General features: G+C 69.1%; 55 protein-coding genes and 8 pseudogenes (1 of these 63 cut by a window edge). 17 read left to right on the forward strand and 46 right to left on the reverse strand.

Features of this window, described 5'->3' with window-relative positions; translation table 11 throughout:
* The 6 genes from BN4348_RS61850 to carD form a co-directional block, all read right to left on the reverse strand.
* Positions 1 to 2,377: AAA family ATPase (locus tag BN4348_RS61850; protein ID WP_066916470.1), on the reverse strand; the 2,377-nt coding region annotated here is incomplete at its 3' end.
* Positions 2,378 to 2,480: 103 nt separating this feature from the next.
* Complete coding sequence (locus tag BN4348_RS52645) at positions 2,481 to 3,449, reverse strand: glycerophosphodiester phosphodiesterase (RefSeq protein ID WP_066916472.1); 969 nt, start codon at positions 3,447 to 3,449, stop codon at positions 2,481 to 2,483.
* A complete protein-coding gene (cysS, locus tag BN4348_RS52650) occupies positions 3,450 to 4,781 on the reverse strand; it encodes a cysteine--tRNA ligase (RefSeq protein ID WP_084454510.1) in 1,332 nt (443 codons plus the stop codon).
* Positions 4,782 to 4,822: 41 nt separating this feature from the next.
* Positions 4,823 to 5,311, reverse strand: a complete 489-nt coding sequence (gene ispF, locus BN4348_RS52655) for a 2-C-methyl-D-erythritol 2,4-cyclodiphosphate synthase (RefSeq protein ID WP_066916474.1) — start codon at positions 5,309 to 5,311, stop codon at positions 4,823 to 4,825.
* On the reverse strand, positions 5,308 to 5,994 hold the full coding sequence (gene ispD, locus BN4348_RS52660) for a 2-C-methyl-D-erythritol 4-phosphate cytidylyltransferase (RefSeq protein WP_066916476.1): 687 nt from the start codon (positions 5,992 to 5,994) through the stop codon (positions 5,308 to 5,310). Before ispD ends, ispF begins: the two co-directional genes overlap by 4 nt.
* Positions 5,995 to 6,009: 15 nt before the next feature.
* Entirely contained in the window at positions 6,010 to 6,498 is a 489-nt protein-coding gene (gene carD / locus BN4348_RS52665) for an RNA polymerase-binding transcription factor CarD (RefSeq protein ID WP_003419482.1), read from the reverse strand.
* A 291-nt stretch (positions 6,499 to 6,789) separates the two neighbouring features.
* Here carD and BN4348_RS52670 point away from each other — a divergent pair, with 291 nt between their 5' ends.
* The 3 genes from BN4348_RS52670 to disA all read left to right on the forward strand — a co-directional run bounded on the left by BN4348_RS52670 (position 6,790) and on the right by disA (position 9,886).
* The gene (locus BN4348_RS52670) at positions 6,790 to 7,308 is read left to right on the forward strand and encodes a hypothetical protein (RefSeq protein ID WP_066916478.1); all 519 of its coding nucleotides are present in this window, start codon (positions 6,790 to 6,792) and stop codon (positions 7,306 to 7,308) included.
* 71 nt (positions 7,309 to 7,379) lie between these two features.
* Complete coding sequence (gene radA / locus BN4348_RS52675; protein WP_066916480.1) at positions 7,380 to 8,816, forward strand: DNA repair protein RadA; 1,437 nt, start codon at positions 7,380 to 7,382, stop codon at positions 8,814 to 8,816.
* Positions 8,813 to 9,886 (forward strand): DNA integrity scanning diadenylate cyclase DisA, encoded by a 1,074-nt coding sequence (gene disA, locus BN4348_RS52680; protein ID WP_066916482.1) that lies wholly within the window; start codon positions 8,813 to 8,815, stop codon positions 9,884 to 9,886. Before radA ends, disA begins: the two co-directional genes overlap by 4 nt.
* A gap of 6 nt (positions 9,887 to 9,892) precedes the next feature.
* On the opposite strand, the gene BN4348_RS52685 is transcribed toward disA, so the two are convergent.
* Positions 9,893 to 10,708 carry a hypothetical protein gene (locus BN4348_RS52685; RefSeq protein WP_096866317.1) on the reverse strand — a complete coding sequence of 272 codons (816 nt, stop codon included), beginning with the start codon at positions 10,706 to 10,708 and terminating at the stop codon, positions 9,893 to 9,895.
* A gap of 105 nt (positions 10,709 to 10,813) precedes the next feature.
* Positions 10,814 to 11,431 (reverse strand): carbonic anhydrase, encoded by a 618-nt coding sequence (locus tag BN4348_RS52690; protein WP_066916486.1) that lies wholly within the window; start codon positions 11,429 to 11,431, stop codon positions 10,814 to 10,816.
* On the opposite strand from BN4348_RS52690, the gene BN4348_RS52695 reads away from it, so the two are divergent.
* Positions 11,430 to 12,329 carry an HhH-GPD family protein gene (locus tag BN4348_RS52695; protein WP_066916488.1) on the forward strand — a complete coding sequence of 300 codons (900 nt, stop codon included), beginning with the start codon at positions 11,430 to 11,432 and terminating at the stop codon, positions 12,327 to 12,329. The genes BN4348_RS52690 and BN4348_RS52695 overlap by 2 nt on opposite strands.
* A gap of 10 nt (positions 12,330 to 12,339) precedes the next feature.
* On the opposite strand, the gene BN4348_RS52700 is transcribed toward BN4348_RS52695, so the two are convergent.
* Both BN4348_RS52700 and BN4348_RS52705 read right to left on the reverse strand, forming a co-directional pair.
* Complete coding sequence (locus BN4348_RS52700; RefSeq protein ID WP_066916490.1) at positions 12,340 to 13,818, reverse strand: hydrogenase large subunit; 1,479 nt, start codon at positions 13,816 to 13,818, stop codon at positions 12,340 to 12,342.
* A pseudogene (locus BN4348_RS52705) lies at positions 13,815 to 14,573 on the reverse strand (proton-conducting transporter transmembrane domain-containing protein); the annotation flags it as partial. The gene BN4348_RS52700 and the pseudogene BN4348_RS52705, both read right to left, overlap by 4 nt.
* 5 nt (positions 14,574 to 14,578) lie before the next feature.
* Between BN4348_RS52705 and BN4348_RS52710 the strand changes: the two are divergent.
* Positions 14,579 to 14,839: pseudogene (locus tag BN4348_RS52710) on the forward strand (A/G-specific adenine glycosylase); the annotation flags it as partial.
* Positions 14,840 to 14,849: 10 nt separating this feature from the next.
* On the opposite strand, the gene BN4348_RS52715 reads toward BN4348_RS52710, so the two are convergent.
* From BN4348_RS52715 to BN4348_RS52755, 9 genes and pseudogenes are all read right to left on the reverse strand, one after another.
* The gene (locus BN4348_RS52715) at positions 14,850 to 16,328 is read right to left on the reverse strand and encodes a hydrogenase large subunit (RefSeq protein WP_066916490.1); all 1,479 of its coding nucleotides are present in this window, start codon (positions 16,326 to 16,328) and stop codon (positions 14,850 to 14,852) included.
* 122 nt (positions 16,329 to 16,450) lie between these two features.
* Positions 16,451 to 17,095, reverse strand: a pseudogene (locus BN4348_RS52720) (hypothetical protein); the annotation flags it as partial.
* Positions 17,092 to 17,937, reverse strand: a pseudogene (locus BN4348_RS52725) (respiratory chain complex I subunit 1 family protein); the annotation flags it as partial. The pseudogenes BN4348_RS52720 and BN4348_RS52725, both read right to left, overlap by 4 nt.
* Positions 17,877 to 18,473, reverse strand: a pseudogene (locus BN4348_RS52730) (proton-conducting transporter membrane subunit); the annotation flags it as partial. The pseudogenes BN4348_RS52730 and BN4348_RS52725, both read right to left, overlap by 61 nt.
* Positions 18,473 to 19,135 (reverse strand): hypothetical protein, encoded by a 663-nt coding sequence (locus BN4348_RS52735; RefSeq protein ID WP_066916492.1) that lies wholly within the window; start codon positions 19,133 to 19,135, stop codon positions 18,473 to 18,475. The gene BN4348_RS52735 and the pseudogene BN4348_RS52730, both read right to left, overlap by 1 nt.
* Positions 19,132 to 20,091, reverse strand: coding sequence for a respiratory chain complex I subunit 1 family protein (locus tag BN4348_RS52740; protein ID WP_066916494.1), 960 nt, complete (start codon positions 20,089 to 20,091; stop codon positions 19,132 to 19,134). Before BN4348_RS52740 ends, BN4348_RS52735 begins: the two co-directional genes overlap by 4 nt.
* 106 nt (positions 20,092 to 20,197) lie before the next feature.
* Positions 20,198 to 21,415 (reverse strand): annotated as a pseudogene (locus BN4348_RS52745) (proton-conducting transporter transmembrane domain-containing protein); the annotation flags it as partial.
* Complete coding sequence (locus BN4348_RS52750; protein ID WP_066916496.1) at positions 21,412 to 21,891, reverse strand: NADH-quinone oxidoreductase subunit B family protein; 480 nt, start codon at positions 21,889 to 21,891, stop codon at positions 21,412 to 21,414. The gene BN4348_RS52750 and the pseudogene BN4348_RS52745, both read right to left, overlap by 4 nt.
* Positions 21,892 to 21,896: 5 nt before the next feature.
* Complete coding sequence (locus BN4348_RS52755; protein ID WP_066916498.1) at positions 21,897 to 22,232, reverse strand: lsr2/espR transcriptional regulator; 336 nt, start codon at positions 22,230 to 22,232, stop codon at positions 21,897 to 21,899.
* A 182-nt stretch (positions 22,233 to 22,414) separates the two neighbouring features.
* Between BN4348_RS52755 and BN4348_RS52760 the strand changes: the two genes are divergently transcribed.
* Positions 22,415 to 23,203: a gluconate 2-dehydrogenase subunit 3 family protein gene (locus BN4348_RS52760; RefSeq protein WP_066916500.1), complete on the forward strand. Its 789-nt coding sequence runs from the start codon at positions 22,415 to 22,417 to the stop codon at positions 23,201 to 23,203.
* Positions 23,196 to 24,893 (forward strand): GMC oxidoreductase, encoded by a 1,698-nt coding sequence (locus BN4348_RS52765; RefSeq protein ID WP_066916502.1) that lies wholly within the window; start codon positions 23,196 to 23,198, stop codon positions 24,891 to 24,893. Before BN4348_RS52760 ends, BN4348_RS52765 begins: the two co-directional genes overlap by 8 nt.
* On the opposite strand, the gene BN4348_RS52770 is transcribed toward BN4348_RS52765, so the two are convergent.
* Complete coding sequence (locus tag BN4348_RS52770) at positions 24,877 to 25,644, reverse strand: alpha/beta fold hydrolase (RefSeq protein ID WP_066916504.1); 768 nt, start codon at positions 25,642 to 25,644, stop codon at positions 24,877 to 24,879. The two genes, BN4348_RS52765 and BN4348_RS52770, sit on opposite strands and share 17 nt — an antisense overlap.
* Before the next feature lie 63 nt (positions 25,645 to 25,707).
* Here BN4348_RS52770 and mhuD point away from each other — a divergent pair, with 63 nt between their 5' ends.
* From mhuD to BN4348_RS52785, 3 genes are read left to right on the forward strand one after another with little or no spacing between them, the layout of a single operon-like run.
* Positions 25,708 to 26,028 (forward strand): mycobilin-forming heme oxygenase MhuD, encoded by a 321-nt coding sequence (mhuD, locus tag BN4348_RS52775; RefSeq protein WP_066916506.1) that lies wholly within the window; start codon positions 25,708 to 25,710, stop codon positions 26,026 to 26,028.
* Positions 26,021 to 27,367 carry a Cpe/LpqF family protein gene (locus BN4348_RS52780; RefSeq protein ID WP_407937909.1) on the forward strand — a complete coding sequence of 449 codons (1,347 nt, stop codon included), beginning with the start codon at positions 26,021 to 26,023 and terminating at the stop codon, positions 27,365 to 27,367. The genes mhuD and BN4348_RS52780 overlap by 8 nt, the downstream gene beginning before the upstream one ends.
* 4 nt (positions 27,368 to 27,371) lie before the next feature.
* Positions 27,372 to 28,130 (forward strand): hypothetical protein, encoded by a 759-nt coding sequence (locus BN4348_RS52785; RefSeq protein WP_066916510.1) that lies wholly within the window; start codon positions 27,372 to 27,374, stop codon positions 28,128 to 28,130.
* A 136-nt stretch (positions 28,131 to 28,266) separates the two neighbouring features.
* Here the strand turns inward: BN4348_RS52785 and BN4348_RS52790 are convergent, their stop codons facing one another.
* From BN4348_RS52790 to ftsH, 18 genes and pseudogenes are all read right to left on the reverse strand, one after another.
* Complete coding sequence (locus BN4348_RS52790; RefSeq protein WP_066916512.1) at positions 28,267 to 29,520, reverse strand: HNH endonuclease signature motif containing protein; 1,254 nt, start codon at positions 29,518 to 29,520, stop codon at positions 28,267 to 28,269.
* 143 nt (positions 29,521 to 29,663) lie between these two features.
* Complete coding sequence (locus tag BN4348_RS52795) at positions 29,664 to 30,215, reverse strand: histidine phosphatase family protein (RefSeq protein ID WP_066916514.1); 552 nt, start codon at positions 30,213 to 30,215, stop codon at positions 29,664 to 29,666.
* Positions 30,212 to 30,979, reverse strand: a complete 768-nt coding sequence (locus BN4348_RS52800; protein ID WP_066916516.1) for a CbtA family protein — start codon at positions 30,977 to 30,979, stop codon at positions 30,212 to 30,214. Before BN4348_RS52800 ends, BN4348_RS52795 begins: the two co-directional genes overlap by 4 nt.
* A gap of 4 nt (positions 30,980 to 30,983) precedes the next feature.
* Positions 30,984 to 31,199, reverse strand: a complete 216-nt coding sequence (locus BN4348_RS52805) for a CbtB domain-containing protein (RefSeq protein ID WP_066916518.1) — start codon at positions 31,197 to 31,199, stop codon at positions 30,984 to 30,986.
* Positions 31,200 to 31,335: 136 nt separating this feature from the next.
* Positions 31,336 to 31,716, reverse strand: a complete 381-nt coding sequence (locus tag BN4348_RS52810; protein WP_066916520.1) for a YbjQ family protein — start codon at positions 31,714 to 31,716, stop codon at positions 31,336 to 31,338.
* 78 nt (positions 31,717 to 31,794) lie between these two features.
* Complete coding sequence (clpC1, locus tag BN4348_RS52815; RefSeq protein WP_066916522.1) at positions 31,795 to 34,329, reverse strand: ATP-dependent protease ATP-binding subunit ClpC; 2,535 nt, start codon at positions 34,327 to 34,329, stop codon at positions 31,795 to 31,797.
* A 277-nt stretch (positions 34,330 to 34,606) separates the two neighbouring features.
* Positions 34,607 to 34,945, reverse strand: coding sequence for a histone-like nucleoid-structuring protein Lsr2 (lsr2, locus tag BN4348_RS52820; RefSeq protein WP_036363110.1), 339 nt, complete (start codon positions 34,943 to 34,945; stop codon positions 34,607 to 34,609).
* Positions 34,946 to 35,058: 113 nt separating this feature from the next.
* The gene (lysS, locus tag BN4348_RS52825) at positions 35,059 to 36,558 is read right to left on the reverse strand and encodes a lysine--tRNA ligase (RefSeq protein WP_066916524.1); all 1,500 of its coding nucleotides are present in this window, start codon (positions 36,556 to 36,558) and stop codon (positions 35,059 to 35,061) included.
* Between the two features lie 86 nt (positions 36,559 to 36,644).
* A complete protein-coding gene (locus BN4348_RS52830; RefSeq protein WP_066916526.1) occupies positions 36,645 to 37,469 on the reverse strand; it encodes a type III pantothenate kinase in 825 nt (274 codons plus the stop codon).
* 2 nt (positions 37,470 to 37,471) lie between these two features.
* Positions 37,472 to 37,915, reverse strand: a complete 444-nt coding sequence (gene panD / locus BN4348_RS52835; RefSeq protein ID WP_066916528.1) for an aspartate 1-decarboxylase — start codon at positions 37,913 to 37,915, stop codon at positions 37,472 to 37,474.
* Positions 37,915 to 38,829, reverse strand: coding sequence for a pantoate--beta-alanine ligase (gene panC / locus BN4348_RS52840; RefSeq protein WP_066916530.1), 915 nt, complete (start codon positions 38,827 to 38,829; stop codon positions 37,915 to 37,917). The genes panD and panC overlap by 1 nt, the downstream gene beginning before the upstream one ends.
* Positions 38,781 to 39,692, reverse strand: a pseudogene (locus BN4348_RS52845) (DUF6779 domain-containing protein); the annotation flags it as partial. The pseudogene BN4348_RS52845 and the gene panC, both read right to left, overlap by 49 nt.
* Before the next feature lie 86 nt (positions 39,693 to 39,778).
* Entirely contained in the window at positions 39,779 to 40,255 is a 477-nt protein-coding gene (locus BN4348_RS52850; protein WP_066916532.1) for a DUF3180 domain-containing protein, read from the reverse strand.
* Positions 40,255 to 40,782, reverse strand: coding sequence for a 2-amino-4-hydroxy-6-hydroxymethyldihydropteridine diphosphokinase (gene folK / locus BN4348_RS52855; RefSeq protein ID WP_066916534.1), 528 nt, complete (start codon positions 40,780 to 40,782; stop codon positions 40,255 to 40,257). Before folK ends, BN4348_RS52850 begins: the two co-directional genes overlap by 1 nt.
* Positions 40,779 to 41,180, reverse strand: coding sequence for a dihydroneopterin aldolase (folB, locus tag BN4348_RS52860; RefSeq protein WP_066916536.1), 402 nt, complete (start codon positions 41,178 to 41,180; stop codon positions 40,779 to 40,781). Before folB ends, folK begins: the two co-directional genes overlap by 4 nt.
* Complete coding sequence (gene folP / locus BN4348_RS52865; RefSeq protein WP_096866205.1) at positions 41,173 to 42,000, reverse strand: dihydropteroate synthase; 828 nt, start codon at positions 41,998 to 42,000, stop codon at positions 41,173 to 41,175. The genes folB and folP overlap by 8 nt, the downstream gene beginning before the upstream one ends.
* On the reverse strand, positions 41,997 to 42,629 hold the full coding sequence (gene folE, locus BN4348_RS52870) for a GTP cyclohydrolase I FolE (protein ID WP_066916538.1): 633 nt from the start codon (positions 42,627 to 42,629) through the stop codon (positions 41,997 to 41,999). The genes folP and folE overlap by 4 nt, the downstream gene beginning before the upstream one ends.
* Before the next feature lie 15 nt (positions 42,630 to 42,644).
* Positions 42,645 to 45,032 carry an ATP-dependent zinc metalloprotease FtsH gene (gene ftsH / locus BN4348_RS52875; RefSeq protein ID WP_066916540.1) on the reverse strand — a complete coding sequence of 796 codons (2,388 nt, stop codon included), beginning with the start codon at positions 45,030 to 45,032 and terminating at the stop codon, positions 42,645 to 42,647.
* A gap of 68 nt (positions 45,033 to 45,100) precedes the next feature.
* Between ftsH and BN4348_RS59725 the strand changes: the two genes are divergently transcribed.
* Positions 45,101 to 45,271, forward strand: coding sequence for a hypothetical protein (locus BN4348_RS59725; protein WP_235852808.1), 171 nt, complete (start codon positions 45,101 to 45,103; stop codon positions 45,269 to 45,271).
* Positions 45,272 to 45,348: 77 nt separating this feature from the next.
* Here the strand turns inward: BN4348_RS59725 and BN4348_RS52880 are convergent, their stop codons facing one another.
* Positions 45,349 to 45,765 (reverse strand): VOC family protein, encoded by a 417-nt coding sequence (locus BN4348_RS52880; RefSeq protein ID WP_066916542.1) that lies wholly within the window; start codon positions 45,763 to 45,765, stop codon positions 45,349 to 45,351.
* 137 nt (positions 45,766 to 45,902) lie between these two features.
* Between BN4348_RS52880 and BN4348_RS52885 the strand changes: the two genes are divergently transcribed.
* From BN4348_RS52885 to BN4348_RS52895, 3 genes are read left to right on the forward strand one after another with little or no spacing between them, the layout of a single operon-like run.
* Positions 45,903 to 46,871, forward strand: a complete 969-nt coding sequence (locus BN4348_RS52885) for an alpha/beta fold hydrolase (protein ID WP_096866206.1) — start codon at positions 45,903 to 45,905, stop codon at positions 46,869 to 46,871.
* A complete protein-coding gene (locus BN4348_RS52890) occupies positions 46,868 to 48,058 on the forward strand; it encodes an LLM class flavin-dependent oxidoreductase (protein ID WP_066916544.1) in 1,191 nt (396 codons plus the stop codon). Before BN4348_RS52885 ends, BN4348_RS52890 begins: the two co-directional genes overlap by 4 nt.
* Positions 48,058 to 49,071, forward strand: a complete 1,014-nt coding sequence (locus BN4348_RS52895) for a zinc-binding dehydrogenase (protein WP_066916546.1) — start codon at positions 48,058 to 48,060, stop codon at positions 49,069 to 49,071. The genes BN4348_RS52890 and BN4348_RS52895 overlap by 1 nt, the downstream gene beginning before the upstream one ends.
* Here the strand turns inward: BN4348_RS52895 and BN4348_RS52900 are convergent.
* The 3 genes and pseudogenes from BN4348_RS52900 to BN4348_RS52915 form a co-directional block, all read right to left on the reverse strand.
* Positions 49,068 to 49,352 (reverse strand): WXG100 family type VII secretion target, encoded by a 285-nt coding sequence (locus tag BN4348_RS52900; protein WP_066916548.1) that lies wholly within the window; start codon positions 49,350 to 49,352, stop codon positions 49,068 to 49,070. The two genes, BN4348_RS52895 and BN4348_RS52900, sit on opposite strands and share 4 nt — an antisense overlap.
* A gap of 29 nt (positions 49,353 to 49,381) precedes the next feature.
* Positions 49,382 to 49,678, reverse strand: a complete 297-nt coding sequence (locus BN4348_RS52905; protein ID WP_066916550.1) for a WXG100 family type VII secretion target — start codon at positions 49,676 to 49,678, stop codon at positions 49,382 to 49,384.
* Between the two features lie 548 nt (positions 49,679 to 50,226).
* Positions 50,227 to 50,520: pseudogene (locus tag BN4348_RS52915) on the reverse strand (PE family protein); the annotation flags it as partial.
* Between the two features lie 202 nt (positions 50,521 to 50,722).
* Between BN4348_RS52915 and BN4348_RS52920 the strand changes: the two are divergent.
* A complete protein-coding gene (locus tag BN4348_RS52920) occupies positions 50,723 to 51,076 on the forward strand; it encodes a hypothetical protein (protein WP_066916552.1) in 354 nt (117 codons plus the stop codon).
* A 72-nt stretch (positions 51,077 to 51,148) separates the two neighbouring features.
* Here BN4348_RS52920 and BN4348_RS52925 read toward each other — a convergent pair whose 3' ends face one another.
* On the reverse strand, positions 51,149 to 51,463 hold the full coding sequence (locus BN4348_RS52925) for a hypothetical protein (RefSeq protein ID WP_066916554.1): 315 nt from the start codon (positions 51,461 to 51,463) through the stop codon (positions 51,149 to 51,151).
* Positions 51,464 to 51,819: 356 nt separating this feature from the next.
* Between BN4348_RS52925 and BN4348_RS52930 the strand changes: the two genes are divergently transcribed.
* Both BN4348_RS52930 and BN4348_RS52935 read left to right on the forward strand, forming a co-directional pair.
* Positions 51,820 to 52,554: an SIMPL domain-containing protein gene (locus BN4348_RS52930; protein WP_066916556.1), complete on the forward strand. Its 735-nt coding sequence runs from the start codon at positions 51,820 to 51,822 to the stop codon at positions 52,552 to 52,554.
* 105 nt (positions 52,555 to 52,659) lie between these two features.
* Positions 52,660 to 53,649, forward strand: coding sequence for an IS481 family transposase (locus BN4348_RS52935; protein ID WP_066916558.1), 990 nt, complete (start codon positions 52,660 to 52,662; stop codon positions 53,647 to 53,649).
* Between the two features lie 4 nt (positions 53,650 to 53,653).
* On the opposite strand, the gene hpt is transcribed toward BN4348_RS52935, so the two are convergent.
* The 3 genes in view from hpt to BN4348_RS52950 are tightly spaced (at most 43 nt apart) and all read right to left on the reverse strand, a layout consistent with a single transcriptional unit that may run on beyond the window.
* Entirely contained in the window at positions 53,654 to 54,265 is a 612-nt protein-coding gene (hpt, locus tag BN4348_RS52940; protein ID WP_066916560.1) for a hypoxanthine phosphoribosyltransferase, read from the reverse strand.
* A gap of 43 nt (positions 54,266 to 54,308) precedes the next feature.
* Positions 54,309 to 55,268, reverse strand: coding sequence for a tRNA lysidine(34) synthetase TilS (tilS, locus tag BN4348_RS52945; RefSeq protein WP_066916562.1), 960 nt, complete (start codon positions 55,266 to 55,268; stop codon positions 54,309 to 54,311).
* Positions 55,247 to 56,090, reverse strand: the 3' portion of a protein-coding gene (locus BN4348_RS52950; RefSeq protein WP_066916564.1) for a zinc-dependent metalloprotease. It continues 215 nt past the right edge of the window; 844 of the gene's 1,059 nt are visible here — the last part of the coding sequence; the start codon falls outside the window, past its right edge; its stop codon occupies positions 55,247 to 55,249. The genes tilS and BN4348_RS52950 overlap by 22 nt, the downstream gene beginning before the upstream one ends.

The raw sequence follows: 56,090 nt of genomic DNA on the forward strand, positions 1-56,090 counted from the left end.
CGGCCAGTTCCTTGGCCAACGCCGCGGCATACAGCCCGCGGCGATGGTGCTGGCGCTCGTCGAAGGCGACGGAAGCCTGCGCCGCGGTATCGGCGGCCGCGGCCAGATCGCCGATCCGCCGGTAGGCCGCCGACGCGGCCAACAAGCCCTCGCCGTCCCCGGCGAGCAGGCTCTGCGCATGCAGCGCGACGGCGTCGGCCAGCGGCAGCGACAACGCCTTGGCCAGCTCCCGGGCCCGCGCGGCCTGCGAGGCGTCGCCCCATTGCGCCGCGGCCTGTATGCAGGCCAGCTCGTGGGTGGGCTGGCCGCGGTCGCGGGCAAGCCGCGCCGCCTGCCGGGCGCTCGCCACGGCCTCGCTCAAACGACCGCTCGCCGCCATCGCCCACCCGTCGGCCAGCGAGAGGGCGGTGTGCATGAACAAGAAGTCGGGCGACACACAGGCCCGGGCCCCGGTGACGGCGTCGTTCGCCTCGGTGGCCTGCCCGAGCTTGGCGTGCGCCTCGGCCAGCGCGAAGTAGCTTGCCGCCCGCAAACCCGTTGTGACGGCGTGTCTTTCGGCTCCGGCAAGCGCCTCGTGCACCAGCCGGGCCGCGTCGGCGGCGGCGCCGCGAACCAGTTCGGCGTTGCCCAACAGCAGGGCCAGATTCGCATAGGCGAGGCCGGGTATGTCTCGGGCCGAGTCGGCCAGTTGCGTTGCCGTGCTGACGAATTCGTCGATGCGCCCAGTCAACCGGCAGGCGCGACCGTACACCGCTCCGAACCAGAATCGCATGTGGGAGGCCTGGAACGACGTCGTCGCACGCCGCAGCGCCTGCTCGGCCACGCTCGCGAGCTCATCGACCTCCCCCAGCGCCCCCATCGCCATGATCAGCGCGAGCGACGCCATCATCGCGTGAAAGCCCGGCAGGGCGTCGAAACTCAATGCGGCCCGCGAATTTTGGGCCGCGAGCTCGCAGCGCGCGGACACCGCGTCCAGGCAGGCCTGCACGGCCAGACGCTCCGCCGCCTGCGTCGGGGTCTCCGTGCCGGCGGCGAGATCTTCCAGGATCGCCGCCGCGACTTGCGGCTTGCCGAGGATCCAGATCAGGTTGGCCGCCCGCACCGTCGCCCAGTGATGGCCGTCTGCCAGGCCGGTGCCGGCCATGTCGCGCAGCGCCGTCTCGGCCTCCTCGCCGCGTCCGAGCAGCACCAGGTTCATCGCCCGCACCCCGGCGGCTCCGGGCGCTCCGGCTTTGGTGGCCGCCGCGGCGAACCGGTCGGCCAGATCCAGATCGAGCAGCGTCATGGCATGCCGCGCCGACTCCAGGTACAGCTCGGGATCGGGATCGAGGTCCGACTCGATCCTCAGCAGCGCACGTCGCACGGTGGCCTGCATGTCGGCGTCGCCGTCTTCTGCCAGCCGCGTCGCCAGCCTCCCCCGGATTCCCGACAGATACATCTCGCCGGCGCTCGCGCGGCGCAGCTCACCGAACAGCGGGTGCGCCAGCCGGGCCATCAGGCTGGCGCCGGTGCGCTCGACATTCACCAGGCCCATGCTCTCGGCGGCCGCCAGGTCCGGACGGCGCACCACATCGCACAGCACGTCAACGGCCAACGGCTCGCACTGCGACAGCGTGTCGACCACGAGTGCCACTCCGGGGCCGAGCCGCCCCATCTGGCGCGCGATGGTGTCGGACAGGGTCGCCGAGACCGCGACGTCACCGTCCCACATCCAGACCCCGGCCAATTGCCGCATCCGCCCGGCCGCGATCTGATCACTGAGCAGTTGCCGCAGGAACAGGGTGTTGCCCCCGGTCAGCTTGCGAAACCGGTTCGCGCTGCGGGCATCGACCGGACCGCCGAGCGTGCTTTCGATGAGTTCGCGCGTCGCCGCGGCCGAGAGCGGTTCGAGATCGAGGCGGGCCAGCAGCCCGTCCTTCCACAACGCCGTGACCGCGTCCGGTTCCTCACCGCCGGTCCGCATGGTGACGACCAGCCGGGCGCCACCCGACTGCGCCAGCTGGTGAACGACCAGGGCGGACAACCCGTCCAGCAGGTGGGCGTCGTCGACCCCGAGCAGCACGCGAGCCTTGCGTTGTTGCGCGACGAACGAGTCGATCACCCTGCGCACGTTCGCCAGCGGGTCCGACAGCGCCTCGCCGAGCGCGCCGATGAACGCCCCCAGCGGCAGCGCACACGCCGATTCGGTGCCGACGATCCACTTCGTCCGCTCGCCGGACGCCTCGGCGCGGCGCAGCACTTCGCGAGCCAGCCTGGTCTTGCCCACACCGGGAGCTCCGGCGATCACCACGCCGGAGTGCTTGCCAGCCCCGCTCAGGACGCGGCGAATGATCCCTAATTCGCTGTCACGCCCGGCCAGCGGGTCGCCGCTGATCACCTGGCGACTATATCGGTGCGTTAGCGGTGCATGGGCCACATTTTGGACGTTGAGCAAACAGACTTGGCAGTTCTGGGTCCGACCGACCCTTTGCCGTAACGCGCTAGCCGCGGCGGTAGGCAGGCGGCAGCGGGATGCCGAGGCCGGCCATGACGGCGCGCGCGAGCGTCGGGAAGTCGGTGATGATGCCGTCGACGCCGTACCCGATCTGCTCGCGCATGGCGGCGGCGTCATTGACGGTCCACGGAATGACCCTGAGCCCCAACGCATGCGCGCGATCGACGTAGGGCTTGCCGGTCACCAGCGTGTAGTCGGGCGAGACCATGCTCGCGCCCACCAGCAGCGCGCCGAGCAGCGGATCGCCGACAAGCGCGGGGTTTTCACCGGCCAGCCACGGCGAACCCGGCGCCCACGTCTGCTCGTTGTACAGGGCCACCAAGGGGATCGACGCCTCCGCCCGGTGCACCATGGGAAGCGTTCGCCAGTCGAAACTTTGGATTTCCACCCGGTCGACCTTGCCCGCCGACCTGACCGCCGCCAGTATCGCGTCGACGAACTCCTGGGGCCCGGCCGAGGCGTCCGGCTTGTCGGCCTCGACCTTGGTCTCGATGTTGAAGCGCACCCCGGCGTGGTAGGAGTCGGTGAGCGCGAAGACGTCGGGCAACGTCGCGATCTTGTTGCCGCGCACGACTTCGGCATCGGGGAACTCGGCGAGGCGCTTGCCACAGTCGAGCGTGCGGATCTGGACGAGCGTGAGGTCGTGCACGAGCTTGCCGACGTAGGGATACGCCGGGTCGCCCGCAAATGCGGGCGCCGTATCGGCGCACTTCGCCGCGTCGATCGTCGGGTCGTGCCACACCAGGGGCTGCCCGTCCCGGGTGATGCCGATATCGAGTTCGAGTGTGCTGACGCCCAATTCGAGCGACTTGGCGAATGCCCGCAGGGATTCCTCGGTGGTTTCCCCGCTTCCGCCGCGATGGGCCTGCAAGTCGAATTCGGCCGGTTGGGCCGAAGCCGGCGACGCAACGAGCAGCCCCAGCCCCAGCAGCGCAGCGACGAGGCGGGCTGTCAACTAGTGCCGCCGCTGACGGGCGATCTCGGCAAGCACCACCCCGGCGGCCACCGAGGCGTTCAGCGATTCGGTGCGACCCGCCATCGGAATCGACACCACCTCGTCGCAGGTCTGCCGCACCAACCGCGACAGGCCCTTGCCCTCCGAGCCGACGACCACCACCAGCGGGTCGGCGCCGTCCAGGTCGTCGNTCAGCGCGCCCTCGTGGTCGCCGGCGTCGAGCGCCCGATTCCCCTCCGCGCGGGCGTGGTGAATCTCGGCCAGCGCGGCCGGGACCGCCAGGTCGTCGTCGAGCGCCTCGGCGAACTTCGGCGTCCACTCCCCCGGCTCGACGGCACCGGCCCGGCTGCGCACGCGGTGCAGGAACTCCTCCACCCCCACATAGGCCTTGACCGCGTCCTGCAGGGCCGTTTCGGAGAATTCCAGCATCGAGCGGTAATGGGCGCTGCCCAGGTAGTAGCGCAGTTCTGCGGGGCGCACGCGCTGCAGCATCGCCGGGATGGCGAGCACGTTGCCCAGCGACTTGCTCATCTTCTCGCCGCCCATGGTCACCCAGCCGTTGTGCAGCCAATAGCGGGCAAATCCATCCCCGGCGGCGCGGCTCTGGGCGATCTCGTTCTCGTGATGCGGAAAGACCAGGTCCATTCCGCCGCAATGAATGTCGAATTCCGGACCCAGGTAGGTGCGGGCCATCGCCGAGCATTCCAGGTGCCAACCCGGACGTCCGCGGCCCCACGGCGAGGGCCACGACGGCTCGCCGGGCTTTTCGCCCTTCCACAGCGTGAAGTCGCGCTGGTCGCGCTTGCCGGTCGCCGCACCCTCACCCTGGTGCACGTCGTCGATCTTGTGCCCGGACAGCTGGCCGTACTCCGGGTAGCTGAGCACGTCGAAGTAGACGTCGCCGGCCGAGGCGTACGCGTGGCCGGTTTCGATCAGGCGCTCCATCAATTCGACCATCTGGGTGATATGCCCGGTGGCTCGCGGCTCGGCCGACGGCGGCATGACGTCCAGGGCGTCGTAGGCGGCGGAAAAGGCGCGCTCGTAGGTGGCCGCCCATTCCCACCACGGCCGGCCGGCCGCGGCGGCCTTGGCCAGGATCTTGTCCTCGATATCGGTGACATTGCGGATGAACGCGACGTCGTAGCCGCGGGCGATCAACCAGCGGCGCAGGATATCGAAGGCCACCCCGCTGCGGACGTGCCCGATGTGCGGCAGGCCCTGCACCGTGGCGCCGCACAGGTAGATGGATACATGCCCGTCGCGCAGCGGAACGAAGTCACGCACGGCACCGGCTGCCGTGTCATGTAGCCGCAGGCGGGCGCGATCGGTCACGACGTGCCAGCTTACCTGCCCAATTACCGCAACCCGCGGCGCTAGCCGGTCGCGAACACCAGCGCCGTGGCGATGGCGGCCAATCCCTCGCCCCGCCCGGTCAGGCCCAGGCCGTCGGTGGTCGTCGCGGACACCGACACCGGCGCCCCCAGCAGATCGGACAGGACCCGCTGCGCCTCCGCGCGGCGCGGACCCACCTTCGGCCGGTTGCCGATCACTTGGACGGCCGCGTTGCCGACCCGGTATCCCTGCCCCGAAACCAGGCCGATGACGTGGCGCAGCATGTCGGCGCCGCTGACGCCCGCCCAACGGGGGTCGTCGACGCCGAACACGGTGCCGATATCGCCCAGCCCGGCCGCCGACAGCAGCGCGTCACACAGCGCGTGCGCCCCCACGTCACCGTCGGAGTGGCCCGCACAGCCGTCGGCGCCGGGAAACAGCAGCCCCAGCAGCCAGCACGGGCGCCCCGCCTGGATCGGATGCACGTCGGTGCCCAGCCCGACCCGTGGAATCCGAAGCGGCTCGCTCACCGGCGCACGATCGCTCGGGCCAGCACCAGGTCGAGCTGCGTGGTGATCTTGAACGCCAGCGGGTCGCCCTCGATCACTTGCACCTGGCCGCCGACATGCTCGACAAGCGACGCGTCGTCCGTGAAAGCGGCGGTGCCCGCCCGTGCATAGGCCCGCAACAGCAGGTCGGTGGCGAAGCCTTGCGGCGTCTGCACCGCCCGCAGGCCGGCCCGCTCCGGTGTGCCCAGGACCACGCCGTTGGCGTCCACGGCCTTGATGGTGTCAGACAGGGGCAGCGCGGGCACGACGGCGCCGTAACCCGACCGCAGCGCGTCGACGACCCGCACGATCAGCCCGGGCGGGGTCAACGCCCGAGCGGCGTCGTGGACCAGCACGAACGCCGGGCTGCCCGGCAGGGCGGACAGGGCCAGGCGCACCGATTCCACGCGGTCCGCCCCGCCGGCGACGACGGTCGCCCGCTCGCCCAGGAGTCGCTCGGCCTGGTCGATGCGGTCGGCGGGGACCGCCACCACGACGTGGTCGACGACCCCCGACTGCAGCAGGCCCGCGACGGCGCACTCCAGCAGGATGCGGCCGTCGAGCTCACAGAATGCTTTCGGGACGCCGGCGCCCAGCCGCTCGCCCGAACCCGCGGCCGGAACGACCGCAATGACTTTGCCCGAGGTGCCGGTCTGCGTAACCACCGAACCTCAGGGCCTTCAGGAAGCGGCGGCCAGAACCTCGTCGAGGATGGTCTCCGCCTTGGCGTCGTCAGTGCTCTCGGCCAGCGCCAACTCACCGACAAGAATCTGACGGGCCTTGGCCAGCATGCGCTTCTCGCCGGCGGACAGGCCCCGCTCCTGGTCACGGCGCCACAGGTCGCGCACGACCTCGGCCACTTTGTTGACGTCGCCGGAGGCGAGCTTTTCCAGGTTCGCCTTGTAGCGGCGGGACCAGTTGGTCGGCTCTTCGGTGTGGGGCGCGCGCAACACCTGGAACACCTTGTCGAGGCCCTCCTGCCCGACGACGTCGCGGACACCGACGTACTCGGCGTTTTCCGCGGGCACTCGAACGGTCAGGTCTCCCTGCGCGACTTTCAAGACGAGATACTCTTTTTGTTCCCCTTTGATGGTGCGGGTTTCGATCGCCTCGACTAACGCAGCACCGTGGTGTGGATAGACAACGGTGTCGCCGACCTTGAAGATCATCTGATTCGAGCCCCTTTCGTTACTTCAGTCTAACACGCCGGCCCAAGGCTTGCGGAACAACGATGCAGGTCAGGGGCACAACGCGTGCAGATTAGGGGTTGACAGGCGGAGGAAGACGTGCAAGGGGTCACACTACGCTCGCCCCAATTGCACCCGAGCAAGCACCCCACCGGGGGCCTTGCCGCGCTGGTCTGACGCCCTGCGCTACCGCCGCGAACACCTTCCTACTACTGTGCATAGTTGCATAGTCGAACCACTGGACATGGTGGTCAGCCGAGCAGGAGGCATTGAGTGAACCGCTTCACCGTCGTCGGTCTGGTCGCCCTGGTCGCCGCCCTGCTCAGCGGTTGCGGGGCCGGTCAGATCTCCCAGATGGCCACCCAGGAGCCCGCCGTCAACGGCAACAAGGTCACCATCAACAACGTCGCGCTGCGCGACATCCGCATGCAGGCCGTGCAGACGAGCGACTTCCTGCAGCCGGGGCGGACGGTGGACCTGGTGGCGGTCGCCGTCAACCAGTCGCCGGACGTCGCGGACCGGCTGGTGAGCATCACCAGCGACATCGGCGCGGTCACGATCGATGGCGATGGCCGGCTGCCCGCCGCAGGGATGCTGTTCATCGGCAAGCCCGAAGGCCAGAGCGTGGCCCCGGGTCCGCTCGAGCCCAACAACGCGGTCAGGGCGACCGTCGCCCTGGCCAAGCCCATCAGCAACGGCCTGAACTACAACTTCACCTTCAACTTCGAGAAGGCCGGGCAGGCCAGTGTGATGGTGCCGATTTCGGCCGGAGTGGGGCCCCAACCCGCCTGAGCGGGCGCTTACCGGGGGCGGACCCGGCCTGTCACACCGGGCTTGTCGCACCCGCCCGATACCGTCATGACGTGGCACAACCGCGCTCGCAATACCGCTGCTCCGAATGCCAACACGTCACCGCCAAGTGGGTGGGCCGCTGCCTGGAGTGCGGCACCTGGGGCACCGTCGACGAGGTGCCGGTACTGGCCGCCGTCGGCGGCTCCGGGCGTCGCGCGGGCGCGGCGGCGGCCACGGCGTCGCGGGCCGTCCCCATCAGCTCGATAGCAGCGCACAGCACGCGGCACCGCTCCACCGGCGTCGGCGAACTGGACCGGGTGCTCGGCGGCGGGGTGGTCCCCGGCTCGGTCACGCTGCTGGCCGGCGACCCCGGCGTGGGCAAGTCGACGCTGTTGCTCAAAGTCGCCCACCGCTGGGCCCAGGCGGGCAGCCGGGCGCTGTACATCTCCGGCGAGGAGTCCGCCGGCCAGATCCGGCTGCGCGCCGACCGCATCAACTGCGGCGGTGACGAGGTGTACCTCGCCGCCGAGTCCGACCTGCACACGGTGCTCGACCACATCGCGACGGTCCGGCCGGCGCTGGTCATCGTCGACTCGGTGCAGACCATGTCCACCACCGAGGCGGACGGCGTGGCCGGTGGGGTCACCCAGGTGCGCGCGGTGACCGCGGCGCTGACGGCCGCCGCGAAGGCCGCCGGCGTCGCCCTGATCCTGGTCGGCCACGTCACCAAGGACGGCGCCATCGCCGGACCGCGCTCCCTGGAACACCTCGTCGACGTGGTGCTGCACTTCGAGGGCGACCGCAACGGCTCGCTGCGGATGGTCCGCGGGATCAAGAACCGGTTCGGCGCCGCCGACGAGGTCGGGTGTTTCATGCTGCACGACAACGGGATCGAGGACGTCAGCGACCCGTCGCACCTATTCCTGGATCAGCGGCCGGCCCCGGTCGCGGGCACCGCGATCACGGTGGCCCTGGACGGAAAGCGGCCCCTGATCGGCGAGGTGCAGGCGCTGCTGGCGAGCCCGTCGGGCGGCTCGCCGCGCCGGGCGGTCAGCGGCATCGACCACGCCCGCGCCGCGATGATCGCCGCTGTGCTGGAAAAGCACGCCCGGCTGAACATCGCCGTCAACGACGTCTACCTGTCGACCGTGGGGGGCATGCGGTTGACCGATCCGTCCGCGGACCTGGCGGTGGCGATCGCCCTGGCCTCGGCGTACACGAACCTGCCGCTGCCCACCACCGCGGTCATGATCGGCGAAGTGGGGCTCGCGGGCGACCTGCGCCGCGTCACCGGGATGGAGCGGCGGCTGGCCGAAGCGGCGCGCCAGGGGTTCAGCATCGCGCTCATCCCGGACGGCGACGACCCGCGGCGCGAGATCGTGCCGAGCGGGATGCGGGCACTGCGCGCACCGACCATCGTCGCGGCCCTGCAACACATGAAAGACATCGCCGAACGACCCAATGGCTGGACGCATAACGCCGCGGGGCCGCAGAATGACAGGCTGTGACCCGTCCGACACTGCGTGAGACCGTCGCCCGCCTTGCGCCCGGCACCGGGCTGCGGGACGGCCTGGAGCGCATCCTGCGCGGCCGCACCGGCGCGTTGATCGTGCTCGGCAACGACGAGAACGTCGAGGCCATCTGCGACGGCGGCTTCGCCCTCGACGTCCGGTACGCGCCGACGCGGCTGCGCGAGCTGTCCAAGATGGATGGCGCCGTCATCCTGTCCACCGACGGCGGCCGCATCGTCCGCGCCAACGTCCAACTCGTCCCGGATCCGTCGATACCCACCGACGAATCGGGTACCCGCCACCGGTCCGCGGAGCGGGCCGCGATCCAGACCGGCTACCCGGTGATCTCGGTCAGCCACTCGATGAACATCGTCACCGTCTACGTCGCCGGCGAGCGCCACGTCGTGGCCGATTCCGCGACCATCCTGTCGCGGGCGAACCAGGCCATCGCCACCCTGGAGCGGTACAAGATGAGGCTCGACGAGGTCAGCCGGCAGCTGTCGCGGGCGGAGATCGAGGACTTCGTCACGCTGCGCGACGTGATGACGGTGGTGCAGCGGCTGGAGTTGGTCCGGCGCATCGGCCTGGCGATCGACTACGACTGCGTCGAGCTGGGCACCGACGGCCGCCAGTTGCGGCTGCAGCTCGAGGAATTGTTGGGCGGCAACGACATCGCCCGCGAACTGGTCGTGCGCGACTACCACGCCAGCCCGGAACCGTTGTCCGAAGCGCAGATCACGGCCACCTTGGACGAGCTGGACACCCTGTCGGACACCGAGCTGCTCGACTTCACCTCGCTGGCAAAGGTTTTCGGATATCCGACGACGGCGGAGGCGCAGGACTCGGCGCTCAGCCCGCGCGGCTACCGCGCGATGGCCGGCATCCCCCGGCTGCAGTTCGCGCACGTGGACCTGTTGGTCCGGACGTTCGGAACGCTGCAGGGCCTGCTGGCGGCCAGCGCTAACGACCTCGAGTCGGTGGACGGCATCGGCGGGATGTGGGCCCGCCACGTGCGAGAGGGATTGTCACAGCTGGCGGAATCGACGATCGCCGATCCGCTCACCTGAAGCCGGTCAGCCCGCGGGAATGGGGCCCGGGGCGACGCCCGGCGGAGCCTCCGGCGGCGGCGCGAGCGCCGGCTGACCCGGCTGCCCCGGTACGGGTCCCGGCGGCGGCGGCGGCTGGTTCATGATGAACGGAACCGGCTGCGAGCGCAGGTTGCCCAGCTGCACGACGAGGTTGTAGGTGCCCGGCCCGATCGCCGGCCGCGGCAGCGGGCAGTGCGGCGCCGACCCCATGCCCGTCCAGGTTACGGCCGTCGTCACCTGCTCGCCCGGCGTGAAGGTCTTGATCAGCGTCTCGTTGGAGGGCGCGCAGTCCAGGTTGGACCACAGCCGCTTGTTGTCGAGCGAGTAGACGTAGGCGGCGAGCGACGCCGCGCCCACGTCGCGTTTGCAGGACACCAGGCCGATATTGGTGACGACCATGGTGAACTTCGGCTGGTCGCCGATGAAGTACTGGGGCGCGTTGGTCAGGCCCTTGACGGCCAGCGTCGAATCGGGGCAGTCATCGCCCTCCTTCAGCACCGGCGGCGGCTGCACCGCGGCGGTGGGCGTGGGCGACTCGGGGTTTTGCCCCTGCGGGGCCGGCACCGGCGTGACGCCTTCCTGCCCCGGGGGCGGCGCCTGGCCCGGGGGCGCGGCGGGCTTGCTCTGGGCGGAGTTGGGCTTGTCGGCGCTGGCGGGCTTGGCGCCCGCCTTGTTGCCCATGAAGGCAACGACGATGGCGGCCACGACCCCGATCACGACGACCGCAAGGCCCAGGGCCAGGCCCCTGCGCCGCCAATAGATCTCGGTAGGTAGCGGGCCACGCGGTTCCAGATCCAGCACGATCACACCGTAGGTCCAGGTCACGCGGATTTGTTCGACCCGCGTCGGCGTGTCGCCCTGTTTGCTAGCCGACCGCCGTGTTAGTGGCCGTGAGAAAGGCGGCCGTTATTCGCCGATATCACCGAGGTGGTCGACCAACGCGGCGCGCCCGTCGGCGAGGTGATAGGTCACGCCGGCGATTCCCAGCGTGCCCGCCGACACCCGCTCCGCGATGGCCGAAGAGCGCGCCATGAGTTGCGCCAGCGTCTCCTTGACGTGGCGCTCCTCGAATTCGTCGACCCGGCTCAGGCCGTCGCGCCGCCCCATCAGGATCGACGGCGCGACCCGCTCCACCACGTCGCGCACGAAACCGCCCGGTATCGCACCGTCCTGGATCGCCGCCAGCGCCGCCTTGACGGCGCCGCAGCTGTCGTGGCCGAGGATGACGATGAGCGGCACGTCGAGCACCGTCACCGCGAACTCGATGGAGCCCAGCACCGCCGAGTCGATGACCTGCCCGGCGGTGCGAACCACGAACATGTCACCCAGACCCTGGTCGAAGATCAGTTCGGCGGCCACGCGGCTGTCCGAACAGCCGAACACCACCGCGGTGGGTTTCTGGCCCGCGGCCAGGCTGGCCCGGTGGTCGACGCTTTGGCTGGGATGCTGCGGCTGGCCGGCAACGAATCGGTCGTTACCCTCTTTGAGTGCTTTCCATGCGGTTACCGGGCTGGTGTTTGGCATGCCACACATCATGCCGCACAAGCAGATGAACATCCCAGCAAAAGAACTCATCGACTGGTACGACCGGTCGCGACGCGACTTGCCCTGGCGGGCCGCGGATGTCACGGCATGGCAGATCCTGGTCAGCGAGTTCATGTTGCAACAGACGCCGGTGGCGCGGGTGCTGCCGATCTGGCCGGACTGGGTGCGACGCTGGCCGACCCCGTCGGCCACCGCCGCAGCCAGCGCCGCCGACGTGCTGCGCGCCTGGGGCAAGCTGGGTTATCCGCGGCGCGCCAAGCGGTTGCACGAGTGCGCGACGGTCATCGCCCGCGACCACGACGACGTGGTCCCCGACGACGTCGACGCCCTGATGACGCTGCCCGGCGTCGGCAGCTACACCGCGCGAGCGATCGCGTGCTTCGCCTACCGCCGCCCGGTGCCGGTGGTGGACACCAACGTGCGGCGGGTGGTGGCGCGCGCGGTGCACGGCCTGGCCGACGCCGGTGCACCGTCAGCGGCTCGCGACCACGCCGACGTGGCCGCGTTGCTGCCCGATGACGAACGGGCACCGCAGTTTTCGATCGCGCTGATGGAACTGGGGGCGATCGTGTGCACCGCGCGGGCCCCGCGATGCGGGTTGTGCCCGCTTGACCGGTGCGCGTGGCGGGGGGCGGGCTGTCCCCCCGTGCAAGGGCCGGCCCGGCGGGCGCAGACGTACGCCGGCACCGACCGCCAAGTCCGCGGGCGGCTGCTGGATGTCTTGCGCGCCAACGATTCCCCGGTCACCCGGGCGGAGCTGGACGTGGCATGGTTGACCGATCCGGCGCAGCGCGACCGCGCGCTGGATTCGCTGCTGGCCGACGGCCTGGTGACCAGGACGGTCGACGGCCGGTTCGCGCTACTGGGCGAGGGGTAGCCGGCGTCGATCAGAGATCGTTGCCGGCGTAGGACTGGTTGAAGCTTTTGTTGGCCAGCGGAAAGTCCGGGACGATGGTGTCGGCCATCGCGACGGGCAGCGCGGGCCAGTTGAACCACGAGGGGTCGACGATCTTCGCTCGGGTGATGCGATTGGCGGCGTCGATCTCGACGCGGTGAACAAGGGTGCCGCGCCATCCTTCGACGATGCCGATCCCGCTTCGCGGCGCGCGCAGCGTCGGCAGTTCCTCGGTGTATTCGATCGCACCGGTGTGCGATTCGATCAGGTGACAGACCAGTTCGGTGGACGCGGCGAATTCGTCGCGCCGCACCGTGTAGCGGGCCAGCACATCGCCCGCGGCGGCGCCGACCTCGGTCACGGGCAGCGTGGTGGTCGGGTGTTCGAGCCGGGCGTCGGTGCGGATGCCGCTGGCCCGCGCGACATAGCCCAGGCAGCCAAGGGCCTGCGCGTCCTCATCGTGCAGCACGGCCGTGCCGGCGAACCTGTCGTACACCCCGGAGTTGCGCAGGGTCAGGTCGGCGATCTCCGCGACGTCGGCCGCGATGGACCGCAGGTCGTCGGCGTCGGGAAGCGCCCGCAGCGCGACCGCGCCGGGGCGGATGGCACCGCGAAGCAGCCGGTGTCCGGCGACATTCGCGTTGAGCCGCAGCAGTTTCTCGCGGACGCGTTGAGCGTGGGCGTTGGCGAGGGCGAACCCGACGTCGTTGGCCAGCGCCCCCAGATCGGCGACGTGATTGTAGAGCCGTTCGAGTTCGACGAGCAGCGCCCGCAGGCGGTGCGCCTCGTCGGGCAGTTCGATCCCGAGCCCGTCCTCGACGGCCAGGCTGTGGGCCAGGGCGTGCCCGACGGAGGTGTCGCCGCTGACGCGCTCGGCCAGCTCGACGGCCCCGCCGGCCGGCCGGCCCTGGAAGAGCCTTTCCAAACCTCGGTGTACGAACCACAGCCGGGCCTTGAGCCGCAGCACGCTTTCACCGGCGACCGAGAAGCGGAAATGACCGGGCTCGATCAGCCCGGCGTGCACCGGGCCCACCGGAATCTCGTACACCCCGGGCCCCTCGACGGTGACGAACGGGAAAGCACCGACGCGGTCGAAGCGCGGCGCGGGCCCGGCGTTGCCGCGCATGGGATACCACTCCTCGGGCCAATGAGCGTGCCGCACCAGTCGGCGCGCTTTGGGATGCCCGAGTGGCCGGATTCCATACAGGTCGGCCATCTCGCGCTCGAAGCGGCCGGCCGCGAACGACAGGTACGCCAGCGAGTGCAGCGCCGGATCGTCCTTGCCCACCGCGCATTCGAGCTCGATGCGGCGATCGGGGCGGCCGGCCAAAAACAGGTAAACGACACGGAATACGTCGGCGTCGTCGTGGGCGGCCACCAGGGCAAGGCGAAAACCCTTGCCCAGCAATTCTTCCGCCATCTCCGCGATACTCTCCTGGGACAGTCTGTGGTGCAGCCAGTGTCGGCTCATCGCGGTGCCCCGGCGTCGGTCGCCGCGGTGGTGAACAGGCCGGTCAGCGGGCCGGCCGTGACGCCGAGGACCAGCGACGCGGCGACGCCGACGACCAGGGCCGCCGCCACCGTTTTCGGCACGGCGATTTCCGGTGTGCCCGCGGGGCGCTCGCCCAGCAGGATTCGCCCGCAATTGCGCGCCAGCGCACCGAACGCGACCACGATCAGCAGCAGTGCCGGCCCCAGGGCCCACGTCAGCCGGGCATCGGCCAGCGATCGGGCGATGGCCAACTCGCTGGCGAACATCGCGAACGGCGGCAGCCCGAGCAGCACGACCACGCCGACGGCCAGCGATAGTCCGATCAGGCGGGAGCGCCGCAGCACCGCGCCGACGTCGGCGATCGCGGTGGAGCCGTGCGCGGCCTGCAGCTGACCGGTCGCCAGGAACAGGACCGTCTTGCCCATGCCGTGGGCGAGGACGTGCAACAGCACCGCCGCGATGGCCAGCGTGGTTCCGGCGGCCGCCGCGATCGCGATCAGCCCCATGTTCTCCATGGACGAGTAGGCGAGCATCCGTTTGATGTCGGGCGTCAGCGTCAGCATCAGGGCCGCTATCACCAAAGTCGCCAACCCGATCACCAGCAAACCCGACCGCATGAACGCGGGCCCGGCCGCCGCCGCGACGATCGGCTTGATGCGGATCAGCACCGAAAACGCCACCGACAGCAGCACCCCGCTCATCAGCGCCGAAACCGGCGCCGGGGCCTGGCTGTGGNCGGTGCGCGTGGCGGGGGGCGGGCTGTCCCCCCGTGCAAGGGCCGGCCCGGCGGGCGCAGACGTACGCCGGCACCGACCGCCAAGTCCGCGGGCGGCTGCTGGATGTCTTGCGCGCCAACGATTCCCCGGTCACCCGGGCGGAGCTGGACGTGGCATGGTTGACCGATCCGGCGCAGCGCGACCGCGCGCTGGATTCGCTGCTGGCCGACGGCCTGGTGACCAGGACGGTCGACGGCCGGTTCGCGCTACTGGGCGAGGGGTAGCCGGCGTCGATCAGAGATCGTTGCCGGCGTAGGACTGGTTGAAGCTTTTGTTGGCCAGCGGAAAGTCCGGGACGATGGTGTCGGCCATCGCGACGGGCAGCGCGGGCCAGTTGAACCACGAGGGGTCGACGATCTTCGCTCGGGTGATGCGATTGGCGGCGTCGATCTCGACGCGGTGAACAAGGGTGCCGCGCCATCCTTCGACGATGCCGATCCCGCTTCGCGGCGCGCGCAGCGTCGGCAGTTCCTCGGTGTATTCGATCGCACCGGTGTGCGATTCGATCAGGTGACAGACCAGTTCGGTGGACGCGGCGAATTCGTCGCGCCGCACCGTGTAGCGGGCCAGCACATCGCCCGCGGCGGCGCCGACCTCGGTCACGGGCAGCGTGGTGGTCGGGTGTTCGAGCCGGGCGTCGGTGCGGATGCCGCTGGCCCGCGCGACATAGCCCAGGCAGCCAAGGGCCTGCGCGTCCTCATCGTGCAGCACGGCCGTGCCGGCGAACCTGTCGTACACCCCGGAGTTGCGCAGGGTCAGGTCGGCGATCTCCGCGACGTCGGCCGCGATGGACCGCAGGTCGTCGGCGTCGGGAAGCGCCCGCAGCGCGACCGCGCCGGGGCGGATGGCACCGCGAAGCAGCCGGTGTCCGGCGACATTCGCGTTGAGCCGCAGCAGTTTCTCGCGGACGCGTTGAGCGTGGGCGTTGGCGAGGGCGAACCCGACGTCGTTGGCCAGCGCCCCCAGATCGGCGACGTGATTGTAGAGCCGTTCGAGTTCGACGAGCAGCGCCCGCAGGCGGTGCGCCTCGTCGGGCAGTTCGATCCCGAGCCCGTCCTCGACGGCCAGGCTGTGGGCCAGGGCGTGCCCGACGGAGGTGTCGCCGCTGACGCGCTCGGCCAGCTCGACGGCCCCGCCGGCCGGCCGGCCCTGGAAGAGCCTTTCCAAACCTCGGTGTACGAACCACAGCCGGGCCTTGAGCCGCAGCACGCTTTCACCGGCGACCGAGAAGCGGAAATGACCGGGCTCGATCAGCCCGGCGTGCACCGGGCCCACCGGAATCTCGTACACCCCGGGCCCCTCGACGGTGACGAACGGGAAAGCACCGACGCGGTCGAAGCGCGGCGCGGGCCCGGCGTTGCCGCGCATGGGATACCACTCCTCGGGCCAATGAGCGTGCCGCACCAGTCGGCGCGCTTTGGGATGCCCGAGTGGCCGGATTCCATACAGGTCGGCCATCTCGCGCTCGAAGCGGCCGGCCGCGAACGACAGGTACGCCAGCGAGTGCAGCGCCGGATCGTCCTTGCCCACCGCGCATTCGAGCTCGATGCGGCGATCGGGGCGGCCGGCCAAAAACAGGTAAACGACACGGAATACGTCGGCGTCGTCGTGGGCGGCCACCAGGGCAAGGCGAAAACCCTTGCCCAGCAATTCTTCCGCCATCTCCGCGATACTCTCCTGGGACAGTCTGTGGTGCAGCCAGTGTCGGCTCATCGCGGTGCCCCGGCGTCGGTCGCCGCGGTGGTGAACAGGCCGGTCAGCGGGCCGGCCGTGACGCCGAGGACCAGCGACGCGGCGACGCCGACGACCAGGGCCGCCGCCACCGTTTTCGGCNGCAGTGCGTCCAGGTCCGCGCCACCGAACGCGCGGGACAACCGGCCGGTCAGGACGCCGATCACGATGACCGCGAACAGCACGTCCAGCGAGGCGCCCAGTTCCACGATCAGCGGCACCCCGGCGGTGAGCAAGAACGCGGTCGCGGCGATTCCGTTGTCCAGCAGGAGGAATCCCGCGGCCTGCGACACCGCGTGCCGCCGGGTGACCATGACCAGCAACGCGATGAGCACCACCGCCATGGCGGCCGGCACCGCGGTGGTGGTGGCCGCGGGCTGTAGGTTCACCAGGGAACCGGTGGCGGCGAAGGCGGCCAGCGTCAGCGCCGCGGTGATGAGCAGCGAGGTCGCGGTGTTGACCAGCGGGGTGGCTTCGCGGTGACATTGCGACTCCGCGCCGACCGCGCGCGCCAGCAGCCGCGGCAACACCGCGGCCCGCAACGCCAGCACGGCGACGCCAACACCGATCAGCGCGCCGTCGCCGTCATACACACCGCGCAGCACCGGGATGGCCGCCAGGGCGACTCCCTGCCAGGCCAGCAGGCGGACGATGGCCCTCAGGTCGCGGCGCCACACGATCAGCACCGCGGCCAGCAGCAATCCGCCGGCGGCCAGGTCGACGAGGACCGCAAAAGTGCTGTACGTCATGCCGGCACCCCGAAGAAGTTGGCCGCGACGACCGCGAGCAGCGCCAGCAGAAACGACCCGGCCAGCAACTCGGGAACCCGGAACAGCCGGAGCTTGGCGACGAACACCTCGACGGTTGCCAACAGTCCCGCCAGGACCGCGACCTTGGCGGCCACCGCCACGAGGCCGACGACGACGCCCACAGCGCCGGGCCGGCCGCCCGCAATGCCCCACGGCGCAAACAGGTTTGCCAGCAGCGCCAGTAACACCGTCAGCCGCATCCCGGTCGCCCACTCGACCAATGCCAGTCGCGGACCGGCGTATTCGAGAACCATGGCCTCGTGCACCATCGTCAGCTCGAGGTGGGTCGCCGGGTTATCGACCGGCAGGCGTCCGGTTTCGGCGACGATGACGATCACCAGCGCGGTGAACGCCAGCACCGCGGCCAGCGACACCACCTGCCCGGGGTGAGCGACGGTGTGCGCCACCAGGGCACCGAGATTCGCCGACCCCGCCGGCATCGATACCGCGAAGACCGCCAGCAGGATCGTGGGTTCGACGAGCGCGGCGATGGTGATCTCGCGACTGGCTCCCATGCCGCCGAACGAGGTGCCGGTGTCGATGCCGGCCAAGGTCAACGCGACGGTGCCCACGAACAGCAGGCCGACGACGGCGAACAGGTCGGCGCTGGCGTCCAGTGGGGATCCGGTGGCGACCAGCGGCGCGATCGCGGCGATCAGCAGCGTCGAGCCGGCGACGACGGCGGGAGCGGCCGCGAATACCACTGTTGTCCNGCGCGCGCCGCGAGCACGTCGAGGTTCAGGGCGGCCGCGGCCGGCGCCCCCGCGTGCTCGGCGGCGTAGTAGAGCAGCACCGTGCCCAGGAATGCGATCGCGATGCCGACCGAGCAGATCACGACGTACTTCCACGTCGCCTCGAGCGCGCCGCGGGTGCGGCGGTGCCCAACCAGAAACGCGGTGATCACCGTGGTGGCTTCGATGGCGATCCAGACGATGCCGATGTTGTTGGCGCACACCGCGACGACCATCGCCGCCACGAAGGCCGCGGTCAGCGCGCCGTATTCGCGGGCGCCCCGCGCATCGGTATGCCCGTGCGCAAGTTCGGCGTTCACGTAGCCGATGCTGGCCCAGGTCGCCAGCGTCGCAACGCTTCCGATGACGATCAACATCGTGACGGTGAGGGCGTCGACTCGCAGCAGCCCGCCCAGCGCGAACCGCGTGCCCGATCGGGTGAGCACCCCGAGGGCCGCGCCGCAACCGAGCACGCACACTGCCGAGACGACGATCAATGCCGCGGTGGCCCTGCGCCATCCGGCGATCAGGGTGGCGATCGACGCACCGACGGGCGCGAGGATCGCGGCGAGCAGGAGTCCCATCATCAGTCGTGTAACTCCTGCAGTGCGTCCAGGTCCGCGCCACCGAACGCGCGGGACAACCGGCCGGTCAGGACGCCGATCACGATGACCGCGAACAGCACGTCCAGCGAGGCGCCCAGTTCCACGATCAGCGGCACCCCGGCGGTGAGCAAGAACGCGGTCGCGGCGATTCCGTTGTCCAGCAGGAGGAATCCCGCGGCCTGCGACACCGCGTGCCGCCGGGTGACCATGACCAGCAACGCGATGAGCACCACCGCCATGGCGGCCGGCACCGCGGTGGTGGTGGCCGCGGGCTGTAGGTTCACCAGGGAACCGGTGGCGGCGAAGGCGGCCAGCGTCAGCGCCGCGGTGATGAGCAGCGAGGTCGCGGTGTTGACCAGCGGGGTGGCTTCGCGGTGACATTGCGACTCCGCGCCGACCGCGCGCGCCAGCAGCCGCGGCAACACCGCGGCCCGCAACGCCAGCACGGCGACGCCAACACCGATCAGCGCGCCGTCGCCGTCATACACACCGCGCAGCACCGGGATGGCCGCCAGGGCGACTCCCTGCCAGGCCAGCAGGCGGACGATGGCCCTCAGGTCGCGGCGCCACACGATCAGCACCGCGGCCAGCAGCAATCCGCCGGCGGCCAGGTCGACGAGGACCGCAAAAGTGCTGTACGTCATGCCGGCACCCCGAAGAAGTTGGCCGCGACGACCGCGAGCAGCGCCAGCAGAAACGACCCGGCCAGCAACTCGGGAACCCGGAACAGCCGGAGCTTGGCGACGAACACCTCGACGGTTGCCAACAGTCCCGCCAGGACCGCGACCTTGGCGGCCACCGCCACGAGGCCGACGACGACGCCCACAGCGCCGGGCCGGCCGCCCGCAATGCCCCACGGCGCAAACAGGTTTGCCAGCAGCGCCAGTAACACCGTCAGCCGCATCCCGGTCGCCCACTCGACCAATGCCAGTCGCGGACCGGCGTATTCGAGAACCATGGCCTCGTGCACCATCGTCAGCTCGAGGTGGGTCGCCGGGTTATCGACCGGCAGGCGTCCGGTTTCGGCGACGATGACGATCACCAGCGCGGTGAACGCCAGCACCGCGGCCAGCGACACCACCTGCCCGGGGTGAGCGACGGTGTGCGCCACCAGGGCACCGAGATTCGCCGACCCCGCCGGCATCGATACCGCGAAGACCGCCAGCAGGATCGTGGGTTCGACGAGCGCGGCGATGGTGATCTCGCGACTGGCTCCCATGCCGCCGAACGAGGTGCCGGTGTCGATGCCGGCCAAGGTCAACGCGACGGTGCCCACGAACAGCAGGCCGACGACGGCGAACAGGTCGGCGCTGGCGTCCAGTGGGGATCCGGTGGCGACCAGCGGCGCGATCGCGGCGATCAGCAGCGTCGAGCCGGCGACGACGGCGGGAGCGGCCGCGAATACCACTGTTGTCCCGCGCGGCGTGATCTGTTGCTTGCCAAGCTGTTTGACGATGTCGCGCCACGGCTGCAGGATGCCGCCGCCCACGCGGCCTTCCCAGCGTGCGCGCACCTGGCGGGTCAGGCCGACCACCAGCGGCGCGCCGGCCATCACGGCGCCGATTTGCACCGCGCCCGCGACGTAGGAAAGGACGTTCATCGGGCGACCACCAGCACGATCAGCACACCGAGCGCGCCGTAGGCCAGATACAGGTGCACGCTGCCGGTGTGGGCGCGCCGGACCAACGCCGCNCCAACACCGCGACGTGTTCTGCGGCGGTGTGGATCAGCGACTGGACCAGCAGCCACTCGCTGACGAACCCGGCGCCCAGCGGTAGCCCACACGCGCCGAGCGCTGCCACCCCGAACAGGGCGGTGGTCGCCGGCATCCGGCGAGCCAGACCGCCCAGCCGGTCGAGGTCACGCAGCCCGGTGGCGCCCAGCACGGAGCCCGCGGCCAGGAAGCCGAGACTCTTGAACGCCGCGTGCGCGATCAGGTGCAGCATGGCCGCCGCGGCGGCGATCGTCGCCGGCCGGTGTGCACCGGTGGCGGCGAAGAGGGTCGCGGCTCCCAAGGCCAGCGTGATCAACCCGAGGTTCTCGGTCGTCGAATACGCAAGCAACCGCTTGAGGTCCGTGGCCACCGAGGCCTGCATCACGCCATAGAGCGCCGAAACCCCGCCGACAACCATCAGGACCAGGCCCCACCAGCGGGGACCCGGGCCCAGCAGCTGCAGATCGAAACGGCAGATGCCGTAGACGCCCAGGTTTACCATGGCCGCGCTCATCAGCGCCGACACCGGGCTGGGCGCCTCCGGATGGGCGCGCGGCAGCCAGGCGTGCAGCGGCACCAGCCCGGCCTTGGACCCGAACCCCGCGACCGTCAGCAGGAACACGGCGTTGCAGGCGCCCGGCGATATCCGATGCAGCTCGGCGAACCGGTTTGCGCCGCCGGCCGCCGACAGCACCATCAGTCCGATCAGGATCGCGGCGAACCCCAACTGGGTCATCACCGCGTACACCAGGGCGGCGGCGCGAACCTGCGGGCGGGTGTGTTCGGCCAGCACCAACACCAACGACGCGACCGCCATCAACTCCCACGCCAACGCGAAGGTGGTCACCGAACCGGCCGCGGGCACGGCGAGCATCGCCGCGACGAACAATGGCAACACCGCGAGCGTCGCACTGCCCAGCTGGCCGCGCTGGGCATACCCGATCGTGTACAGCCCGACGACGACCGCGACCGCGCCGGTGAGCGCCATGAAGAACCCGCCCAACGGGTCGAGGCTCAGCTGCACCCCCGATAGCGGCAGTAACCACCCGATGCGGACTTCTCGCACCGAGCCGAACATCCCGATCAGGCCCGCCCATACCCCACCGAAACCCAGCAGCGACGTCAGCGCCCCCGCCGACGCGGGTCGGAAACCGTTGCGGGGCGAGAGGTTCGGCGCATGGACGGGGTGAGCCGTCAATTGCGTCGTCATTTGCCGGTCACCGCTCGGAGGGCCTCGATGATCTGGCCCGGCGTCGGCGGGCAGCCCGGGATTTCCAGATCGACCGGCACCACCTCGGCGACCGCGCCGACCACACCGTAGGCATCGGCGAAGACGCCGCGGTTGATCGCGCAGTCTCCACAGGCGATCACCCGTCGCGGCCGGGGCGTGGCATCGATCGTGGCGCGCAGCGGACCGGCCATGTTGTGTGTCACGACGCCGGTGACCAGCAGCGCGTCCGCGTGCCGGGGGGACGCCACCAGGCGCGCGCCGAATCGCTCGGCGTCGTACACCGGGCCGAATGCGCCCGCGATCTCGACTTCGCATCCATTGCAGGATCCCGCGTCGACATGCCGGATCTGCAGCGAACCACGCACTCCCGCAACCGGTTTCATCGCCGGCGGCGGTAACGGTCCCGCGGGTTCGGCGATCCGGCCGACGCCGAAGGCCTTACGAATCCAGCCCATGAACGCTACTGCGCGCTCCCGGCGCGCAGGTCCTCCAACAGCGCCACCCGGTCGCTGAGCACCCCGGTCAGAACCTTGCGCGCCACCAAGAGCAGTTCGGCGATATCCGGTGAGGCGATCGAGTAGATCATCGTGTTGCCGTCCCGGTGCGCGTCGACCACACCCGCCCGGCGCAAGACCCCCAGCTGCTGGGACAGGTTCGACGATTCCAGCCCGACCTCGGGCAGCAGTTCGGCGACCGACTTGTCCCCGGCGACGAGCAGCTCGAGGACCCTGATCCGCGCCGGATGGCCCAACGTCTTGAAGAAATCGGCCTTGACCTTGTACAGCGGCTCCGACACGCCAGCTCTCCTGAAGATTCATTGGATCCTAGGTATGAACAGTTGAAGAATTTATCAGATTGCGCCTCGGCCCGCGCGGCGAGGGTCCGCCCGGTATCGCAGAGTCCGGCGTCGGCGCAACCCGACACGCCGCCGGGCGGCCGTTCCACCGGAGACTCAAATCCGCGTCTTACCCTGCCGATGTGCCCAGCGAGGAGGCCGCCGAAGGATCCCGCTTGCCGCCGGTGTCCCGGCGCGCGGTGCTCGGCGGCCTGAGCCTGCTGCCGCTGGCCGCCACCATGCGGGGGCCGCTGCCCGCCGCGTCGGCCGACCCGGGCTATCGATTCCTGTCGCCGCACCAGGCAGCGGTGCTCGACGCCGCCACCCGCCGGCTGGTCCCCGGGCCGCAAGACTGCCCGGTGGAGTCCGGCAGCCCCGGGGCGCACGAGGCGAACGTGGTGAACTACCTGGACCGGATGCTGTCGGTGTTCGACGTCGCGCCGGCCGATGTGCACGCCGGCGGCCCATGGAGCAACCGCGCCGGCGGCTCCCAGGACTACATGGCCACCTTCGTCCCGCTCAACCGCGCCCAGGCGTACGGGTGGCAACAGCGGCTGACGCAGCTTCGCAACCAGTACACCAGCGGCATCGCGCTGCTGGACCAGCAGGCCGGCGGCGACTTCACCGCGGTGCAGCCCGTCCGGCAGGACCTCATCCTGGCCCACGGGCCGGCGGCGGCCTTCGCAAGCGTCCTGTTCGGCCACACCATCGAGGCGATGTACAGCGTCCCCGAATACGGCGGCAACGCGAACCTGGTCGGTTGGCAGGACATCAAGTACCCCGGGGACTCCCAGCCGCGCGGATACACCCCCGCCCAGGTCGAAGCGATCCAGTGGGACGTGGTGATCGTCACCGACATCATCAACCGGCTGCGCCACGGCTGGGAACAGGTGGTCTCCAAATTGGGCGGAAGGGGCGGCGTGAGTGCCTAAGGCGATCATCGTTGGCTCCGGCGCCGGCGGGTCGACGGTGGCGATGGAGCTCGCCCAAAATGGTTGGGACGTCGTGATATTCGAGAAGGGGTCGAACTACTACACCAACCTCGACGGCACCGGCCCCCTCGGGACGACGTTCTCCAACGACGAACTCAAGTCGTTGTACCGCTATTTCGAGCAACCGGACCCCCTGGCCTATCCGCGCACGTTTCGCGCCAACGCCAGCCAGGCGGCCAGCTACGTCGGGCCGGTCAACGAACTCCCGGTGACCGTCGGTGGCGGAACCACGCACTGGGATGCGAAGGTCCCACGGTTTTGGGACATCGACTTCAAGGGGCTGTCGATGCTGGGCCCGCAGCCCGGCGCGGACGTGCAGGATTGGCCGTTCGAATACAGCGAGATCGCCCCCTACTACGACACGATCGAAACGCTGCTCGGGACGCAGGGCGACGTCCGGGCGATCCCCGCGCTCTCCTTCAAGCACGCGCCGCGCACGCAGAATTTCCCGATGCCGCCGGGACCGCAGCAGCGCTCCTCCACGCTCATCGCCAAGGGGGCCAAGCGCATTGGGCTGCACCCGTATCCGTTTCCGACCGCGATCAATTCGGTCGAGTACGACGGCCGCCCCGCGTGCAACAACTGCGGGTTCTGCAGCAATTACGGCTGCCCGATCTCGGCCCGGGTGGGCGCGCTGGCGCCGCTGCGCCTGGCGCTGCGGACCGGGCGGACGCAGTTGCACCCCGAAACCACCGTCACCAAGGTTAACTTCACCGGCCGGCGCGCCACCGGCGTCTCCTATCTCGACCCGCAGGGCAATCCCGGCGGGGAGAGCGCCGACCTGGTGGTGCTGGCCGCCTCGGCGATCGAGACGTCACGGCTGGCGCTGCTCTCCGGCCTGCCGGACGCCAGCGGACGCATCGGCGCCCGGCTGATGTTCCACAACTTCGTCGACGGGTTCGGCATCTACCTCGACCAGCGCGTGCACGCCTATCGCGGCCGCTCGATCACGCAGTGCATGGAGGATTTCTGCGACCCCAACTTCCCCGGGGCCCGCCTCGCGGCGAAACTGGCCGGGCTGCCCTACATCCGCGGCGGGCTGTGCGAGCTGGGCGGGAGCCAGGACCCGATCACCGAGGGCAAGTTCTACCAGGAGATCCTGGGGTTCCTGCCGGGGGTGCAGCTGTTCGGCAGCCCGTTCAAGGACCTGATGCGCGCCTCGCTGCTGCGCGACCGGCTCGCCGGCGTCAACTTCATCGGCACCGACCTGCCCTACCTGACCAACAACGTCACCCTCGACCCGACGGTCACCGACCTCAACGGCCAGCCGGTGGCGCGCGTGACCTGGGCGCCCGGCAGGCACGAGGCGGTCGCGCAAACGTTTTTCCTGGTGCCCATCACCGCGATGATGGCGGCCGCCGGCGCTCAGCTGTTCGCCGCCATCCCGGACGGCCTGGAGCGGAAGTTGAGCGGCGGCACGCCGCCCAACACCAAGCACGTCATGGGCGGCATGCAGATGGGCGTGTCCCCGGCGACGAGCGTCGTCGACCCGAACGGGCGAATGCACCAGATGGACAACGTTTACGTCGCCGACGGCAGCGTGTTCGTCACCTCGGGCTGCCAGAACCCGACCAACACCCTCATGGCGGTCGCGCTGCGCACCGCGTTGGGGCTCACCGGCCGGCGGTAGCCGCCAGGAACGATTCCACCGCTTCCCGGTACTCCTGTGGCGCTTCGTCGTGGACCAGGTGGCCGGCCTGCGGGACGTGCAAATAGGTTGTCGGGGAACCTGTTTCGGCCATCGCGCGCATCTGGCCCGGCGGGGTGACTGAGTTGCCGGCCTCGACGAGCAGCGCCGGGGCTCGCACGGCCTCCCACTGCGCCCAGTAGTCACGGGTGCCCCATTCGGCGGCGATCTCGATCCATCGCGAGGTGTGCCCGTGCAACCGCCACCCGCTTTGGGTGCGGTCGAAGGCGTCCAGGAAATACCGGCCGGCGACCGGCCCGAATTCGTCGAAAACCTGCTCGGCAGAATCGAATTCGACCGGAAGGGCGTGCAGCCACGGCTCCCACGGCCCGGTGGTTCGGCCCCGGAAGTCCGGCGCCATGTCCTCGACCACCAGCGCCGACACCAGCTCCGGACGCTCGGCGGCCAGGCACCACGAGTGCAGGGCGCCCATCGAATGCCCCACCAGCCTGGCCGGCGCCCCCAGGGCGCCGACCGCATCGGCCAGGTCGGCCACGAAGCGTTCGGTGCTGATCGGGTGTGGATCGTCGACGTCGCGGCCGCGGTGCCACGGGGCGTCGTAGGTGTAGACGGTGCCCAACCGGGCCAGCCACGGCAGCTGCCGCGACCAGGTGGTACCGCGGCCCATCAGGCCATGCACCAGCACCAACGGCTCGCCACGGCCGCCGTGGCAGGTCAACAGATCGTTGGGCATACCACCATCTTGCGGGGCCCGCCCGGGGGTTGGACAACGCGGGCGGCGCGGTAGCCTAGCCCAATGCCGCACGTGGTGAAGATCAACGCAATCGAGGTGCCCGCGGACGCCGGCCCCGAACTGGAGAAGCGGTTCGCCCACCGCGCGCACGCGGTCGATCGGCAACCCGGCTTCCTCGGCTTCCAGCTGCTGCGTCCCATCAAGGGCGAAAACCGCTACTTCGTGGTGACGCACTGGGAGTCCGAAGATGCCTTCCAGGCCTGGGCGAAGGGACCCGCCATCGAGGCCCATGCCGGCGAGCGGGCCAACCCCGTGGCGACCGGGGCGTCGCTGCTGGAATTCGAGGTCGTGATGGACGTTGCCGGCACCAAGCAGGGTGGCTAGCGGTCGGTCGACGCGGCGCCGCGTGGCGGCGTTGGGCGCCGCCGCGGCTCTGGTGGTGACGCTGGCGCCGGGTTGCGCGCCCCCGCCCGCCCCGCAGGCGAACGCTGCCAACCCGGGGCGGCAGATCGACACCCGGACGCCCCCCGGCGTCCGGGCCCAGCAGACTCTGGACATGCTGAACTCGGACTGGCCGATCGGCCCGGTCGGTGTCGGCACCCTCGCCGCGCCCAACAAAGTCGAGTCGGTCGAGACCACGATGGAGGGGCTGTGGTGGGATCGCCCGTTCACCCTCGCCGGCGTCGACATCGGCGCGAGCGCAGCCACCCTGCACCTGGTCACCTCGTACGGCGCGCACCAGGACATCCGGATACACACCGACGACGACGGCCGGGTGGACCGGTTCGACGTCGACACGCAGGCGCCGAAGGTCAACTCCTGGCACGACGTCGACGCGGTGCTGAGCAAGACCGGCGCCCGCTACTCCTACCAGGTCGCCAAGGTCGACGACGGTCACTGCGACCCGGTGGCGGGCACCAACACGGGCGAATCCCTGCCCCTGGCATCGATTTTCAAGCTGTACGTGCTGCACGCCCTGGCCGGCGCGGTTCGCCGCGGGACCGTGTCGTGGGACGATCAGCTCACCGTCACGGACAAGAGCCGCGCGGTGGGCTCGTCGGGGCTGGAACTGCCTGTCGGAGCCCGTGTTTCGGTGCGCACGGCCGCCGAGAAGATGATCGCCACTAGCGACAACATGGCCACCGACCTGCTCATCGGGCGGATGGGCACGCGCGCCATCGAGGAGGCACTCGCCACGGCCGGCCACCACGATCCGGCCAGCATGACGCCGTTCCCCACCATGTACGAGCTGTTCTCCGTCGGCTGGGGCAAACCGGACCTGCGCGACCAATGGAAGCACGGCTCCCCGCAGGTCCGCGCCCAGCTGCTGGAACAGGCGGATTCCACGCCGTACGAACCCGATCCGACCCGCGCCCACACTCCGGCCTCGGCCTACGGCGCCGAGTGGTACGGCAGCGCCGAGGACATCTGCCGCGTGCATGCGGCGCTGCAGGCCGACGCGGTTGGCCCGGCCGCGCCGGTCAGGCAGATCCTTGCCGCGGTGGCCGGCATCCAGCTGGACCGGGACGTGTGGCCGTATATCGGCGCGAAAGCCGGTGGGCTGCCGGGCGATCTGACATTCAGCTGGTATGCCGTGGACAAGAACCGGCAGCCGTGGGTGGTCAGCTTCCAGCTGAACTGGCCCCGCGATCACGGGCCCGGCGTGACCGGCTGGATGTTGCAGGTGGCCAAGCAGGTGTTCGCGCTGATCGCGCCCCAATAACCTGGTGAGCGCCGCCGAATCGCTGCTGGATACCTTCCCGGGACGCCTGTTCATCGAGGACATGCGGTCTTTCGGCGGCCTGGCGAGCCCGGAACGGATCGTCGGTGCCGCGGCCTGGGCGGTCGGTGGCTATCTCTACTCCGATCGTTGGCTCGACGTAGCGGGCCTCGATGTGGACGATCCGGAGCTTCGCGCGTTCGACGCCGCGGTGCTCGCGGCGCTGTCGGGGCTAGCCGCGTTTGGATCGCCGCAGATCCATCAGGGGACCCTCAGCGGGTTGCGCGCGCCGAGCATCGGCAATCGGGAGCCGTTGAGCGCGTTGCCGAACGGCGCGTTCTGGACCTCCACCCCCATCACCGACGGCGAAGACACCTGGACCCTGTGCGGTGAGAACCTGAAGCGCGAACGCCCGCGCTGGGAGGTGCATTTCGACGCCGCGCGCGCTCGTGTCGCGCGGATCGATTCGGCCCGCGATTGGGCCGACCTGATCGGCTCGCACTCAGTGACGGCCGGTGGCTGTAAGTTCCCGGACTGGCCTGCGATCGCAGAGACCTGGGATGCGGTGCACCTGTCGCCCGCGGGATTGCTCCTGGCCCATCCCAAGATCTCGGCCACCCCGTTCGACCCGACCGATGGGTCCGGTTACGCGCACAGCGAAGCGGGACCCTACGCCAGCGTCGCGGCCTGGTCCGCGGCGTCGACGGCCTGGCTGCGCGAACCACCGAATTGGGAAATCACACCGGCCGCGCCGGGCCGCGATTGACTCTGGGCATAGGTGACTGACGGAGGCGATACCGCATGCGGTATCAATGCTGGGGCAAGCCGCATGCTTTGGCGGCCCGGGATCCCGATCTGTGCCGCGCGCTGTAGATCGCCTGCGCCTCAACGAGGTTCAGCGCCTAGTTGTTGTTGGGTGGTGGTTGGGGTTGGAAGGGGTCGTACCACCACCAGTCGGCGCGTTCGCCGAGGGGCCCGGGGTAGGGCTTGACGGCGGGTGGGGCCTGGGTGGGTGGGCGTGCCAGTGATCCGGGCTGCAGGGGTTGGCCGTCGCTGTCGGTGACGGTCAGGGCGTCGGCGGGTCCGGTGAGGGTGAGGTGGCCTTGGTGGTGGGCGCGGTGGTGATAGGGGCAGACCAGGACCAGGTTGGCCAGCTCGGTGGGCCCGCCGTCTTCCCAGTGCCGCAGGTGGTGGGCGTGCAGGCCGCGGGTGGCCCCGCAGCCCGGGACCGCGCAGCTGCGGTGGCGGTGCTCCAGGGCGCGGCGCAGCCGCCGGCTGATCGCTCGGGTGGTGCGCCCGGCGCCGAGGGGCTGCCCGTCGCGTTCGAACCACACTTCACAGGTGGCATCACAGCTCAGGTATTGGCGTTCGGCCTGCGTGAGCAGTGGACCCAGATGCAGGGCGGCGGCGCGCGCGGCGACGTCGAGGTGCACCAGCACCGTGGTGTGTTGGCTGTGCGGGCGGCGGGCCGCTTCAACATCCCAGCCGGCCTCGACCAGCCGCAGGAATGCCTCCAGGGTGCCCGGCAGCGGCGGGCGCTGATCGGGATGGCCCGTACCCTCGGCATCGCCGTGATCGCGTTTCCACTCGGCGATCAGCGCCTCGCGGTGTGAGGCCAGCGCCGCGTCGAACTTCGCCGCATCCAGATGGGGAAGCCTGATCCGCCAACACGTCAACTCCTCCCCGCAGGTCTTGGTGATCGAGGCCTGCGGGTCCGGCCGGGAATCGGGTTCGGGTCGGGGTTCGAGGTTGACCGCGGTGCGCAGCTGGCTGACCGTGGCCACCCGCGCCAACTGCGCGTAATGCCGATCGGATCCCTCACCGGCGCGCGCGGCGATGGCCCCGACCTGATCCAGCGACAACCGCCCCTCCCGCAAGCCCGCCGCGCAGCGCGGAAACTCCCCCAGCCGGCGCGCCACCATGGTGATCGTGTGGGCATTGGCCGACGACGAGCCCAGCTTCCAGGCCAGCAACGCCGCCACCGACCGCGCCCCGGTGGACCCGCACAACTCATCGCGCTCCATCTCCGCGGCGATCTCCACGATGCGCCCATCAATGGCGTTACGCTGACCGGCCAACTCCGCCAACTCCTCAAAAAGCACCGCCAGACGCCCCTTACGATTCACCCCCAACGGAGACGATGCGACCGACGACATAATCCCATCATCACAGCCGGGTACGACAAATCCCGGCCGCCAGAGCGCGATTGACTCGGGCCATAGGTGACTTACGAATTCGATACCGTATGCGCTACCAACTTTGGGGCAAGCCGCACGGGCTGGAGAGCCGCCAGGGCCAGTTACAAGCGCAGCGTCCAGCGGCCGTTGCGAAAGTGCAGCACGGTGCGACTCACCGGGGCAATATCGATTCCCCAGAAGGACTTCGCGGGTGCGTCGAGGCTGTGCAGGATGGCGGCGCGGACCACCGCCGGATGCGTCACCGCCACGGCCGGCGCGGTGTTGCCGGTCAGGGACTCCAGCCAGCCCGCCACCCGTTGGATCAGGTCGACGATCGATTCACCGCCGTGCGGGGCCCGGGCCGGATCGGTCAGCCACGTCTCGAGTTCCGCGGGTCCGACGGCCCGCAGCGTGTGCCCGCACCATTGTCCGCAATGCAGGTCGGCCAGCCGAGGTTCGGTTGCGGCGTGCAGTCCCAGCCGCTGCGCGGTCTCCCGCACCCGCTGCTCGGGTCCCGCGAGCACACGCGCGTCTTTCTGAACATCAAGGCGCCCAGCCTTTTTGACCTGCCGGCGGCCGATCTCGCTGAGCGCCTCGTCGGCGGGGAACCGTCCGGCCGCCATGGCGTCGGTCATGGCGTGCGAGACCAGGGTCAGCCGTACGACGTCGCTCACGCCGGGACCCGCTCCTCCAGCGGGCGTCGGGCAACCGTCGCGAACACCACGCCGATCGTCGCCCACAACACCAGCTGAGTGGCCAGTGCAAGCAGCCTGAACTCGTAGAGGACATCGGCAGGAAAGCCGGGATAGACGATCGCCCCCGAGGCGTTCCGCACCGGTTGCGGTGTCTCGTCGGTGCCCGGCAGGAGCAGCATCACCACCGCGACCGCCGCGACATAGGCGCCCGCCGCGAGCAGCCGCCCGTTCCACGCGCCGAACCGGACCGTCAGCCCCCGCGCCAGCCACACCGCGGCGATGACCAGCACCACCGACGCCAGCACCGCCACCAGATACCAGCCGGTGCGCGCACCGATCGTGTCCGACTGGCCCACCGCGGGCGGATTCGGCGGATATTTCACGAACGGCACCAGGTACACGGCAACGAATGCCGCAGCCGCCAAGAGCAGCGAAAGCCGCTGTGGTGCAACGCTTCCCGCGCGCGGAAAGACTACGCAGAACACGACCCCGAACAGCGCGCCCATCGCGACGCCAAAGATCAGAACGCCGAAACCCAGCCCGACGTTGGACTGCACTCCGCGACTGAACAACTCGGCGCCATGCTCGTGCACGCCATGGGCGTCCAGGGCGTCGGCGCGTCCGTCCTCGAAAGCGATCGCGCGGCCGATGACCGGTTCGGCGCACAGGCGGGCGAAGCCGAACGCCAGCACCGCGCCGATTGCACCGGCCAGCAGGCCGCGTCCGATCAGACGCTTCTCCACGCGATCAGTGGCAGGGGAAGCCGAGCAGATGCCGGGCGTCGTGCACGAACTCGTGCACGTGCGAATCACCGCCGAACAACGACACCGCCCCCTGGTCGACGCCGACGAAGTACAGCGCCAGCAGCGCCAGGAAGGCGGTCGCCGCCAACCAGATCGCGGCGCTCGCCGCCGACAGATCAACCGATCGGGTATGGGTGTCAGTTGGCTGGGGAGTGGTCACATGTGACTCCTTCCGGGATGTCGCGTCCCGCTTGCGGATGGGTGACGGGGTCCGGGTCTGACTGTGACAGTGGCGCGTCCGTTCTGGAGTTTCACCAGAATTCCGTTAGCCGTCGAGTGGTCAGTCTAGACCGCGATCATTGTTGCGGCGCCGCGGCGCCGTAGCCGAGCTGGCTCGCGGTGTACTTGGCGGCGTCGGTGACCGGGATCGCCTGGACCGCGGTGCCGTAGGCGCAGATCTCGGTCCACACGTCGCCGATCTCGGTCGTGTCGAACCGCATCGCGACGATCGCGTTGCCACCGCGGTTGCGCGCCTCGGCGATCAGGCGACCCATCGCTTCGTTGCGGCTTTCGGCGAGATTCTTGGTCATGCCGGCCAGCTCGCCGCCGAACATCGCCTTGAAGCCCGCGCCCATCTGGGAGAGCGCGTTTCGCGACCGCACCGTCAACCCGAACACTTCGCCGCACACCCGCTGGATTTCCCAGCCCGGGAGGTCGTTGGTGGTCACGATCAGCACAAGCGGGCCCTTCTTCTAGCGCGAAGCAAAAACGGGCGGTTAATCCCGTCAGAGATTAACCGCCCGTTTGCTGTCGTGCTACGGCGTTTCTGGCGCGCTGTGCGCCCCGGCCTTGGCCAGATCCGGCTCGGCCGGTGGCTTGCGGGTTCCCGTGAAGGTGAACACCGCGTCCTCGCCGGCGCCTTCGCCGTCCCAGTTGTCCACGTCGACGGTGACGACCTGCCCGGGGCCGACCTCTTCGAAGAGGATCTTCTCGGACAGCTGGTCCTCGATCTCGCGCTGGATGGTGCGCCGCAGCGGGCGGGCACCCAGCACCGGGTCGAAGCCGCGCTTGGCCAGCAACGACTTCGCCTTGTCGGTCAGCTCCAGGGCCATGTCCTTGCCCTTGAGCTGGCCCGCGACCCGGGTGATCATCAGGTCGACCATCCGGATGATCTCGTCGCGAGTCAGCTGGTGGAAGACGATGACCTCGTCGATGCGGTTGAGGAACTCCGGACGGAAGTGCTTCTTGAGCTCGTCGTTGACCTTCTGCTTCATCCGCTCGTAGTCGTTCTCACCGCCACCCTGGGTGAAGCCCAGGCCGACCGGCTTGGAGATGTCCGAGGTGCCCAGGTTGGACGTGAAGATCAGCACGGTGTTCTTGAAGTCCACCGTGCGGCCCTGGCCGTCGGTGAGCCGGCCGTCCTCGAGGACCTGCAACAGGCTGTTGTAGATCTCCTGGTGCGCCTTCTCGATCTCGTCGAACAGCACCACTGAGAACGGCTTGCGCCGCACCTTCTCGGTGAGCTGGCCGCCCTCCTCGTAGCCCACGTATCCCGGGGGCGCGCCGAACAGCCGCGACGCGGTGAACCGGTCGTGGAACTCGCCCATGTCGATCTGGATGAGCGCGTCGTCGTCGCCGAACAGGAAGTTCGCCAGCGCCTTGGACAGCTCGGTCTTCCCGACACCCGAGGGGCCGGCGAAAATGAACGAGCCCGACGGGCGCTTGGGGTCCTTCAGCCCGGCACGCGTGCGGCGGATCGCCTTCGAGACCGCCCTGACCGCGTCCTCCTGGCCGATGATCCGCTTGTGCAGTTCGTCCTCCATGCGCAGCAGTCGGGTGGTCTCGGCCTCGGTGAGCTTGAACACCGGGATGCCGGTCCAGTTGCCCAGCACCTCGGCGATCTGTTCGTCGTCGACCTCCGCGACCACGTCCATATCGCCTGAGCGCCACTGCTTTTCGCGTTCCGCCCGCTGGGCGACCAGTTGCTTCTCCCGGTCGCGCAGGCTCGCCGCCTTCTCGAAGTCCTGGGCGTCGATGGCCGATTCCTTCTCGCGGCGCGCCTCGGCGATCTTCTCGTCGAACTCGCGCAGGTCTGGCGGCGCGGTCATCCGGCGGATCCGCATCCGGGCGCCGGCCTCGTCGATCAGGTCGATCGCCTTGTCCGGCAGGAACCGGTCGTTGATATAGCGATCGGCCAGGGTCGCGGCGGCGACGATCGCACCGTCGCTGATCGACACCCGGTGGTGCGCCTCGTAGCGGTCGCGCAGGCCCTTGAGGATCTCGATGGTGTGCTCCACCGTCGGCTCCCCCACCTGCACGGGCTGGAAGCGGCGCTCCAGGGCGGCGTCCTTCTCGATGTACTTGCGGTACTCGTCGAGCGTGGTGGCACCGATCGTCTGCAGCTCACCGCGGGCCAGCTTGGGCTTGAGGATCGACGCGGCGTCGATCGCGCCCTCGGCGGCGCCGGCACCGACCAGCGTGTGCAGCTCGTCGATGAACAGGATGATGTCGCCGCGGGTGTTGATCTCCTTGAGCACCTTCTTGAGGCGTTCCTCGAAGTCGCCGCGGTAGCGGCTGCCCGCGACCAGCGAACCCAGGTCGAGCGTGTAGAGCTGCTTGTCCTTCAGCGTCTCCGGGACCTGGCCGTGCACGATGGCCTGCGCCAGCCCCTCGACGACGGCGGTCTTGCCGACGCCGGGCTCGCCGATCAGCACCGGGTTGTTCTTGGTGCGCCGGCTCAGCACCTGCATCACCCGCTCGATTTCCTTCTCGCGGCCGATGACGGGGTCCAGCTTGCCTTCCATCGCGGCGGCCGTCAGGTTGCGCCCGAACTGGTCAAGCACCAAAGACGTGGACGGGCTGCCCGACTCGCCGCCGCGGCCACCGGTCCCGGCCTCCGCGGCCTCCTTGCCCTGGTAGCCGCTCAGCAGCTGGATCACCTGCTGGCGCACCCGGGTCAGCTCGGCGCCCAGCTTGACCAGCACCTGGGCGGCCACGCCCTCACCCTCGCGGATCAGGCCCAGCAGGATGTGCTCGGTGCCGATGTAGTTGTGGCCCAACTGCAGCGCCTCGCGCAGGCTCAGCTCGAGAACCTTCTTGGCGCGCGGCGTGAACGGGATGTGTCCCGACGGCGCCTGCTGCCCTTGGCCGATGATCTCCTCGACCTGGCTGCGGACGCCTTCCAACGAGATGCCCAGCGACTCCAACGACTTCGCCGCGACGCCCTCGCCCTCGTGAATCAGGCCCAACAGAATGTGCTCGGTGCCGATGTAGTTGTGGTTGAGCATCCGGGCCTCTTCTTGCGCCAAGACGACGACCCTGCGGGCACGGTCGGTAAATCTTTCGAACATCGGTGGTTACCTGCTCTCCCTCACCATCGGTACAGCTGGGGCATCGCGTACCTGCCATCCACTGTAATGGTCGGCCCGCCGGGGTTCCTAACGTTGCGGTGGCCGGCGGTCCGGCCGCATACCTCCGTTAGTCCCCTGTCAGCGCAGAGCCGTAACAGGTAAACGAGGGAAATGGCCAAAGCGTTTCCCGCGAGGGCCGGCGATCATTCCGCCGCCAGCGAAATCGAAAGCAACCGGCGCCCAGGCCTCGGGACCCGGGCGCCGGTAAGCGGTCCGCTTAGGTGGCCGCGTGGAACGCGTCGATGACGTCCGCGGGGATGCGACCGCGCGTCGACACGTTGTGCCCGTTGCGGCGGGCCCACTCGCGGATCGCGGCGCTCTGCTCGCGGTCGATGGCCCCACGTCCACGTCCCGAACCGGAGCGCCCGCGCCGACGACCGCCGACACGGCGTCCCGCCGCTACCCATTGCTTCAAATCGTTGCGCAGTTTCGCGGCATTCTTGGACGAAAGATCAATCTCGTAGGTCACCCCGTCAAGCCCAAATTCAACCGTTTCGTCGGCCGCGCCCGCACCGTCGAAATCATCGACCAAGGTGACGGTCACTTTTTTCGCCATTAGCTTACCCTCGCGTTTCGTCCTGAGCAGTTGCTGAGCAGTTTGGATTCACTCCCCAAGACACCAATCTGCCATAAGAACGCAGGATACTCAATCCAGACGCAACGGGTAACTCAACCGGAGTGCGGTCGAACAATCGGGAACAAAACTGTCTCGCGAATTGACAGGCCGGTCAAAGTCATCAGCAACCGATCGATACCCATTCCGGTTCCCGTGCACGGCGGCATCCCGTACTCGAGCGCGGCGAGAAAGTCTTCGTCGAGCACCATGGCCTCGTCGTCGCCCGCCGCCGCGGCGCGGGCCTGCGCCGCGAACCTCTCGCGCTGCACGACCGGGTCGTTGAGTTCGGAATACCCGGTGGCCAGTTCGACCCCGCGAAGGTAGAGGTCCCATTTCTCGGTCACGCCGGGAATGCTGCGGTGCTGGCGCGTCAAAGGCGTTGTCTCGACCGGGAAATCCTTGACGAAGGTGGGCGCGGTGAGCGCGTTGCCCACGGCGTGCTCCCACAGTTCCTCGACGAGCTTGCCGTGTCCATAGCCCCGGTTCTCGGGGATCTCCACCCCGAGCCGATTTGCGATGGCCCACAGCCGGTCGACCGTCGTCTCGGGCGTGATCTCTTCGCCGAGCGCCGCCGACAGCGAGGGATACATTTGTATCGACGCCCATTCTCCGTCTATGTCGTAGACGCTGCCGTCTGGCAACGGGAGTTGTCGGGTTCCGATCGCCTCGTCGGCCACCTCTTGAATAAGCTCACGCGTGACGATCGCCGAATCGTCATAGGTTCCGTAGGTCTGGTAGGTCTCCAGCATCGAAAATTCTGGAGAATGCGTAGAATCGGCCCCTTCGTTTCGGAACACGCGATTTAGCTCGAAGACCCTGTCGAATCCCCCGACGATGCAGCGCTTCAGGAACAGTTCGGGCGCGATCCGCAGGTAGAGATCGATGTCGAGCGCATTGGAATGGGTGACGAACGGCCGGGCTGCGGCGCCTCCGGCCAGCGTCTGCAACATAGGCGTTTCGACTTCGAGAAACCCGCGCCGTTCCATCGCGTTGCGTATCGCGCGGATGACGGCGATCCTCTGCCGGGCCACCGACCGGGCCTGGGGGCGGACGATGAGGTCGACGTAGCGCTGCCGCACCCGCGACTCTTCGTTCATCTCCTTGTGCGCGACGGGCAGCGGGCGCAGCGACTTGGCCGCCATCCGCCAGGAGTCGGCCAGCACGGACAACTCGCCGCGCCGCGAGCTGATCACGTTGCCGTGCACGTAGACGATGTCACCGAGGTCGACGTCGGCTTTCCACGCGTCGAGCGCCTGCTGCCCCACCTTGTCGAGGCTGATCATCACCTGGAGGGTGGTGCCGTCGCCATCCTGGAGTGTCGCAAAGCACAATTTCCCGGAATTGCGCGCGAAGATGACGCGGCCCGCGACGCCGACGATGTCGTCGGTGGCGGTGTCGGTCGGCAGGTCGGGGTGGGCGGCGCGCACCTCGGCCAGGGTGTGGGTGCGCTCGATGGCGACCGGGTAGGGGTCGCACCCCTCCTCCAACAGGCGAGCGCGCTTGTCCCGGCGGATCCGGAACTGCTCGGGGAGGTCGGGGTCGGCTTCGCTCACGACGTGCCAGCTTAATTGACCGGGCATCGAGCCTGCGCTGACGGCGTCGGGCGCTGCGCGCCGTCTCGATGCGACGGCGACCGCCGTCAGCGCGCCGTCTTCAGCCGACCGCGCTGGGCGTCCCGGTTGCGTTCGAAGACCAGCTGCAGACCGTGCAGCGTCAGGTGTTGGTCGTGGTGGCTGACGGTGTGCAGCTCGGGCAGCAGCAGGGGCGCGGTATGGCCGGTCGCCACGACCGCGACCTGATCGCCCAGGGCGTCGGCGAAACCGTCCACGTCCTCGCGGATGCGCTGGACCAAGCCGTCGACCAGCCCGGCGAACCCGAACACCGCACCGGCCTGCATGCATTCGACGGTGTTCTTGCCGACCACCGAACGGGGCCGGGTCAATTCGACGCGACGCAGCGCCGCGGAGCGGGCCGCGGCGGCGTCGGAGGACACCTGCACGCCGGGCGCGATCGCGCCGCCGAGAAATTCGCCCTTGGCCGACACCACGTCCACGCAGATCGAGGAGCCGAAATCGATGACGATGGCCGCGGTGCCGAACTTGTGAAACGCCGCCAGGCAGTTGACGATGCGGTCGGCGCCCACTTCTTTCGGATTGTCGACCAGCAGGGGAATCCCGGTGCGCACGCCCGGCTCGATGAGCACGTGCGGCACCGACGGCCAGTACTGATCGAGCATCACCCGCACCTCGTGCAGCACGGACGGCACCGTCGACAGCGCGGCGGCGCCGGTCAGGCGCTCGGAATCGTCGCCGATCAGGCCGTCGATGGTCAGCGCCAGCTCGTCCGCGGTGGCCTCGGATTCGGTGCGGATCCGCCACTGCTGCACGACTTTTGCGTGCTCCTTGGATCCGGAGATCAGTCCGACGACGGTGTGCGTGTTGCGGACATCGATGGCCAGCAGCACGGTTACCGCGCGCCGATCCGCGGGTCCTGGGGGCACCACCCGCGTGCGGGGGACAGCTCCGCCGCGTCAGCCGGCACGAACGCCGGGTCGTGCCCGAGGTCGATCGGCTTGTTCTCGGCGTCGACGAAGACGATCCGCGGGCGGTAGGCGCGCGCCTCCGCTTCCTCCATCGTCCCGTAGGCGATCAGGATCACCAGGTCGCCCGGGTGCACCAGATGCGCTGCGGCGCCGTTGATCCCGATCACTCCGGTGCCGCGTTCGCCGGTGATCGCGTAGGTGACCAGGCGGGCGCCGTTGTCGATGTCGACGATGGTCACCTGTTCGCCCTCGAGCAGGTCGGCGGCTTCCATCAAGTCGGCGTCGATGGTCACCGAGCCGACGTAGTGCAGGTCGGCCTGCGTGACGGTGGCGCGGTGGATCTTCGACTTCAGCATCGTCCGTAACATCAATTCCTCCAATGTGATTGGGCGAGTTCGTCCGGCCCAGCGGTGCCGGCGAGGTTTCCGATCTGGATTGACACGTTGTCAAGCAGCCTGGTCCTGCCGAGCCGGGCCGCGACCAGCAGCCGACCGGATCCGTTATCCCGCAACGGCCCAAGGTCGGCGTCACGCAGCTCGAGGTAATCGACCACCAGGCCGGGCGTGGCATCGAGCACCGCGCGAGCCGCGTCCAGCGCTGCCCGGGCACCGTGGGGCGCGGCGTGCGCCCCGGCCGTCAGCGCCGCCGACAGCGCCACTGCCAATTCGCGCTGCGTCGCGTCCAGGTAGCGGTTGCGCGAGGACATCGCCAGCCCGTCGTGTTCGCGCACCGTCGGGACGCCGACGACGGCCACGTCGACGTCGAGGTCGGCGACCATCTGGCGGATCATGACCAGCTGCTGATAGTCCTTCTCGCCGAAGTAAACCCGGTCGGGGCGCACGATCAGCAGCAGTTTCAGCACCACTGTGAGCACGCCGGCGAAATGGGTCGGCCGCGGGCCGCCCTCGAGCTCGGCGGCCAGCGGGCCGGGCTGCACGGTGGTGCGCAGCCCGCTGGGGTACATCGCGGCGGCGGTCGGCGCGAAGACGATCTCGACGCCCTCGCCGCGCAGCAGCGCCAGGTCGTCGTCGAGGGTGCGGGGGTAGGCGTCGAGGTCTTCGCCGGCCCCGAACTGCAGGGGGTTGACGAAGATCGAGACCACGACCACCGAGCCCGGCACCCGCTTGGCGGCACGCACCAGCGCCAGGTGCCCGTCGTGCAGGGCGCCCATGGTGGGCACCAGCATCACCCGGCGGCCGGTGTGACGCAGCGCCCGGCTGACATCGGTGACGTCGCGCGGGGCCCGGTAGACGTTGAGTTCGCCGGNCCGGGGGGCAGCCACTGCCCCTCGGCGGCGGCCGGCTGCCAGTCCCGCATCTGCGGCTGCGGTTCCGGCTGCGGTTCCGGCTGCGGGAGTGGCGGCGGCTGTTGCCGGGGTTCGAATCGCGGCTCGGGCTCCGGCGGCGCCATCATGTACGGGGGCTCCTGGGAAACCACGTACCGCGCCTCCGGTGAGACCTCGTACTGGCCGCGAACGCGCTCCCGCGGGGGCGGCGGCTGGCGGGGCGGAAGCAGCGGTTCCTCGGGCACATCGATAATCGCGGCCTCGTCGGCGCGGCCGTCGCCCTGACCGGGCGGGTTGTCCCGGGTGACCGATGTCACCCGATCGCTGGATACCCAGTCCCGGTTGCTCTCGCCGTTGCGGTCCCAGTCGCTGTAGGCGCGGGTTGGCGGCGCCTCGGTTTCGACCGTCTCCAGCGCGGGGTGATGCTGCAGGTCGGTGTCGAACAAGATCTCCAGGCTGGTTCGCAGCGCGCTCAGCTCGGCGCGCAGCGCGGCCAGGTCGTCTTCGGCCTGGGCGCGCAACTCGGAGGCCAGCTCGCGACGCAGCTGGGACTCCACGGTCAGCTCGTACTCGCGCCGGGCCGAGATTTCCCGATCCAGCTGCAGGTCGTAGACCAGCTTGAGATCGCGCACGCGCGACTGGTCCGCGTCGCTTTGACGGCGATAGAGCACCGAAACGAAGGCGCCGGCGACTGCGGCCCACAGCGCCAGGATTACAGCGAGCTTGAGGAGTTCCACCCGATTGGTGAAAACCAGTGCGGAACTGGCCCCCATCGCGAGGACCAGCAACGCGGTCAAGAGCACCCACCCCGGCCTGCGGCCGCCGCGCCGAACCCGGGCGCCGCGGGACAGAACGGTCATGGCCTGAGAGTACCTGCGCGAGGTCACTCCGCGTGTCGCGCGGCACCGGCGATTCTCACGGGACCATCGCGGGGCCTCTGGGAGCGCTACGTTTCGGCGCCCTCGCCGTGGTCGGCCGGATCCTGCGGGGACTTGCAGCAATGCTGCAGCCACAGCGCGGCGACCACCAGCGCCAGCGCGCTGACGGCGGCCACCACGGTCCCGCTGGTGTCCTCGGCGGCCACGCGCAGCCACGATCGCCGGGGGAAGAAGTACACCAACACCCCGATCCACCAGCCCAACACCAGCGCGCCCACCCAGGCCGACGCCTTGGCCACCATCACGCTGCGCGCCACCGCCAGCGGGTGCAGCCAGCCGGGCCCGGTCCCGATTTCGCCCTCGTCGATCTTGACCCGCACGTAGCGGGCCCACAGCGCCTCGGCGATGGCCACACCGAGCAGCGACAGGCCTGTCCACACCGTGATGGGTGGAAACCACCGGTACAGGGTGATCACCAACAGGTAGCCCACCACCGCAGCGCCGACTACCGCGGCCGTCAGGTCACGCTTCCTGGTTGGGCCCATCAGCGATGGGGCCCCTTCGAGTGCAGCCTCAGCCCGGAGGGCCGCACCCCGGCCCGGTCGGCCGGCTCGAGCTGGGCCAGCAGCTGCGCGACCGGACGCGGCCCTTCGGCGACCGTCAGCTCGGCGTCGGGCTCGATGGCCAGCCACGGCACCATCACGAAGGCCCGCAGGTGCGCCAGCGGGTGCGGCAGCGTCAGGTTGGGTTCGCGGACGATCACCTCTGTGTCGCCGTAGCAGGCGATCAGGTCGACGTCGAGGGTGCGCGGGCCCCAGCGCTCGCCGCGCACCCGCCCCGCGGCCCGCTCGAACTCCTGCGCCCGGCGCAGCCAGCCCTGCCCGTCATACCCCGGGTCCTCGGCGATGAGCGCCGCGTTGAGGAATGGCGCCTGCTCCACTCGGCCCCAGGGGTCCGTCTCGTACACCGGGGAGACCGCCATTACCGCCTCGCCCAGCCCGTCGACCACCGACTGCAGCCGCGCCAACCGGTCGCCCAGGTTGGATCCGATGGACAGCACGATGCGGGTCATACCGCCCCGCCCGCCGGGATCACCGAGCCGCGACCGCCGCGCCGCGAGCGCCGAACCACCACGGCGACGTCGGCGAACTGGTGCGGGATGGGCGCCTGCGGCTTGTGCACCACCACCTCGACTGCGTGCACGCGTTGATCTCCCATCACCCGGTCGGCGATCTCACCGCCGACCGCCTCGATCAGCCGGCGCGGCGGCCCCCCGACGACGTCGGCCGCCAGTTGGGCGAGCGCGCCGTAGTCGTAGGTGTCGGCCAGGTCGTCGCTGGCCGCGGCGTCGGCCAGGTCGATCCACACGGTGATATCGACGACGAACTCCTGCCCGCCGGCGCGCTCGTGCTCGAACACTCCGTGGCGGCCACGGGCCGTCAAGCCGCGCAACTCGATTCGATCAGCCATCGTGTCCCGTCCAGGCCTCGACGACCTTGAGGGCATCGACGGAGGCGCGCACGTCGTGCACCCGCACGCCCCAGGCCCCATAGAGGGCGGCCAGCGCGGAAACCACCGCGGTCGCCGTCTCGCGCCCGTCGGGCGGTCGCGGCGAGCCGTCGGGTCCGGCCAACAACGTACCCAGGAACCGTTTACGCGAGGCGCCCAGCAGCACCGGCACCCCGGTGGCGACCAGCTGCGGCAGCGCGTGCAGCAGCGCCCAATTGTCTTGTCCCGTCTTGGCGAATCCCAGGCCGGGGTCGATCACCAGCCGGTCGGGATCCACGCCCGCCGCCACCGCGTCGTCGACGCTGGCGAGCAGCTCGTCGCGCACTTCGGCCACCACGTCACGGTAGTGCGGCGCCTGATGGGGGCGCTCCGAGGACACCGATCGCCAATGCATCAACACCCACGGCACGCCGGCCTCGGCCAGCAGCGGCGCCATCGCGGGATCGGCCCGCCCACCCGACACGTCGTTGACGATCCGCGCGCCGCTGTCCAGCGCCGCCCGCGCAACGTCGGCGTGCATGGTGTCGATGCTCACGGTAATACCCTGTGCGGCAAGCTCTTTGACGACGGGCACCACCCGGGACGTCTCGAGGAGCGGGTCGACGCGCACGGCGCCGGGCCGGGTCGACTCCCCGCCGACGTCGACGATGCCGGCGCCCTCGGCGGCCATCGCCAGACCGTGGGCGACGGCGTCGTCGGTATCGAGGTAGCGCCCACCGTCGGAGAAGGAGTCGTCAGTGACGTTCAGGACTCCCATCACCTGCACGGGCGCCGGACTCACTTGCGCAGGATCAGGTCGAGCGCTTCGGCTCGAGAGGCGGGACTGGTCTTGAACATGCCACGCACCGCCGACGTCGTGGTGACGGCGCCGGGCTTGCGGACACCGCGCATCGCCATGCACAGGTGTTCGGCCTCGACCACGACGATCACGCCGCGCGGATCCAGTTTGCTCACCAGCGCGTCGGCGATCTGGCTGGTGAGCCGCTCCTGAATCTGGGGGCGCTTGGCGTACAGGTCCACCAGCCGGGCGATCTTCGACAGGCCGGTCACCCTGCCGTCCTTGCCGGGGATGTACCCGACGTGGGCCACGCCGTGGAACGACACCAGGTGATGCTCACAGGTGGAGTACATCGGGATTTCCTTGACGATCACCATCTCGTCGTGGTCCTCGTCGAACATGGTGTTCAAAACGGTATCGGGATCGGTGTAGAGCCCGGCGAACATCTCGCGGTAGGCGCGCGCGACGCGGGCCGGGGTGTCCTGCAAGCCGTTTCGATCCGGGTCCTCGCCGATCGCGTAGAGCAGCTCGCGGATCGCCGCCTCGGCGCGTTGCTGATCGAACACCCGTATGCGTGGAGCCCGGTGGCGGGTGTCCGGCCCGAAATCCCGCTCCAAATCTGGGAGAGCCATCGGATCCTCCGTTCGTCAGCCGTGGGCCGGCGGGTTGTACCGGCTCACGTCATCGCCCTGCTTGTCGGGAGCCTTTGCGGCGTCCGGACTCGGTTGAGCGGGAGGCGGATAGGGGGGATAGGGCGGGTAATGCTGATGGGTCGGATGCCCTTGCCCCTGGGGGCCCTGCTGGCCCGGGTACCCCGGCGCGGGCTGCGGCCAATACGGCTGCGGCGGGGGCGGTGCGGGGCTCGGGGCGGGCGGATGCCAATGATTCGGCTGCTGCTGGTGCTGCGGCGGCCATCCCGGCGCATACCAGCCCGCCGGGGCGCCGTAGTCGGGCTGCGTCGAGCCCTGCGGAACGGGCTGGCGATTGCCGGCCCCTTGGCCACCGTGAGAACCATTGCCGCCGTTGGCGTTTTGGGCTGCCTCGGCCTGCGCAGCCTCGCTGGCGCGGGCGATGGCCGCCTTGAAGGCCGGTTCCTGCACCGGGGGCGGCCACGGCTCCCCCCGCTCCATGGCCAGCTCGCCGGGCGTCTTGATCGGCGGCTTGTCCGACGGGATCCGGCCGCCGAAGTCGTCGAACATGGTTAGCCTGGGCCGCTTTTCGACGCCGGAGAAGATGCCCTCCAGCTCGGGCCGGTGCAGGGTCTCTTTCTCCAGCAGCTCGCCGGCCAGCGTGTCGAGCACGTCACGGTATTCGGTGAGGATCTCCCAAGCCTCGGTGTGGGCGGCCTCGATGAGCTTGCGCACCTCGTCGTCGATGTCCCGTGCGACCTCGTGGGAGTAGTCCGCCTGCGTTCCCATGGTCCGACCCAGGAAGGGATCACCGTGTTCGGTGCCGTACTTCACGGCGCCCAGCTTGGAGCTCATGCCGAATTCGGTGACCATCGCGCGCGCGATCTTGGTGGCCTGTTCGATGTCGGATACCGCGCCGGTGGTCGGCTCGCGGAATACCAGTTCCTCGGCGGCGCGCCCGCCCATCGCGAACACCAGCTGAGCGATCATCTCCGAGCGCGTCCGCAGGCCCTTGTCCTCCTCCGGCACCGCGACCGCGTGCCCGCCGGTGCGCCCGCGCGCCAGGATCGTCACCTTGTAGATCGGCTCGATGTCGGGCATCGCCCAGGCCGCCAGCGTGTGCCCGCCCTCGTGGTAGGCGGTGATCTTCTTTTCCTGCTCGCTGATGATGCGACCCTTGCGGCGCGGCCCGCCGATCACCCGGTCGACCGCCTCCTCCAGCGCGGCGCCGGTGATGACGGTGCCGTTCTCCCGGGCGGTCAGCAGCGCCGCCTCGTTGATGACGTTGGCGAGGTCGGCGCCGGTCATGCCGACGGTCCGCTTGGCCAGCCCGTCGAGGTCGGCGTCGGGACCGATCGGCTTGCCCTTGGAGTGCACCCGCAGCACCGCGCGGCGGCCCGCCATGTCCGGATTGGTCACCGGGATCTGCCGGTCGAAGCGGCCGGGCCGCAGCAGCGCGGGGTCCAGGATGTCGGGGCGGTTGGTGGCCGCGATCAGGATGACGCCGGTGCGATCACCGAAACCGTCCATCTCGACCAGCAACTGGTTCAGCGTCTGCTCGCGTTCGTCGTGCCCACCGCCCAGGCCGGCGCCGCGCTGGCGGCCGACGGCGTCGATCTCGTCGACGAAGATGATGCACGGGTTGTTCTGCTTGGCCTGCTCGAACAGGTCGCGCACCCGCGAGGCGCCCACACCGACGAACATTTCGACGAAGTCGGAGCCGGAGATGGTGAAGAACGGCACCCCGGCCTCGCCCGCCACAGCGCGGGCCAGCAGCGTCTTGCCCGTTCCGGGGGGCCCGTAGAGCAGCACGCCCTTGGGGATCTTGGCGCCCAGCGCCTGGTACCTGCTGGGGTTCTGCAGGAAGTCCTTGATCTCGTAGAGCTCCTCGACCGCCTCGTCGACGCCCGCGACGTCGGCGAACGTGGTCTTGGGCATGTCCTTGTTCAGCAACTTCGCGCGCGACTTGCCGAACCCGAAGCCCATCCGTGCGCCACCCTGCATCCGGGAGAACATCACGAACAGGCCCACCAGCAACAGCAGCGGCAGCACGTAGACCAGCAGCTCGCCCAGGATGCTGCCCTCGTTCACGACGGTGCTGACCTTGGCGTTCTTGGAGTTGAGCGAGTTGAACAGGTCGACGGCATATCCGCTGGGGTACTTGGTGATGACCTTGTCGGAATTGTCCGTGTCCTTATTGCCCTTTTTCAGGGTCAACCGCAATTGCTGCTCGCGATCGTCGATCTGGGCGCTCTTGACGTTGTCGCCGTTGATCTGGGCCATCGCCACCGAGGTGTCGACGGGCTTGTAACCGCGGGTGTCGTCGCTAAAGTAAAAAAACGACCAACCCAGCAGCACCACAACGGCGATCGCCGTCAGCGTGCGAATCACGTTTTTCCGATTCATCAATCATCGGCCTCGTCGGCCAGGTCCTTCCGCGAAACACGAAGCTGGAAAAGTCCAGGCTACCGCTAGTGTCGATCGCCAGCGCCGGCAGAGCCGGGGCGCAGCGGGTCGGCACCATTGACTTGGTGTCGATCGCCAGCGCCGGCAGAGCCGGGGCGCAGCGGGTCGGCACCATTGACTTGGTGTCGATCGCCAGCGCCGGCAGAGCCGGGGCGCAGCGGGTCGGCACCATCCTGTAGACACAACGTCCGGCGGTTCCCCATCTGGTTCCCACCGTGGCAAACCACACATCGTCGAGCTCGCCACTCAAGGCGGCTCACTCGTAATAGCGAGCCTCGAGGACATTGCCGTCGGGGTCGGCGAAGTAGTAGCCCTGCGGCGCGACCCCGCGTGCTCCGTAGCTGTTGTTCAGTCGCGCGCTGGTGTCCACGCCTTCTTCCCGCAGACGCCGATCCAACGCGTCGTATTCGGACCTCGACATCGCCAGGCAAACGTGGTTCACCGGATGGCCCGCGCTGCCCGCGACCTTCGTGAACGACTCGGTGCCCGAGACGTTCGTCGTCGGCAGGAGATCGATGATGGAGTCTTCACACACTCGCACGCTCGGGAATGGCGCTTCCCCAGCCTCGAACTCGGCGAACCGCGCCGGCGCGAGGCCGACCACCCTCGAGTAGAAATCCATCGACGCTTGCGGATCCTTGATCCATAAGACGATGTGGTCCAGCCGCTTCATGCGAAGTCCAACCTTTCAGCTACCGCCAACGCATTAGTCGCGATGTCTACCAGGCCGACGGACTCGGCAAGGCAGGAGGGCAAGTTCCGATCCGGCATACCCTTCTCAGCCCGGGGTCCTTGTGCTTTGGTGAGACGGTGCTTTCGTCAACCGAACGGTTAGTGGACACCAACGGTGTGCAATTGCGGGTGACCGAGGCGGGAGAGCGCGGCGCGCCCGTCGTGATCCTGGCCCACGGCTTTCCCGAGTTGGCCTATTCGTGGCGGCATCAGATACCGGCCCTCGCCGAGGCCGGCTATCACGTGCTGGCGCCCGATCAACGCGGCTACGGCGGCTCATCGTGTCCCGACGCCGTCGAGGCTTACGACATTCACCAGTTGACCGCCGACCTGGTAGGGCTGCTCGACGACGTCGGCGCCGAGCGCGCCGTCTGGATCGGGCACGACTGGGGCGCCGCCGTGGTGTGGAACGCGCCGCTGCTGCATCCCGACCGGGTGGCGGCGGTGGCCGCGTTGAGCGTCCCGCCCATGCCGCGCTCGCACGTGGCGCCGACAAAGGCGTGGCGCAAAATATTCGGCGAAAACTTCTTCTACATCCTGTATTTCCAGGAACCGGGCGTCGCCGATGCCGAACTCAATGGTGATCCCGACCGGGTGATCCGACGGATGATGGGCGGCTTACACACGTCCGGGGGCAATGATGCGCTGCTGCGGATGGCCGCCCCCGGCCCCGAGGGCTTCATCGATCGGCTCCCCGAACCCGGCGGGCCGCCGGACTGGATCAGCCGGGACGAACTCGACCACTACATCGGCGAATTCTCCCGCACCGGCTTCACCGGCGGCCTGAACTGGTACCGCAACTTCGACCGGAACTGGGAGACCACCCCGCAGCTCGCGGACGCCAAGATCCCCGTGCCGTGTTTGTTTATCGGCGGGACCGGCGATCCGGTATTGTCCTTCACCCGCGCCGACCGCGCGTCGGAGGTGATCTCCGGACCCTACCGCGAACTGATGATCGAAGGCGCTGGACACTGGCTGCAGCAGGAGCGGCCCGAGGAAGTCAACGCCGCCCTTTTGGAATTCCTCGACGGATTGGAGCTGCGATGAGCGCGCCGCTGCGTTTCGGAGTCTTTATCACCCCATTCCATCCGACCGGCCAATCCCCCACGGTCGCATTGGAATACGACATGGAACGCGTCGTCGCGCTGGACCGCCTCGGCTTCGACGAAGCCTGGTTCGGCGAACACCACTCCGGTGGCTACGAGCTGATCGCCTGCCCCGAGGTGTTCATTGCGGCCGCGGCGGAGCGCACCAAGCACATCCGGCTGGGCACCGGTGTGGTCTCGCTGCCCTACCACCATCCGCTGATGGTGGCCGACCGGTGGGTGCTGCTGGACCACCTGACCCGCGGGCGGGTCATGTTCGGGACCGGTCCGGGCGCGCTACCGTCGGACGCGTACATGATGGGCATCGATCCGATCGAGCAGCGGCGGATGATGCAGGAATCCCTCGACGCCATCCTCGCGCTGTTCCGCGCCGAACCGACGGAACGAATCGACCGCCACTCCGACTGGTTCACGCTGCGTGACGCCCAGTTGCACATCCGCCCCTACACCTGGCCCTACCCCGAGATCTCCACGGCGGCAATGATTTCCCCGTCGGGTCCGAGGCTGGCCGGCGCGCTGGGCACGTCGCTGCTGTCATTGTCGATGTCGGTCCCGGGCGGCTACGCCGCACTCGAAAATACCTGGGAGGTGGTGCGCGAGCAGGCCGCCAAGGTCGGCCGGGACGAGCCGGACCGGGCCTCGTGGCGCGTTCTGAGCATCATCCACATCGCCGACAGCCGCGAGCAGGCAATCGACGATTGCACCTACGGGCTTCAGGATTTCGCAAACTACTTCGGCGCGGCAGGCTTTGTGCCGCTGTCCAACGCGGTCGACGGCGAGGCGCAGACGCCGCGCGACTTCGTCGCGGACTATGCGGCCCAAGGCAATTGCTGCATCGGCACGCCCGACGACGCGATCGCGTACATCGAGGACCTGCTGGAGCGGTCGGGCGGTTTCGGAACGCTGCTGATGCTCGGCCACGACTGGGCCTCGCCCGAGGCGACATACCACTGCTATGACCTGATGGCCCGCAAGGTGGTTCCCCATTTCAAACGACAGCTCGAGGCGTCGCGATCGTCGCACGACTGGGCCAGGGGCAAACGCGACCAATTGATCGGGCGCGCAGGCGAGGCCGTCGTGAAGGCCATCACCGAGCACGTCGAGGAGCAGAAAGGTGCGGGAAGCTGATGCGCGCCGCGGTTTTACGCGACGGCCGGATGGTCTATCGGGACGACGTCCCCGAGCCCGTGCCCGGCCCTGGCCAGGTGCTGGTCGGTGTGAAGGCGTGCGGGATCTGCGGCTCGGATCTGCATTTCGCCGCACATGGCGACGAGGTCGTGGAGATGACCGCCCAGGTGGCCGCCGGTGCCGGGGGCATGGCCGTCGACCTGAACAGCGACGTGTTCATGGGGCACGAGTTCAGCGCCGAGGTGCTCGAGGCCGGACCCGACACGGAAACGCATCCGCCCGGAACCCTGGTCACGTCGCTTCCCCTGCTGCTCTCCGCCGGGGGCGTCGAGCCGATTGTCTACAGCAACAGCACCATTGGCGGCTACGCCGAGCGAATGCTGCTTTCGGCGCCGCTGCTGATGCCCATCCCCAACGGCCTGGACCTCAAGCATGCCGCGTTGACCGAACCCATGGCGGTGGGATTGCACGCCGTTAACAAGTCGAACATTCAGCCCGGCGAGACCGCCCTGGTGCTCGGCTGCGGGCCGATCGGCATCGCAATCGTCGCGTCCCTGCGGGCCCGGGGGGTGGAAAACATTGTGGCAGCCGACTTCTCGCCGAAGCGTCGCGAGCTCGCCACCGCGATGGGCGCACACCAGACGGTGGATGCGGCCCAGGGCTCGCCTTTCGACACCGTCAACCCCGCCGTCGTCTTCGAGGCGGTCGGAGTCCCGGGAATCATCGACGACGTGCTGCGGCGGGCGCGGCCGGGCACCCGCCTGGTGGTCGCGGGCGTCTGCATGCAGCCCGACACCGTGCACCCCTTCTTCGCGATCGCCAAGGAGATCAACGTCCAATTCGTGCTCGCCTACAACCCAGAAGAGTTCGCCGACTCGCTGCGCGCGCTGGCCGAGGGCGAGATTGACGTCACGCCGCTGATCACCGGAGAGGTCGGACTGGAAGGGGTCGGCCAGGCCTTCGACGACCTGGCCGACCCCGAGCGGCACTGCAAGATCTTGGTGACGCCCTAGGCCCAGCTGGACCCGACGGCGCTGTCGGTTCCGGCCATGTTGTCGCCGGCGGTTTGTACCTTCTGCCCGTGCGCGTTGGCCTGCTCGTAGATCACCTGGAAGTTGCGGCCTAATTCGGTGACGAACTGCTGACAGGCCGTCGACCCGGCGCCGCCCCAAAAATCGCCGGCGCCAAGCACATCCCGGACGATGGCCTGGTGCTCGGCTTCCAGCGCTGCGGCCTGGGCGCGGAGGGTGGCGCCGTGGGCGTCGACGTCCCCGAATTGATAATTGATCGTCATGCGAAAGTCTCCTGTTCTGGTCGGTGGGGCTAGCCGCTCAGGGCCTGCCGGGAGGCCTGCTCTTGCTGTTCGTAGTTGGTGGCGTCGCGGACGAGGCCGTCGCGAACCCCGTGCAGCATGCCGACGATGTTGCGAAAGGCCTGGTTCATCTGGCCCACGGTGTCCAGCGAGGTCGCCTCGGCGGCCCCGCTCCAGCCGGCGCCGGAGATGTTCTGCGAGGACGCCCACATCTTGCGGGCCTCGTCCTCGACCGTCTGGGCGTGGACCTCGAAGCGGCCCGCCATGTCGCGCATCGCGTGCGGGTCGGTCATAAATCGTGCGGTCATTTTCAGCTCTCCTTCGAAAAGTTATGTGTTGTCTGGTGATTNCGGCCGGCATCGCCGGCGCGACGCGCATCAGAGGTGGCGCAGGCATCGCGGGCATGGACGGCGGCCGCATGACCGGCCCCGGCGCATGCATCGGCGTCCCCGGTGCGGCCGTCCTGCCGACGCCCTGGCCAAGCGGCGCACCGATCAGTTGGGCGAATTCGCCTATCCCGGATTGGAAACCGCTAACCAGCGTCGACGCGGACGAGTTGAGCGCGGACGGGATCGTTGACGGACCCAGGACCGCTTGATTGCCCAAGCCTTGTGCGGCGCTCTGCAGGTTCGCGATGGCGGCGGCGGCCGACCCGGCCGGGTTGGTGGTGGGCGGCGCCGTCACCATCGGGGCCAGCGCGGACGCCGTTGCCGCTGATGCTGCATAGGCGTACATCGCGGCGGCGTCCTGGGCCCACATCTCGCCGTACTGCGCCTCGGTCGCGGCGATCGCCGGGAGGTGGATGCCCNGCCGTCGGGGCCATGCGGGCGGGCACGGCCGGCACTTGGCCGCCCGCCGCCTGCGTCGCGTTCGCTACCTCGGTGGCCGCATAGGAGTGGGCACCGAGCCCCAAGGCCCTGACGAACTCCTCGTGGATGAGCGCGGCCTCAGCGCTGATTGCCTGGTAGACCTGGCCGTAACCGGAAAAGGCCGCCGCCGTCGCCGCCGAGACCTCGTCGGCCGCCGCCGGGATCACGCCGGTGATCGGAAACGCGGCCGTCGCGTTGGCCGCGCTGATGGTCGAACCGATCACCTGCAGCCGGCCGGCCGCCGCTGACAGCAGGTCCGGCGCTGTGACGACAAAGGACATGTGGGTGTTCCTCCTGATGAAAAACCGCCGTGCCGGGGTCCGGCAGAGGTGTAGTTGCGGGTTTGTTCGTACTCAGTGCGGACACTGTGTCATGAATTATGAATCTTTGTCTAGATTTAGACTGATATTTCTTCAATTAATCTGTTAGTTCGCAGGCCGCGACCTTTTGACCACGTTTTGGCATCCGGTTACTCTCGGAGGCATGCCGAGAACCAACCCCGCAGGCTGGGGCCTCAAGCGCCTGCTCGAAGCCACGCTGAACCGTGACATCACCGTCGAGCAATTGCGCGATGCCTGCGGCGTCACCAAGGGTCGGTGGTATGGGGGGGTGGGGCGCGCCAACGCCGATGACTTCCCGGACGCCGAGGAGGCCAGGCGCGCGGCTCATGCATTCGGTCTCAGCGCCACGTGGCTGCAAGTCGAACTAGGGCTCATCACGCTCGACGACGTGCGCGAGGCCCTGGGCGAGTCGCAATCCCTTGACCCGTTCCGGATGACCACCCGGCAACGGGTGCTGCAGATCCCCAATCCGGCGGCGGACCCGCCGCGCGATTAGGTCAGCGTCGGGGTAGACCGGCGGGCGCGGCGGGTCGGCCTCGCCCGCCGAGTGTGCGTCGAGATCTTCGGGCTATTGCCAGTCTTGCGGCATGTCGCGCGCGTGTCCGGGGCACACGTCCCGAGTGGCGGCCCGCAGGACGTGCGCCGCGTCCAGCGGTGGCATCTCCTTGGAAAGCACCGAGAACGCGTACTCGCTGGGATACGACGAATAACCCAGGTGTATCGCGGTGCCGTGATCGTCCATCAGCGCGCACGCCTGCTGCTCGTAGTTGGGGGCGGCGTGGGCGACGCCGGATCCACACCAAACGGCCGCGCCGATCGTCGCCGTGGCCGATACGAGCATGAGGGTGTGCCGGCCGGTGGCCTTGCTTCGCTGCGCGCGCACAGCGGCGGGAGAGTACTGGCGTGTGTGTAATTGCTTGGGGGACATATGAAGTTGTACCCGGGCGCGTGCGGATTAAACCGCCAACCCGTCGATACGAATCTTCTTGAGCGTCAATTTTTCCCGCCTCAGAAGAGGCGCAATTCCCAAATCTATTGGGCGCCAAGCCGTTGCGGACAAGCACTTCCATCCTCGTCCTCCGATGGGCGGCTGCGAATTGAAAGATGTTGTAAACAAGATAATTAGAGACGCGACACGAGCTTTGCTGCGGTTTCCGCAATTCGGCCTAGGCTTTGCGGGCCGGCCCGCGTTCGCGCGAATCACAGATCCCTCGGGGCCACTGGCGCTAGTGTCCACACATGCCGATCGCATCGAACGCCCCGAGGTTGGCCCGCACGTTGATTGCCTTGACCGCGGCCGGCTTGACCGTCGCCGCCCTGTCGTCGTGCGACAAGCACAACGCGACGCCACCGGGCGCGAACCCCCGCCAAGTGACCGTCGTCGGCTCGGGACAAGTCCAAGGCGTCCCCGACACCCTGACCGCCAACGCCGGCATCGAGTTCACCGCGCCCGACGTCACCACCGCGATGAACCAGACGAACGATCGCCAGCAAGCGGTGATCAACGCCCTGGTCGGGGCGGGACTGGACCGCAAAGACATCAGCACCACCACGGTCACCCTGGAACCCCAGTACGGCACCGGCGCCGCGACGATCACCGGCTACCGCGCCACCAACGCGATCCAGGTGAAGATCCATCCGGCCGATGCCGCGTCCCGAATGCTGGCACTCATCGTCGGCACCGGCGGCGACGCCACCCGGATCAGCTCGGTCAGCTACTCCATCGCCGATGACTCGCAGCTGGTCAAGGACGCCCGCGCGCGGGCGTTCAACGATGCCAAGGCCCGTGCCGACCAGTACGCCCAGTTATCCGGCCTGCGCCTGGGCAGGGTGCTCTCGATTTCCGAGGCCTCCGGCAACGCGCCCATGCCCGGCGGGCCGCCGGCCCCGCCGCGCAGCTTCGCCGCGGTGCCACTGGAGCCGGGTCAGCAGACGGTGAGCTTCTCGGTGACCGCCGTGTGGGAGCTGGACTAGCTGTACTGACCACGGACGTTAGGTACGGCGTGGCGTGGTGACATCAAGAAGACCTCCGAGTGAAGTGCGAGCTGCTTAGGAAACGCACTCACTTCGGAGGTCTTCGTGTCCCACCGTAATGCCCCCTTGTCCGAAACCGGCCGTCTGCGACTGGCTCGTTGTGTCGTCGACGACGGTTGGCCGCTGCGCCGAGCTGCTGAACGCTTTCAGGTTTCGGTCACTACAACAGTCCGCTGGGCCAGCCGTTACCGCGAGCTCAAAGAGGCCGGGATGGCCGATCGCAGCTCACGACCGCACCACAGCCCCAATCGAACGCCCACGCGCACCGAGCGGCGGATTATCAAGGTTCGTGTCATTCGCCGGTGGGGACCAGCGCGGATCGGGTATCTGCTGGGAATACATCCCTCCACGGTCCATCGCGTGCTGACCCGCTACGGTCTGGCCAAACTACGCTGGCTGGACCGTCCGACTGGACGGGTGATCCGGCGCATCGAGTCGGTCCAGCCCGGCGATCTGGTTCATGTCGATGTCAAGAAACTCGGCAAGATTCCCGCCGGCGGCGGCTGGCGGATGCTCGGCCGCACCGCAGGTAACCGCAACACACAGGCCGACAAGAGTTCGAGGCGACGAAGCAAGCACGGTAATCCGTTACATGGGCACCATTTCCTGCACACCGCCCTGGACGGGCACTCACGATTGGCCTACTCCGAGTTGCTCGCCGATGAACGCAAAGAGACCGCCGCCGCGTTTTGGGTTCGAGCCAACGCGTGGTTCAACGAGTGTGGCATCACCGTGCGGAAAGTGTTGACCGACAACGGGTCCTGTTACCGCTCCCACACCTTCAGCGACACGCTCGGCGACATCGAACACCGCCGCACTCGACCGTACCGGCCCCAGACCAACGGCAAAGTGGAGAGGTTTCATCGCACCCTGGCCGACGAATGGGCCTATGCCGGGCTCTACCGCAGCGACGCCGAGCGCTGCGACGAGTTCCTCACCTGGCTGCACACCTACAATTACCACCGCGGCCACACCGCACTCGGCGGCCAACCACCCGCCTCTCGCGTACCTAACCTCTCAGGTCAGAACAACTAGCCCGCTACTCCTCGTATACCCGAGGATCCAGGGTCCCGATGTAGGACAGGTCGCGGTAGCGCTCGTCGTAATCGAGGCCGTAGCCCACGACGAAGTCGTTCGGAATGTCAAAGCCCACATAAGCGATCTCGACCTTGGCGCGCACCGCGTCGGGCTTGCGAAGCAACGTGCACACCCGCAGCGAGCGAGGCCGCCGGCTCTTGAGGTTGCGCAGCAACCACGACAAGGTCAGCCCCGAGTCGACGACGTCCTCGACGATGAGCACATCCCGGTCGTTGATGTCGCGGTCCAGGTCCTTGAGGATCCGCACCACGCCGGACGACGACGTCGAGGACCCGTAGGAGCTGACGGCCATGAATTCGAACTGGGTCGGCACCGGTATCGCACGGGCCAGGTCGGTGACGAAGATCACCGCGCCCTTGAGCACGGTGACCAGCAGCAAATCCTGGCCCGATTCGCCCGCAGGCTCGCGATAGTGGTTGCCGATTTCCTCGCCGAGTTCGGCGATGCGCGCCTGAATCTGCTCCGCGGTGAGCAGCACCGACTTGATATCCCCGGGATACAGCTCTGCGGGCTGCGCGGGGACGATCGGCGGCGACGTCTGGGCCACGACCACAGCGTGCCACGCCAGCGGCCGAATAACCAACGGCGGGCCCGACTTACACAGGCTGTCGCCACAGCGTGAGTACGCCGTCGCGCCGCCCCGCGATCAATCGCTCGCCCCGCAGCGACGAGCCCACCGCCACCCCACCTTGTCCGCGCCAGTCGGTGATCAGCGCGTCCACCCCGCGGATTTGTTTGTCGGTCAAGCCGGTCGCGCCCCCGGCCAGCAGCCAGCCGCGGATCACCCGCCGGCGCACGGGCCCGGGCAATCCACCGAGGGCCCCGGGCTGCAGCCCCGAGCCCGCCCGCACCCCGGGCAGCGCTTGCGCCGCGAGCGTGTCGATCAGCTCGCTGTCTTCACGCAACGCCGTCGCGGTGCGCGCCAACGCCGCGGCCACGCCGCCGCCGAGCACGTCCTCCAGCAGCGGTAGCACCTCCAAGCGCAGCCGGGTTCGGGTGAAGCGGCGGTCGCTGTTGTGCGGGTCCTGCCAGGCGGTCAGCCCCAGTTCCGCGCAGGCGGCGTGCGTCGCCGAACGCCGCACCCCCAACAACGGCCGACACCACGGAGGGTCGTGCGGGCGCATCCCGGCGATCGAGCGCACCCCGGAGCCGCGCCCCAGCCCCAGCAGCACCGTCTCCGCCTGATCGTCGAGCGTGTGGGCCAACAGCACCGGGCCGGCGGAGGACGCGCGCAAGGCGGCGTAGCGGGCGGAGCGAGCCGCCGCCTCCGGGCCGCCGTCCTTGCCCACCTGAACGCAAAGCACTTGCGCGTCAACGCATCCCAGGGCGATCGCCTGCCGGCGCGCGGTCTCGGCGACGGCGGCCGAACCGGCCTGCAGGCCGTGATCGACGATCAGGGCGGTGGTGGGCCGAAGCGGGGCCGCGACGGCGGTGAGCGCCAGCGAGTCCGGGCCGCCGGACAGCGCCACGCACCACGGCTCCTCGGTGGCGAGATAGGTGTGGGCGAACGCGTCGACAGCCGTGCGCAGCTGCCCTACAGCACCCTGTCGATCCATCGCTGGGGGTTTTCGATCTCGGCGGGCAGCGGCAGCGTATCGGGGCCCGACCAGACGGTGTTGAACCGCTGCATTCCCACCTTGCCCACCACGTGGTCGACGAACGCCTTCCCGCGCGTGTATTGGCTGAGCTTGGCGTCGAGCCCGAGCAGCGCGCGGAGCACGCGCTGCAGCGGGGGTTGCTTGCGGTGGCGACGCTCGTCGAATCGCCGGCGGATGGTGGCCACCGACGGCACGACGACCGGCCCGACGGCGTCCATGACGTGGTCGGCGTGGCCCTCGAGCAGGGTGCCGAGCACCAGCAGCTGATCCAGGGCCTTGCGTTGCGGCTCGGACTGCACGGCGCGCACCAGCCCGATGATCCCGGACGCGCCGCCGTCGGATTCGACGGCGCCGCGGTTGCGCACGAAGTCGGCGAGACGGGCCGCCACCTGGCCGATGTCCTCCCCCACGTCCTGCGTCAGCAGCCCCAACGCCCCGGACATGTAATCGGATAGCCACGGATTGGCGGTGAACTGGACCCGGTGGGTCACCTCGTGCAGGCACACCCACAACCGGAAGTCGGAGGGCTCGACCCGAAGCTGGCGCTCGACGGCGATGACGTTCGGATACACCAGCAGCAGACTTCCCTCTTTTGCGGTCTCACGGCCCCTGGCGAACGGGTCGTACTGGCCGAGGATCCCCGATGACACGAACGCCAGCACGGCGCCCGTCTGCGCGCCGGTGATGCGGCCCGTGAGGAACCCCCGCGGCGTCTCGCTGCCGTTGGTCATCACCCGCATCGACTCCGCCGCCGCGCCGATCCACTGCGTGCGGTCCACG

This window comes from Mycobacterium interjectum, assembly GCF_900078675.2.
GTDB classification, from domain to species: Bacteria; Actinomycetota; Actinomycetes; order Mycobacteriales; family Mycobacteriaceae; genus Mycobacterium; species Mycobacterium interjectum.

Bases quoted from the DNA above. Each gene is read 5' to 3' on its own strand.
- BN4348_RS52920 (WP_066916552.1), top strand. From the start codon at position 50,723: ATGCCGAGAACCAACCCCGCAGGCTGGGGCCTCAAGCGCCTGCTCGAA.
- ftsH (WP_066916540.1), bottom strand. From the start codon at position 45,032: ATGAATCGGAAAAACGTGATTCGCACGCTGACGGCGATCGCCGTTGTG.
- BN4348_RS52740 (WP_066916494.1), bottom strand. From the start codon at position 20,091: ATGAACGTCCTTTCCTACGTCGCGGGCGCGGTGCAAATCGGCGCCGTG.
- lsr2 (WP_036363110.1), bottom strand. From the start codon at position 34,945: ATGGCGAAAAAAGTGACCGTCACCTTGGTCGATGATTTCGACGGTGCG.
- BN4348_RS52930 (WP_066916556.1), top strand. From the start codon at position 51,820: ATGCCGATCGCATCGAACGCCCCGAGGTTGGCCCGCACGTTGATTGCC.
- BN4348_RS52690 (WP_066916486.1), bottom strand. From the start codon at position 11,431: ATGCCAAACACCAGCCCGGTAACCGCATGGAAAGCACTCAAAGAGGGT.
- BN4348_RS52890 (WP_066916544.1), top strand. From the start codon at position 46,868: ATGAGCGCGCCGCTGCGTTTCGGAGTCTTTATCACCCCATTCCATCCG.
- BN4348_RS52700 (WP_066916490.1), bottom strand. From the start codon at position 13,818: ATGAGCCGACACTGGCTGCACCACAGACTGTCCCAGGAGAGTATCGCG.
- BN4348_RS52790 (WP_066916512.1), bottom strand. From the start codon at position 29,520: ATGTCGTCGGTCGCATCGTCTCCGTTGGGGGTGAATCGTAAGGGGCGT.
- folE (WP_066916538.1), bottom strand. From the start codon at position 42,629: ATGGCTCTCCCAGATTTGGAGCGGGATTTCGGGCCGGACACCCGCCAC.
- BN4348_RS52850 (WP_066916532.1), bottom strand. From the start codon at position 40,255: ATGGGCCCAACCAGGAAGCGTGACCTGACGGCCGCGGTAGTCGGCGCT.
- mhuD (WP_066916506.1), top strand. From the start codon at position 25,708: ATGCCGCACGTGGTGAAGATCAACGCAATCGAGGTGCCCGCGGACGCC.
- BN4348_RS52900 (WP_066916548.1), bottom strand. From the start codon at position 49,352: ATGACGATCAATTATCAATTCGGGGACGTCGACGCCCACGGCGCCACC.
- BN4348_RS52715 (WP_066916490.1), bottom strand. From the start codon at position 16,328: ATGAGCCGACACTGGCTGCACCACAGACTGTCCCAGGAGAGTATCGCG.
- panD (WP_066916528.1), bottom strand. From the start codon at position 37,915: ATGTTACGGACGATGCTGAAGTCGAAGATCCACCGCGCCACCGTCACG.
- folB (WP_066916536.1), bottom strand. From the start codon at position 41,180: ATGGCTGATCGAATCGAGTTGCGCGGCTTGACGGCCCGTGGCCGCCAC.
- tilS (WP_066916562.1), bottom strand. From the start codon at position 55,268: ATGGATCGACAGGGTGCTGTAGGGCAGCTGCGCACGGCTGTCGACGCG.
- BN4348_RS52895 (WP_066916546.1), top strand. From the start codon at position 48,058: ATGCGCGCCGCGGTTTTACGCGACGGCCGGATGGTCTATCGGGACGAC.
- clpC1 (WP_066916522.1), bottom strand. From the start codon at position 34,329: ATGTTCGAAAGATTTACCGACCGTGCCCGCAGGGTCGTCGTCTTGGCG.
- BN4348_RS52770 (WP_066916504.1), bottom strand. From the start codon at position 25,644: ATGCCCAACGATCTGTTGACCTGCCACGGCGGCCGTGGCGAGCCGTTG.
- folK (WP_066916534.1), bottom strand. From the start codon at position 40,782: ATGACCCGCATCGTGCTGTCCATCGGATCCAACCTGGGCGACCGGTTG.
- carD (WP_003419482.1), bottom strand. From the start codon at position 6,498: ATGATCTTCAAGGTCGGCGACACCGTTGTCTATCCACACCACGGTGCT.
- BN4348_RS52905 (WP_066916550.1), bottom strand. From the start codon at position 49,678: ATGACCGCACGATTTATGACCGACCCGCACGCGATGCGCGACATGGCG.
- BN4348_RS52695 (WP_066916488.1), top strand. From the start codon at position 11,430: ATGCCACACATCATGCCGCACAAGCAGATGAACATCCCAGCAAAAGAA.
- BN4348_RS52880 (WP_066916542.1), bottom strand. From the start codon at position 45,765: ATGAAGCGGCTGGACCACATCGTCTTATGGATCAAGGATCCGCAAGCG.
- BN4348_RS52735 (WP_066916492.1), bottom strand. From the start codon at position 19,135: ATGACGTACAGCACTTTTGCGGTCCTCGTCGACCTGGCCGCCGGCGGA.
- BN4348_RS52750 (WP_066916496.1), bottom strand. From the start codon at position 21,891: ATGGGCTGGATTCGTAAGGCCTTCGGCGTCGGCCGGATCGCCGAACCC.